This is a genomic window from Tardiphaga robiniae (genome assembly GCF_013359755.1).
In the GTDB taxonomy this organism is placed as follows: domain Bacteria; phylum Pseudomonadota; class Alphaproteobacteria; order Rhizobiales; family Xanthobacteraceae; genus Tardiphaga; species Tardiphaga robiniae.
The window spans coordinates 56,852-114,522 of sequence record NZ_JABMCJ010000072.1 but is presented as its reverse complement, the minus strand read 5'-3'; the positions used below and the strand labels follow the sequence as shown (position 1 = coordinate 114,522).

The following is a 57,671-nucleotide window of genomic DNA, read 5'->3' as shown; positions in this document are numbered from 1 at the left end:
GCTCAACCAGAAGATCGACGCCCTTCAGGACTTCGGTGGTGCCGAAGCTCTTCCGGACGCCGCGTGCTTCGAGCAGATAGCGGGGTACAGGCGCTGCTGCTGCCGAACTCATGAACAGGTCGGCTTCTGCTCGGTCGCGTCATAGCCGGCAACGCCTGGTGCGCCATAACCGGGATAGATGGTGGTGGTCGCCGATCCGGCCTCGGGCTCGACACCGAACCACTTCACGTAAAGCTTCTTCAGCGTGCCGTCCTGCTTCATGCAGACCAGTGCGTCTTCGAGCTTGTTGCGCAATTCGGTATTGCCGTTGCGCAGCGGCATGCTCCAGACGAGGCCCGTCTTGTAGAGAAAGGCATTCTTCAGCCGCGGATTGTTCTTCACGATCCAGGCGACGACGGTTGCGGCCGAGATGTTGGCGTCGGCACGGCCGGCAAGCACGGCCTGCGCCGCGTCGGTGCTGGTGGCGAAGGATTCCGACTTCCAGCCATATTTGGCGGCGTTGTCGTTGACCCATTTCTCGTAGATCGCGCCTTTCTGCACGGCGATGGTCTTGCCGGAGAGATCTTCGAGTTTGGTGATGGGAGGTGCCGAAGCCAGCGTCATGAAGCGATAGTCGGCGTCGACGAAGCCTTCCATGAACAGCAACTGCTGCGCGCGCTCGGGCGTGACAGTGACCACAGCAGCGAGGAAGTCGTAGGTGCCGGCCTGAAGTGCCGGAATGAGACCGGCGAATTGCGCGCCTTCCACCGTGATCGGGCGTTTGATGCGCTTCGACATTTCATCAACGACGTCGATATTGAAGCCCTCAAGCCCGCCTGACAGTTTGGGCATGGCATGCGGCGCGAAGGTCGAGTCGATCGCGGACTTCAGCGGTTCCTGCGTCTGAGCGAATGCGGGGCTGGCCAAAGCTAGAAGCCCGGCGGCAAGGATCATTGCTTTCATCGAACACCTCCATTGGTGCGGCCAGGCCAAGCCGGCAGCTGGCTCCGCGGTCCTTGTCATGAAGGCTAACGCAATTGCGCATCGGGGGGATATCCCATTTGATGGACATCCTATACGCTCTCGCTGCAGCGCGGAAAAATCGACTACAGACCCGGATGACAATGGAATGGACATTGCGACCTTGGTGATGACAGCCGTGGTGCTTCGTTGCGGCAATGTGCGCGAAGCCGCGCGCCAACTTGGACGCGCACCCAGTACGCTCTCGGCAGCGGTGAAACGGTTCGAGCGCTCTATCGCAGCGCCGTTGTTGAATCGCGTAGGTGCCGCGAGCTTTCTCACGCTTGAGGCACGGCGAATGCTGGACGAGATTGAAGCCGCAGCGGATATCGCGATGGGGATGATCGCGCCCGATAGGGCAGGCGATGCAGCACGGGCTTTCTGCGCCGAGTGTGATGTCAGTCTCACGGCCTTGCAGCGTGTCGCATTGGTTGCGGAAACCGGCAGCGTTCGTCGTGCCGCACGCATCATCCGTCTCGGTCAGCCGCAACTCGCGCGACAGATTGCACGCGTTGAAGATGAACTCGGCAGCGTGTTGTTTCATCGCTCCCGTATCGGTGTCACGCCGACGCCGGCATGCCAGTTGCTGGTCACGTCGCTGGCTGAACTTGAAAAAACCATGCAACGACTGTCACGGCGTGCGCGTGAGCGTTTTCGTTCGACCAATGCCACCATCAGGCTCGGGGCGGTGATGCCGCTCGGCCATGAAAGCAATGTCGCGCGGCTGCTGGCCTTTCTCGTCGCAGCCTGGCAGCGGGATCGGCCGACGCAGCCGCTGTTTGTCACCAATGGTACGGCAGAGGATCTGCTCACTGGACTGAAGGACAAGCGCTGCGATGTGGCGCTGATCGACAGCGATACGATCCCCGCAGATGTCTCGTCGCGCGCGCTGGTGCGATCGAAGCTTGTGGTCGTCGGCGCGCGCGAGGTGCTGGGCGACCAACCCAATGTCATGCGGGTGCTTCGCCAGCAACCGCTTGCGCTACCCAGCCGACGCACCGGGCTCGGCCAAGCCGCGCACAAACTGCTGGCGCAATTGCTGCCTCAGGCAGAGATCGATGCGCTGACAATCACGGAAATCGACTCGATCCCGATCATTGCCAACCTGATGCTGGATTTCGGCTTCGTCTCAGTACTCCCCGAAAGCGCGCTCGTCTCGTTCGATGCACGCCTCGTGGCGCTGCCGGTTGATCCCGGGCTTGAACTTATCCTGTCGCTGGTCTGGGTACAGACCGAAGGCGCGCGGCGCGGCGCCCGCTCCATTCTTGCTGCCCTGCGCAACTATGCGCCGGCAACGCCAGCAGCCGCCATGATGGTGAACAGCGATTGATTGGAATGAGCGCGGCTACCCACTGCCGCTGACTATGAATTATAATTCTTGATCTTTTCCAATTTCGTGCATTATGCTGCAGAGATGCGAGCGCGGGTGGAGGGCAATGCTTCCACTTGGCGTCAATCTGCATTGGTAGGCCGGATCAACCGGTCATCAATTATTCCGAGGGGAGACGAGCCGATGACTACCAAGGGGTTTCTGCGTCCGTTGACGCGGCGCGCCATGCTGTCCGGGACCGCCGGGGCAGCAACATTCATTGCGACGTCGCCGCTTCATAGCCCGGCTATGGCGCAGAACGCGCCATTGAAGGTGGGGATGATGCTTCCCTACACCGGGACCTATGCGAAGCTCGGCCAATTCATCGATGACGGCTTCCGTCTTTATGTCGAACAGAAGGGCGGTAAGCTCGGTGGGCGCGACATTGCGTTCGTGCAGGTGGACGATGAATCGAAGCCGGAATCAGCCACCGACAACATGAACCGGCTGGTCGGCCGCGAGAAGGCTGACGTCGTTGTCGGCACCGTTCATTCCGGCGTGGCCATGGCGATGGTCAAGGTCGCGCGCGACACCAAGACACTTCTGATCATTCCGAATGCTGGCGCCAATGATGCGACTGGTCCGGCCTGCGCGCCGAACATCTTCCGTACGTCGTTCTCGAACTGGCAGAGCACCTACCCGATGGGCAAGGTGATGGCCGATGCCGGTATCAAGAACGTGGTTACGATCACATGGCGTTATACCGCCGGTGCGGAGATGATCGGCGCCTTCGCTGAAAACTTCACCAAGAACGGCGGCAAGATCGTAGCTGACCTGACGGTGCCATTTCCGGAGGTGGAATTTCAGGCACTGATCACGCAGATAGCACAGTTGAAGCCCGATGCCGTGTTCAGCTTTTTTGCAGGCGGTGGCGCGGTGAAATTCGTCAAGGACTATGCGGCGGCCGGCCTGAACAAGACCATTCCGCTTTATGGCGCGGGCTTTCTGACCGACGGTACCATCGAAGCGCAGGGTGAAGCCGCCAAGGGCATCAGGACGACGCTGCATTACGCGGACAATCTCGATAATCCCGCCAATCTCGCCTTCCTCAAAGCCTTCAAGGCCAAGACAGGCAAGGACGGCGATATCTACGCCGTACAGGGCTACGATGGCGCGGCGCTGCTGGATATCGGGCTGACCGCCGTCGGCGGCGACTTCAATGCGCGCGACAAGATGATCGCGGCGATGGGGGCTGCGAAGATCGACAGCCCGCGCGGGCCGCTGTCCTTCAACAAGGCGCATAACCCGATCCAGAACATCTATCTGCGCGAGGTCCGCAACGGGCGTAACGAGATGATCTCGGTCGCCCAGGCCGATGTCGACGATCCCGCGCGGGGCTGCAAGATGACCTGACGCATGGTTACGCGGTCTTTTGATGGAGATCGAATCGTCGAAGCCTGTTGCGTGCAAGACCGTCCGTGAAGGAGGTGGCGCAGCGCAGCCAGGTCCGGCCTCATGCTTGATTGCGCCGGCGACTGAAGGTGGCCCGCCGTGGTTGGATTGATCTGATGGACCTCATCACACTAGGCGTTCAGTTGCTGAATGCGGTTCAGTATGGCGCAGTCCTGTTCCTTGTCGCGAGCGGCCTGACATTGGTGTTCGGCATCCTGGGGGTCATCAATCTCGCCCATGGCGCGTTTTATATGCTCGGCGCCTATCTGGCTTACTGGATCACGTTGATGACCGGCAGTTTTGTGGTCGCCTTGCTTGGCGGCGTGCTGGTTGCCTTCATCGCTGGCATTCTGCTTGAGGCCGTCTTCGTTCGTCTTCTCTATGGCCGGGATCATCTGGCACAGGTGCTGCTCAGCTTCGGCCTCATCCTGGTCATCGATGAAATCAGGCAGTTGCTGTTCGGCAAGGACGTGCACGCGGTTGCTCCGCCCGCGTGGTTGTCGGGGTCGATCCAGCTGACCGACAATCTGTCCTATCCGGTCTACCGGCTGGCGATCTGTGTGTTCTGCCTGATGGTGGCACTCGTCATCTTCTTCGTGATCACGCGCACCAAAATCGGCATGATCGTGCGGGCGGGCTCGGAAAATCGTGAGATGGCGCGCGTGCTCGGCATCAAGTTCGACCGGGTCAATCGCTACGTCTTCGCCGCCGGCATCGCGCTGGCGGCGCTCGGCGGCATCCTGATCGCGCCGATCTCGACAGTGTTTCCCGGCATGGGCGATGGCATGCTGATCCTGTCCTTTGTCGTGGTCGTGCTCGGCGGCATCGGTTCGGTCGCTGGCGCAGCCGTCGGCGCACTGCTGATCGGCCTCACGGATACGTTCGGAAAGGTGTTCTTTCCCAGCGTGTCCAGCATTCTTATCTATGTGGTGATGGCAGCCGTGTTGCTGTGGCGGCCCAGTGGAATTCTCGGACGCCAGGATGCTTGATATGAGCATGCCCAATCTGCGGGTCCGATTGTTCGGCATCGCCTGTCTGGCTATGGCGATTGCGCTGCCATTCTGTGTATCGACCTATTACACGCAATTCTTTGCCAAGGCGCTCATCATGGGCATGCTGGCCATGTCACTGAATCTCGTGGTCGGCCATGGCGGCTTGGTGAGCCTCTGCCATGCCGCCTTTTTCGGCCTCGCCGGATACGTGCTTGCGCTGTTGTCGCCTCGTTATGATGCGGCGTCGCTGTTAACGACGCTTCCGATTGCGATCCTGTGCTCCGGCACTGCAGCCCTGCTGATTGGCGCGCTGGTGCTGCGCACCCGCGGCGTCTATTTCATCATGGTAACGCTCGCTTTTGGCGAGATGCTGTTCTTCTTCTTCCACGACACCAAATTCGCGGGCGGATCGGATGGCATCTCCATCAACATCCGGCCCGAGATCGCCATTGCCGGCAGCCAATTGCTCGATCTCGACAAGCCCATGACTTTCTACTTTGTCGTGCTGGGTTTCCTGGTGGGCGTGATCGCTTTGCTCACGATGGTGGTCCGCTCACCTTTCGGGCGGGCGCTGGCGGCAGCCCGGGACAATGAGCGCCGGGCGCGGTCGCTCGGCTTCCCGATCTTCCGCCTCCGCCTGACGGCGTTCACCCTGTCCGGCGCGCTGGCGGGCGTTGCCGGTTATCTGGCCGCGGCGCAGTTCGGCTTCGTCGCGCCGCAGATGTTGGGATGGCACCAGTCGGCGACAATTCTGGTCATGGTGCTGATCGGTGGCCTGCGCTCGGTCACCGGGCCGCTGGTCGGTGCGCTGGTTCTGATCGGCATGGAAGAAGTGCTTAAGGCGCATCTCGACAACTGGAAGCTTGCCGAGGGCTTGATCATCATTGGCATCGTCATCCTGCTGCCCAATGGTGTCCGGCAGATCTGGTCGATGGTGTTCGGCGCGTCACCGCAACGCGCGGCCGAAATCAAGCCTGCAGCTGCGGAAGCTCGTCATGCATGACATTGCGCTGCGTGCCGCTGGATTGCAGAAGCGCTTTGGAGGCCTGCTGGCCGTTTCCGATGTGTCGATCGACATTCGCGCCGGCGAGATCCATGCGGTGATCGGCCCGAACGGTGCCGGAAAGTCCACGCTGATTAATCTGCTGGCCGGCGAACTTCTGCCAACCTCGGGTGAGGTCTTGCTGAATGGCGTGGATATCACCTCCTTGTCGCCGGACCGCCGCGCGCGTGCTGGCCTCGGCCGCGCCTATCAGAAGACGACGTTGTTTGCGCAGTTTAGCGTGCATGAGAATGTGCGTCTTGCGGCGCAGGCCCGTTCAACCGCGCCGCTCCGGATGTTTGGCGGCACGCGGTGCGACCGGCCATATCTCCAGTTGGTCACCGACGCGATCGACCGGGTCGGGTTGTCCGCACGGTCGCAGATCATTGCCGATAAACTAAGTCACGGCGAACAGCGCCAGCTCGAAATCGCGATGGTGCTGGCGACCAATCCGCAGGTCATTCTGCTCGACGAGCCACTGGCGGGCATGGGGCCATCGGAAGCGCGAGGCATCATCGGATTGATTGCGTCGCTGAAGGCCGACCGTGCGCTGCTGGTGGTGGAGCACGACATGGATGCGGTGTTCGAACTCGCGGACCGGTTGACGGTGATGCAGGACGGTCGTGTCATCGCCACAGGTTTGCCGCAGGACGTGCGCGTGGATCCCGGCGTGCGCGCCGCCTATCTCGGTGCTGATGGAGGCATCGCATGACGGCCTTACTGCAGGTGGAAAAGCTCGATGCGTTTTATGGCGCCAGCCAGATTCTGCACGGCATCGATCTGACCTTCGCGCCGGGCGAGCAGGTCGCGCTGATCGGCCGCAACGGCATGGGCAAGACCACGCTGCTGCGTTCGCTGATGGGATTGATGCCGCTTTGCCGCGGCAGTTTGCGCTTCCACGGCCACGATATCCGCAATGCAGCGCCTGAAACGATCGCGCGATGCGGCATGGCGCTGGTGCCGGAGGGGAGGGGCATTTTCGGTTCGCTGTCGGTCACCGAAAATCTGGTGATGGCCGCGCGACAAGGAAATCATGGTCGTCAATCCTGGACCCTGCCGAAGATATTTGAGCTGTTTCCGCGTCTGCACGAACGCCGCAACAATGGAGGGCATCAACTGTCGGGAGGCGAGCAGCAGATGCTGACCATCGGTCGCGCGTTGATGACCAATCCCGATATGATCATGATCGATGAAGCCACCGAAGGTCTGGCGCCGCTGGTGGCGCAGTCGATCTGGCAGACGCTAGCGATCGTCCGGGGTGAGGGCATCGCGACCATCGTCGTCGACAAGGATTTCCGGAGTCTGGCAAAAGTCGCCGACCGAATGGTGATCCTGTCGAAGGGCTGCGTGGTGTTCGACGGAACGCCGGCGGCATTGGCTGCGCAACCGGACGTGCTGGAGCGCCATCTCGGCGTTTGATTGATCAGGCCACGACGACAGTCAACGCTTCGTCATTGGCCGCAAGAATATTGTCGGAAAGCGGCTGCGGCCATTGCACCACCAGACGGCCGAACAGATCGTTGAGCTCCTCCCGTTCAATGGCGTCGTAAAAACAGGGCGTCGTTGCGCGCGCGATGAAGCTGTGCAGCAGGTGCGCGGCGTCGTAGTCGTAGACGATATCGCCGGGAACGCTTCCCGGTTTGCGCAGCAGGAAGGTTCGCAGGCTGGTCAGGCGTGCCTGCCCGCCATTTGTTGCGGCAAAGGAGAGCACGGTTGCTTGATGTGCGATGCGCGGACCGTCCTGCATCCGGTCATACATCGGCAGCGCATTGGCGCTGATGACATCGGCGAGATCGCGAAAGTCGTTTGAGACGTCTTCGGAATGTAGGGTATTGCGGATCGCGATCGCACCGACGGGATCGAAGCCACGTGCTTGCAGAAGCTCGCCCAGTGTCACGACGCCGCGCTTCTCAGTCCGAAAGCCTGGGCATTGGTGTTCAACACATGCGATACCGTGCCGACCAGTTGCGCAGCAGCCTTGTCCTTGCTGAGGCCGGCTGTATCGACAATGGCGGATGCGCGGGCATAGAGCGGTTCGCGGCTCAGCAGGATCGTGCGCAATTCCTGCATGGCGGAGCGGTCATCCGCCATCGGGCGCAAGTCACCCTGGCGACGGACGCGCGCCATATGTTCTTCGGGCTTGGCCTTGAGCCAGATTGTGTAGAACGATGACAATACGCGATCGAAGGTCACGGGTTCAGAGACGATGCCGCCGCCAGTCGCAAGGACGATGGGCTCCTTGCGTGCCAGCAAGCCGTTCAGCGCGGCCTGTTCCATGCGGCGAAAGCCTTCCTGTCCATAGAGCGCGATAATCTCGGCGATCGATAGTCCGTTGTGCTGCTCGATCTCCTTATTGAGCTCGACGAAGCTCCAGCCGATCTTGTCCGCCAGCAATTTCCCGAGCGTCGATTTTCCGGCGCCGCGCAGCCCGATCAGGGCGATGCCGCTGAATGACATATAATTCTGGAACTGACCGTTCCCGCGTCCGGCGAGAACGTCCTTGGCCTGGGCGATCTGGTTCGGTGTCGCGTTGCGAACGAGGTCGCGAATGACCGGCCACTCCGTTGTCGGTTCGTCCGCCGGAATCAGATCTTCGAGATGGGCACCCATGGCGCCGGACACCCGGCGCAGCAGCACGATAGACACGTTGCCCTTGCCGCTTTCTAGTTGCGCGATGTAGCGCTCCGAAATTCCGGACACTTTCGCCAGCACCTTTCGCGACATGCCGCGCAGGCCGCGCATGGTGCGGACACGCTGGCCGAGCTGTTCAAGAAAGGCGGTTTCGGGATCGGCCTGGTCGGTCATGGGGCGTGTGTGCTCGTCGAGGATTTCAGGAAAGATAATTCCGGATGCGATTGACAGCAACCGGAGTTGGTGACTTTATATGAATTATAATTCAAAAAAAACGATAGGGAGAGCACCGTGAACAACGGTTGTGGAATCGCCCAAGGTGCAGACGCATCATGAGTGGGCCGTCCAGTTCTTACAATGCGGTGACCTGGCTTCTCGACCGCAACATCGATGAGGGCCGTGGCAGCAAGCTCGCCTTCACCGATACCGTGACCGAACTGACCTATGGCGACCTGCAGACAAAAAGCTGCCAGCTGGCCAATCTGCTGAAGCGGCTTGGCGTCCGGCGCGAAGAACGCGTCGCGATGATCATGCTCGACACCGTCGACTTTCCGGTGGTGTTCCTCGGCGCGATCCGGGCCGGCATCGTCCCGGTGCCGCTCAACACTCTGCTGACCTCGGACCAATATGCCTATGTGCTGGCCGATTGCCGGGCGCGCGTGTTGTTCATTTCCGCGGCGTTGTTGCCGGCGGTCGACGACATGCTCGGTCGTTTGCCGGATCTTGAGCATGTGATTGTGGTCGGTGGCGCTGGCAATGGCCGCAAGAGTCTGGCTGACGAAGTCAGGAATGAGAGCACAAGCTTCACCACGGTCGCGACCCATGCGGACGAACCTGCCTTCTGGTTGTACTCCTCCGGATCTACGGGCATGCCGAAAGGCGTTCGCCATCTGCACGCCAGCCTGGAAGCAACGGCGTCGACCTACGGCAAGCAGGTTCTCGGCATCCGCGAGGACGATGTCGGACTGTCTGCGGCCAAATTGTTCTTCGCCTACGGCCTCGGCAACGCCATGACATTTCCCATGTCGGTTGGCGCCACGACGGTGCTCAATCCGGAGCGACCCACGCCGGCCACCATGTTCGGCCTGATGCGGCGATATCAGCCGAGCATCTTTTTCGGGGTGCCGACATTGTTCGCGGCGATGTTGAACGATGAGGGTTTCAAAACGGAAGCTCGCCTCCCGCGCCTGCGCATTTGCACTTCGGCTGGTGAAGCGCTTCCGGAACCGGTGGGGAACGGCTGGAAGAGCCGCTTCGGCGTCGATATTCTCGATGGCGTCGGCTCAACCGAACTGCTGCATATCTTTCTGTCGAATGCTCCCGGCGATATCAAATACGGCACGTCCGGTCGGCCGGTACCGGGCTATCGTGTGCGGCTCGTCGATGATGCGGGCCTCGATATTGCCGATGGGGAAATTGGCGAGTTACTTGTCGATGCGCCGTCTGCCGGCGAGGGATACTGGAATCAGCGCAGCAAGAGTCGTCGCACCTTCGAGGGTCATTGGACGCGCACCGGTGACAAATATGTCCGCGATGCCGACGGGCGCTATACGTTCTGCGGACGTGTCGATGACATGTTCAAAGTGTCCGGCATCTGGGTGTCACCGTTCGAGGTCGAAAGCGCGCTGATCGCCCATCCCGCCGTATCCGAAGCGGCGGTTGTGCCGGAGGCCGACGCCGAGGGGCTGTTGAAGCCGAAGGCCTTCGTGGTGCTGAAGCCGAATGCCGTGGTCGAGGGCCTGCGCGAATCCTTGAAGGATCACGTCAAGCAACGGATAGGTCCGTGGAAATATCCACGCTGGATCGAGGTTGTCGATTCCCTTCCCAAAACAGCCACCGGCAAAATCCAGCGCTACAAATTGCGCGATGGAGCGACGGTCTGAAACCGAGAGATGGATGATGAGATGAGCGCATTGCAATCTGCGGGACGGCTGACCATCGGTGCGTCCGGACTCGAATACCGCATGATCGGTCCGCAACCGGATGCGGCGCCGACCATCGTGCTGCTGCATGAAGGGCTGGGCTCGGTCGCGCTGTGGGGCGACTTCCCGGACAAGCTTCAGGCAGCGACCGGGGCCGGCGTCTTCGTCTATTCGCGCGCTGGCTACGGTGCATCGACGCCGGTCGCGCTGCCGCGGCCGCTGGACTACATGCATGTCGAAGCACTCGAGGTGCTGCCGCATCTGCTCGATGCCATCGGCTTTCGCCGCGGCTTGCTGGTCGGTCATTCCGATGGCGGGTCCATCGCGACAATCTATGCCGGCGGCATTCAAGACCATCGCATCCGCGGCGTCTCGATGATCGCGCCGCATTTCGTCGTCGAGGATATTTCCGTCACGTCCATCGCCGATATCAAGAGGGCGTACGAACAGGACGACCTGAAAGCCAAGCTCGCGCGCTGGCATGATGACGTCGACAACGCGTTCTATGGCTGGAACGGCGCTTGGCTCGATCCGCAGTTCCGCGACTGGGATATTTCCGACTATCTCGCTTATGTGCGCGTGCCCGTGCAGATTTTGCAGGGAGCCGACGATCACTACGGCACCATGAAGCAGATCGAGATCGCCGAGGTCGAATGCTATTGCCCGGTGGACGTGGCCATCATTCCGGGGGCTGCACATTCACCACATCGCGAGGCCCCCGAGGTCACGCTGAATGCCGTGGCGGAATTCGCCAATCGCCTTCTGCGCTTTCACGGCGAGGGTGAATTGCGCGCCGCCTGAGCGGGCATGGTCATGGCCACGCTTCCTGATCGCGCGATGCCGCGCTGGCCCTATCGGCTCGACAAAGACACAGAGGCTGATCACGACACGCTTGTACAAGCCAAGGGATTGGTGCCGGAACGCTATGTCGGCTTCGTTCCGGCAGACGATCCGGCCCTGTGTTACGGGCTCGCGCTCAACGATGCCGGCTTCTTCTGGGAGGCTCACGAAATCCTCGAGGCTGTTTGGAAGGTTGCGCCGCAAAGAGGGCGCGACCGGATTCTGCTTCGCGCCTGTATTCAGGTTGCCAATGCCAATCTGAAACTCAGTCTGCAGCGGCCGCGCGCGGCACATCGATTGCTACAGGACGCACTGTCCGAACTCGATGAACTCGCCATGCGCCCGCCGGCGGGTATTGCCGGAAGCTTTTCCGAGCACTTTCCGGTCGCGATGCTGGCGTCTGCGCTCGCGCATCAACTGGCGGTCGACGAGGCCGAGCGGGGTCCGGTCAAGATCACCGGAACATGAAAGAAAATGCATAATTGTATCGGATTTGCCTAGACGTCCTCAGTATCATGAATTATTGTGCATATAACCAAGGCGCACGGCGCATAAATCAAGACTGTCAAAGGGTGGAGCATGGCCGCAGAGCAACGCGTTCTCTCGAACGGCGCCAAATTTATCGACTTCCAAACCGATCCGTCGCGCTACCGCCACTGGAAGCTCAGTGTTGATAACGACGTGGCGACGCTCACCATGGATGTCGATGAGAATGGGGGTCTGTTCGAGGGCTATCAGCTCAAACTGAACTCCTACGATCTTGGCGTCGATATCGAATTGGCGGATGCCGTGCAGCGGCTTCGCTTCGAATATCCCGAGGTCAAGGTCGTGCTGCTGCGCTCTGGGAAGAACCGTGTGTTCTGCGCTGGCGCCAATATCCGCATGCTGGCCGGCGCTACCCATGCTCACAAGGTCAACTTTTGCAAATTCACCAACGAGACTCGCAACGGCTTTGAAGACTCGAGCGAAAATTCCGGCCAGCGCTTCATTTCGGTAATCAACGGCACCGCTGCGGGTGGTGGCTATGAACTGGCGCTGGCCACCGATCACATTATCATGGCGGACGATGGTTCGGCGGCGGTGGCGCTGCCGGAAGTGCCGTTGCTGGCGGTGCTGCCGGGCACTGGCGGTCTGACGCGCGTCGTCGACAAGCGCAAGGTGCGCCGCGATCACGCAGATTACTTCTGCACGATCGAGGAAGGCATCAAAGGCAAGCGCGCAGTGGCGTGGCGGCTGGTCGATGACATCATTCCGAACAGCAAGCTTGAAGCCAAGGTCGCGGAGCGGGCCAAAGAGTTTCTGGCGACGTCGAAACGTAGTGGCGCCGGCGATGGTCTCAAGCTGGCACCGCTGAATCGCCGCTTCGATGACAGCGGTATTCGTTACGGTCTGGTCAATGTCGATATCAATCGCGCAGAGCGAATTGCTACCATCTCGATTAAAGCGCCTGACGCTGCGGCGCCGTCGGATGTCGAGGGCATGATGGCGCAGGGCGCTTCCTTCTGGCCGCTGCAGGTGGCGCGCGAGCTGGACGACGCCATTCTGCATCTGCGGATCAATGAACTCGAGACAGCCATGCTGGTGTTCAAGTCGCATGGCGAAGGCGCCAATGTGCTGGCTCATGACGCCTTCCTCGAAACGCACAAGGCGCATTGGCTGGTCAACGAGATCCGGCAATACTGGAAGCGGGTGTTGAAGCGCATCGATGTGACCTCGCGCACGCTGGTGACGCTGGTCGAGCCGGGCTCGTGCTTTGTCGGCACCTTGGCCGAACTCGTCTTCGCTGCGGACCGCTCCTACATGCTGGTCGGCCAAAAGCAGGGCGACAACCGCGCGCCGCCGGCCATCGTATTGAGCGCGATGAATTTCGGACCTTACCCGATGAGCCACGGGCTGACGCGGCTACAGTCGCGCTTCCAGGCCGATCCGGAAGATGTCACCCGCGCGAAAGCGAGGATCGGCGAGCCGCTCGATGCGGAAACCGCCGAGCAGCTCGGGCTCGTCACCTTCGCGCTCGATGACATCGACTGGGATGACGAGGTGCGTGTGTTCTTCGAAGAACGCTGCAGCTTCTCACCCGACAGCCTCACGGGCATGGAAGCCAATCTGCGATTTGTCGGGCCGGAGACGATGGAATCGAAAATCTTCTCGCGGCTGACGGTCTGGCAGAACTGGATCTTCCAGCGGCCCAATGCGGTCGGTGAGAACGGCGCGCTTGGACGTTACGGCACCGGCCAGAAGGCGCAGTTCGACATGACGCGCGTGTAAGCCTCCGCAACTAGAACAGCGCGGCCATGTGTCACTCTTTGGATAAATGCAAGTCGGTGGCTTGCCCAATTCGAACGATCAGAAATACAGCGGGAGATCCCAGTCATGAACATCATGAATGTCGACTACAGCACCAAGATTCCGAACAACGTGAATCTGGCCGAGGATCGTCAGGTGCTCAAGGCGCTGGAGGGATGGCATCCCGGCTATCTCGATTGGTGGAACGACATGGGGCCTGAAGGTTTTCAGGAATCCCTCGTCTATTTGCGCACCGCGATATCCGTCGATCCCAAAGGCTGGGCCAAGTTCGACTATGTGAAGATGCCTGAATATCGCTGGGGCGTGTTGCTGGCGCCGCAGGACACCGAGCGCAAGGTGAACTTCGGACGACATATGGGCGAACCCGCCTGGCAGGAAGTGCCCGGCGAATATCGCGCGATGCTCCGACGCCTCGTTGTCATTCAGGGTGACACTGAACCGGCCTCGGTGGAGCAGCAGCGTCATCTCGGTCAGACCGCGCCGTCGCTCTACGACTTGCGCAACCTGTTCCAGGTGAATGTGGAGGAGGGCCGCCATCTCTGGGCAATGGTCTATCTGCTGCAGAAATATTTCGGCCGTGACGGCCGCGAGGAGGCCGACGATCTTCTCCGCCGCCGCTCGGGCGATGCCGATGCGCCGCGCATGCTCGGTGCATTCAACGAGGCCACGCCGGATTGGCTGTCTTTCTTCATGTTCACCTTCTTCACCGACCGCGACGGCAAGATGCAGTTGGAGAGTCTCGCCCAATCCGGCTTCGATCCGCTGTCGCGCACCTGCCGCTTCATGCTGACGGAGGAAGCGCATCATATGTTCGTCGGCGAGACGGGCGTCGGCCGCGTGCTGCAGCGAACCTGCGAAGCGATGAAGGCGGCGGGGATCGAGGACCCCAACGCCATCGAGAAGATCCGCGCGCTCGGTGTGATCGACCTGCCGACCATGCAAAAGAAGATTAACCTGCACTATTCGCTGTCGCTCGATCTGTTCGGCTCTGAAGTCTCGACCAATGCCGCGAATTTCTACAATTCCGGACTGAAGGGCCGCTTCCAGGAGACCAAGATCGAGGACGATCACCAGCTCACCAACGACATCTATCAGGTCCTGAAATTCGTCGATGGCGAAATCAAGCTGGTCGACGAGCCGGCGCTGACCGCGCTCAACATGCGTCTACGCGACGATTACACCGCGGATTGTGCCAAGGGTGTTGAGCGCTGGAACAAGATCATCGAGAAAGCCGGCGTCAATTTCCGCTTCGATTTGCCTCACACCGCATTCCATCGCCAGATCGGTGAATTCCGCGATGTGAACGCTTCGCCGAAGGGCATCATCATGAGCGATGCCGCCTGGGCGAAAGCCAGGAACGACTATCTGCCGTCCGTTGACGACGGTGATTTCATCGCATCGCTGATGACGGCGGTCAGCGAGCCCGGCAAGTTCGCCAGCTGGATATCGGCGCCGAAGGTCGGCATCGATAACAAGCCGGGCGACTTCGAATACGTAAAGATTGCGGCCTGAAACGAGCGGATGCGGCGGAGGGATTTCCAGCTTCCCCCCGTCGCTGTCAGTCCTCGATGGCACGTGCGGGATTTGCCATGAACGCCCCTTTCAAACAGCATCTGATCGATCCGGAAATCTGCATCAGGTGCAACACCTGCGAAGAGAGCTGCCCGGTGGATGCGGTGACGCATGACGACAACAACTATGTCGTCAACGCAGAGATCTGCAATTATTGCATGGATTGCATCTCGCCATGTCCGACCGGCGCGATCGACAACTGGCATGTCGTCGCGGCGCCGTATTCGCTCGACGAGCAGTTCTCCTGGAGTGACTTGCCGGCGCAGGAGGAGATCGCGGACAATAGCGCTGGTGCGGGCGCCATCGAAGCACTCGAGGATGAAATCGGCGCGTTGCTCGAAGAAGCGCGTAAGGGACTGGGCGGCAAGCCCGTCGCGCCGCTGTCGTCGAGCAAGGCGTCGGTCAATCTTTATAACCGCGGCAAGCCCGCGCTGGCCACGGTGACCGGCAATTTCCGGCTCACCCACGCGACGGCCGACTCCGACGTGCGCCATATCATCCTGGATTTCGGCGAGCAGCCGTTTCCCATCCTCGAAGGCCAGAGCATCGGCATCGTCGTGCCGGGCCTGGGTGCGGATGGCAAGCCGCATCAGGTGCGGCTCTATTCGATTGCGAGTTCGCGCGATGGCGAGAAACCGAACACCAACAATCTCGCGCTGACCGTGAAACGTGAGGTCGGTGGGCTGTGCTCGAACTACCTGTGCGATCTGCCGCGTGGCGCAAAGGTCGAAGTCACTGGACCGTTCGGTGCCACCTTCCTGCTACCGAACGATCCTTCGGCGAATGTTCTCATGGTCTGCACTGGCACAGGCTCTGCGCCATTCCGCGGCTTCACGGAGCGCCGCCGGCGCGCGATGCCTGGCGCGCCCGGGCGGCTACTCCTGTTCTTCGGTGCGCGCCGGCCCGAGGAGTTGCCCTATTTCGGCCCGTTGCAAAAGGTCCCGGAGGAGTTGCTGGGCAAGCACTTCTGCTATTCGCGCGTGCCGGGCGAGCCACGAGTCTATGTGCAGGATCGTATCCGCAGCGAGGCTGCTGCGATCACGTCGCTGCTGCGCGACGCACAGACCCACGTCTATATCTGCGGGTTGAAAGGCATGGAAAGCGGCGTTGAAGAGGCGTTCGCGGATATTTGCCGCACCGCCTCGATGGATTGGTCGGATATGAAAGCGGCGATGCGCGGCGGTGGAAGATATCACGTCGAGACTTACTGATCGATGTTGAATCCGATCCGAGCCGGCAACGACCGTTTCGATTGAATAGCCCGAATAAGAACAAAGACGGGTACGTTATGGGGGAGAGAAGCGATGGTTCTGGACCGCGACAATGCGGCTGGCTCAGGCAGTCCATTTTTTCTGACGCCGTCGGTTGACGCAGAACAGCGATCCGACGGTACGATCCTTCTTCGATCTGACACAGGGCTGCGTCCCTATGCGCGTTGTGTCGGGGACTGGCTTGAACATTGGGCACAACAGGTGCCGGAGCGGATCTTTCTGGCGGAGCGGTCCAGTCCGGATTTGCCTTGGGTGACGCTGAGCTATGCCGAGACGCTTCGGCGCGTGCGCAGCGCCGCTAGCTGGATTCTTGCACAAGAGATGAGTGCGCAGCGGCCCCTCGCAGTGCTATCGGACAACGGCATCGAGCATGCCGTTCTGGCCCTGGCAGCGATGCATGTCGGTGTGCCCGTTGCTGCGATTTCCCCGGCCTATTCGCTGATGTCGAAGGATTTCGAAAAGCTGCGTGGCGCGATTCAGCTTCTTGATCCCGGTGCCATCTACGTCTCGAACCTGCATCAGTTCGGTCCGGCCCTCGCTGCGATAGGCCCGTTTCACACTGCCGCCGTCATCGGCGGCGGCGCGGCTGCCGGAGCGGGATACTCATACGCCGATGTGATCACGACGCCGGTGAGCGCAGCGATCTATCATGCCTTCGCAGCGGTCGATGCCGATACGATCGCCAAGTTCCTGTTCACGTCGGGATCGACCGGCGCGCCGAAGGCGGTCATCAATACCCAGCGCATGCTGACCTCGAGCCAGCAGGCCAAGGCGCAGACTTGGCCGTTTCTCGAAACTCAGCAGAGCGAACTCGTTCTTCTGGACTGGCTGCCATGGAGTCATACCTTCGGCGGAAATCACAATTTTAATATGGTGCTTCGCAACGGCGGAACGCTTTACATTGATAGCGGCAAGCCCGCACCCGGATTGTTCGCGACGTCGATCGCCAATCTGCGCAACGTCATGCCAACTGTCTATTTCAACGTGCCGCGTGGCTTCGACATGCTTATTGCAGCCCTGCGGAAGGAGGATGGGTTGCGAGAGCGATTCTTCGGCGAGGTGAAGTTCGTCTTCTATGCCGGTGCGGCTCTGCCGCAAAGCACATGGTCGGCGCTGGAGACACTTTCCATCGAAACAATCGGGCGTCCGTTGCCGATGGTCTCCGCCTGGGGATCGACGGAAACATCGCCGCTTGCGACCGATTGTCATTTTCAGGCGCCAAGATCAGGCAATATAGGCGTGCCTATTCCTGGTACGGAGCTAAAGCTCGTGCCATCTGACGGCAAGTTCGAGGTGCGGGTGCGCGGGCCCAATGTGACGCCGGGCTACTGGAAGGCGCCAGACCTCACCGCGAAAGCTTTTGATGCGGACGGCTTCTATCTGATCGGCGATGCCGTTGCATTTGCAGATCCGGCTCATCCCGAGCAGGGCTTGCTGTTCGACGGGCGCATCGCCGAGGATTTCAAGCTGACATCAGGCACATGGGTCAACGTCGGAACGCTGCGCGTGGCGGGAATCTCTGCATTGGCGCCGCTGGTTCAGGATATTGTCGTGGCCGGCCATGGCGGCGAGGATGTGCGCTTCCTTCTTGTTCCCAATCTGGCTGCCTGCCGCGCCGTGTCGGGCCTGCCGGATTCAGCGAGCATCGATGCCGTGCTTGGCTGCGAAAATGTGCGTTCGTCCATAGGGGAAGGGCTCGCAAGACTGAAGGCGGCAGGCGGAGGGTCTTCCACCTATGCAACTTGCGCGCTGTTGCTGGCAGAGCCGCTATCTGTCGACGGCGGCGAGATTACTGACAAGGGCTACGTCAATCAGCGCGCCGTTCTTGCGCGCCGCGTAGCCGACGTGGAAGATCTGAACAGAGGGTTCTCAGGCCGCTTGATAATCTGCGCGAGCATCGAGCAATACGCCCGTCATGCCTAGCCGGGATATCCAGAACTCGAACGATGCATCGGGACAATAAAATATCGCGTTGATGGTGAAGGCATAAGGTCGAGCGACCACACGCAAGACTCTGCCGATGCGATCAACTGTCACATGCCGTGTCATGTCGTCGTCACACACCAGCGCGGGCGCCGTGGTCAAATATGGCGCTCTTCCCCAGAGCACATGGACCGGCGCGAGGGCATTCGCGCGCTCCACGAGGTCGCCTTTCCCTCCAGGAGGCGACCTCGTTTGTTTCTGATGAACGGCTCATGCGAAGTGTTCGCGGAACATGTCCGATTCGCATGCGTGTTAAGTTGCACTGAGTTCTACTCCTGGTGCAGACCGAACTCCGGCATTCTTCTCACACAGTGAGATTTCACGCGACACACACGGCAACTCCCGGCGCTGCACGTCGTTGCATCATTCTGGTCTGTCAGGGCCGAGCGAAGAAACGTTGATGCGGCGGAATGAAAAATTTGAAATCCTATTCCGCCGATCGCTCGAACTATGAAGTTTCATCTCAAGCAAACAGAGTATGATCGCTGCGATCCGCAATCGGATTGCGCGGCACCGATGCTATCGTTCCCGTCAAATACATCGACTGGAGAAGCGAGCAATGGTGATGCGGACGATAGGTTTGATTGGTGGAATGAGCTGGGAAAGTACTGCTGTTTACTACCGCCGGCTGAATGAGCAAGTCCGCACGGAGCTCGGTGGGCTCCACTCCGCGGATATTCTGATGCGCTCTATCAACTTCGATGCGATTGTGAGCCTGCAGAAGCAAGGGCGTTGGGACGATGCCTGCCAGGTTCTTGCTGACATCGCCCGGGATCTGGAAGGAGGCGGTGCCGGTTGCATTCTGATCTGCACCAACACGATGCATAAGCTTGCCGACGAAGTGCAGCAGGCAGTGTCGATCCCGCTTCTTCATATTGCCGATGCGACTGGTGCTGCCGTGAAGGCTGCAGGGTTGCAGCGGCCGCTACTTCTGGCAACGCGCTACACGATGGAGCAGGACTTCTATGTGACGCGATTGCGCGAGGGGTTCGGGCTAGATCCCGTTATTCCCGCTGAGGCCGATCGTGTGTTCATTCACGACATCATCTTCGATGAACTATGCCAAGGTGTTGTTCGCGAGGATTCGCGCCGTCTCTATCTCGATGCGATTGCACGAGGAAAAGAGCACGGCGCTGACGGTGTAATTCTTGGTTGCACCGAGATATGTCTGCTGGTCGGCCCCGAGCACATCGATCTTCCCGTCTTTAATTCAACAATTCTGCACGCGGATGCGGCGCTGGCTTTTTCAATGTCGAAAGAAGAGCCGCGACCACGTGCTGCATGACATCGGCGTGATTGATCTTTGGATTGGCATCGATCTTGCTCGTCTCTCTAACCTGGAAGGCAATGAGGCTTTCGTATGAGTGATATGCGTACTGCGCAACGTAAGATCTCGCCGGTCCTCGACCACGTCGTCATCAACGTGATGGGCCAGCTTGATGAGGCTGCTGCGCAATATACTCGCCTCGGCTTTCAGTTGACGGAGCGCGGTCACCATACGCTCGGCTCCAGTAATAACCTGGCGATCTTCGGCACGAACTATCTCGAACTTCTCGGCTATCTGCCGGGGCGTGAAACGATGCGTGCAGATCTCTGGACACATCCGCCAGGATTGAGCGGTCTGGTTTTCAAGTCCGTCGATGCCGATCTAGTTTATGCGACACTGAAGGACAACGCTGTTCCCGTCATGGAGCCAATGAGCTTCGCGCGGCCGGTCGAATTGCCGGGCGGCGCCCAAGACGCGCGTTTCAAGGTCATCCGCGTGGCGGGCGACGAAGTGCAGAACGGCCGCACGTTCTTCTGCCACCATGATACGCCGGAACTGGTGTGGCGCCCCGAATGGCAGACGCATGCCAATGGCGCTACTGAAATCGTCGAATTTGTCATCGCCTCGCAGCAACCGGCGCGAACTGCAGCGCTCTATGAACGCATGTTCGGCGCACCGCTCCTGACGCCGACGGATGGCGGCTTTTCGTTCAGCGCCGGTGCCGCGACGATCTTCATACTCGATCCTGCAGCCGTGGCCGATCGCTACGTCGGGGCTGCGCTGGTCAGCCCGGATGGTACGGACCGCATGGTCGCGCTGGTATTCAAGGTTGCGTCGCTCGACACGCCGCGCGCCGTATTCGATGCGGCCGACGTTTCCTTCAAGCCCTATGCTGACGGCATCATCGTGTCGCATGCCGACGGAGCCAATGTCGCTCTGGGGTTCACGGTGTGATGGTAGCGCTCCCCAATGATTTCACCCGGAGTTTTGCGCTCGATTATGACGGTGCGCGCGTGAAATTCCGCAACGCTGCGGATGATATCGGAGCTGCGCTGAGCACCTACATCCATCCGGCGCTGAAGGGGCCAAACGGTCAGGATCTGTGCATCGACGTGGCGCGGCTCGGCGATCCGCGCGCGGCGTCGCAACTGGTAATCCTCAGCGGCACCCACGGCCTCGAAGGCCTCAGCGGTTCGGCGGCGCAGATCGGTTGGATGCAGAGCAATTTTGCGCGCGCCCTTTCGCGCGGCGTGTCGGTTCTCTTTGTTCACGCGATCAACCCCTATGGCTTTGCCTGGGGTACGCGGACCACCGAGAACAATGTTGATCTCAATCGCAACTTCATCGATTTCGCCGCTCCCCGTCCGGCCAATCCGGGTTATGCGAAGCTTTATCCGCACCTGCTTCCGGAGGACTGGACGCCGGCAGCCCTGCAGATCTACGCCGACGCCGTGGAAGCCTTCAAGGACGCGCATGGGGATGACGGTCTGTTCGACACGCTGGCGCGCGGGCAGTACGATTTTCCGGATGGTTCCAACTATGGCGGCTCCGGGCGCGAGTGGTCCAATCTGACTCTGGAGACCATCGTCGCCGATCATCTCGGCGCGGCCGAGCGTGTCGGATTCATCGATTGGCATACTGGCATCGGTGATTTCGCCGAGTCCTTCTTCCTGTGCTTCAACCCTGAAGGTGGCGCGCTTCATGCGGAAGCCGTGCGCTGGTGGGGGCGTGACCGCATCGTCGGTCAAAAGCCCAACAATTTTGCGCGGCCCAATTATCAGGGACTCGTGTTTCACGGCATGACTAGGTTCCTTGGCGCGCGACCGATGGTCGGCGCTGTGATCGAATTTGGCACGCGTGGTACCAAGGTCCGCCGCGCCCTGCAGCTCGATCTCTGGCTGAAGTTCAAGGCCGAGAAAGACAGCGAGCGCGTTCGCATGCTGCGCGCAGACCTGCACGATTGCTTCGTGCCGGTGTCGTCGCACTGGCGCGAAGAAACCACCGAACAAGCCATTTCCATCACTCAACAGGCGGTGGAGGGACTGGCAAGCTGGTCCCTCTCCGTCGCAGCCTGAACCAACGGAGCGAGATAGATCATGCGAGCAGTTGTCCTTTACGAACACGGCGATAACGATAAGCTGCAATTCACAGCGGATTATCCGACGCCGAAGGCCGGCGAGGGCGACGTTGTCATCCGCGTGCGGGCATCGTCGATCAACTATCACGACGTTTTCACCCGCCGCGGTATGCCCGGCATCAAGGTGCCGCTGCCTGTCATCATTGGCCTCGACGTGGTCGGCGAGATTTCGGAAGTCGGCGCCGGCGTCACCGGCTGGAACATCGGTGATCGCGTGCTGATCGATCCGGTCAACCGCGTCGAAGGCGGCCTGATGGGCGAGACCCAGGACGGCGGCCTCGCCGAATTCTGCCGCGCCAAGGCGCATCAGCTCGTCAAGATTCCGGAAGGCGTCAGCTTTGAGCAGGCCGCCGCGCTGCCGGTCGCCTATGGCACCGCAATTCGCATGATGAACACGATCGGACAGATCAAGGCCGGCGAGAAGGTTCTGATTCTCGGCGCCAGCGGCGGCGTTGGCGTGTGTTGCGTGCAGCTCGCCAAGCTGGCCGGCGCTTATGTGATCGCCTGTGCTGGCAGCGAGGAGAAGGGCAAGCGGCTCACGGAGCTCGGTGCGGACGAGATCATCCTCTACACGCAGTCCGACTTCATGAAGACGATCTATGAGCACCACGGAAAGCCGCATCGCCGGCGCTTCGTCGAAGGCGGCGGTGTCGATGTGGTCGTCAACTTCACCGGCGGCGACACCTGGGTCAAATCGCTGCGCTGCCTCAAGCTTGGCGGCCGCATCCTGACCTGCGGCGCGACCGCTGGCTATTCACCCACGGAAGATCTTCGTTTCATCTGGACCTTCGAGCTGGAGATCAAAGGCTCCAACGGCTGGGAACGTGACGATATCACAAAGCTGTTCGATCTCGTAGCAGCCAAGAAGCTGCAGGTACTGATCGACAAGACCTATCCGCTGGAAGAAGCGAAGGAAGCGGTGCGCGTCATTGAGGACCGTGCGGTATTCGGCAAAGTCGTGGTGACGCCGTGAGCAAGCCTGACGTCAAGACTCTGACGGCTGCCGAGATTCAGCAAATGCTGGACGTGTCGCCGTTCAATCTGTTCCTCGGCCTTGAGGTGATTAAGGCCGATCCGGCAACGCAGGAAGTGACGATGCGCTCGCCGATGCGGCCGGAATTCGAACGCCGACCGGGCTCCAAGCAATGGCATGGCGGCGTCATTGCCTCGGTCATCGACACCGTCGGCGATTTCGCCGTCGGCATGATGGTCGGGCGCGGCCTTCCGACCGTGAACTTCCGGGTCGACTACCTGAAGCCGGCTGTCGATACCGCGTTGGTCGCCGTGTCGCGGGTGCGCCGTGCCGGCAAGAGCGTCGGTGTCGCTGATGTCGATGTGTTTGACGAAAAGGGGGCGCTGCTCGCCATCGGCCGCGGCACCTATTCGACGCTTGAAGCAAAATAATAGCAGGACCGGGCGGCGCACGATGGCGGACCGGTTCCTGTCTGCAACAAAGGAAGAACCATGAGCGGTTTTAGCAGACGTGATTTTTTGATGACGACAGCCGGTGCTGCTTTGGCCTCCGGCTTTGCCGGTTCTTCCAAGGCGGCAACCGGGGCCCCGAAGCGCGGCGGCACGCTGGTCGGCACATGGGGCGGATTTGAGCCGCAATCGCTGTTCGTTCCAGCGGGGGGCGGCTCCAGTCCGTATTTCACGTCGACCAAGGTGTTCGAGCGGCTGATCCGCCTGACCGCCGACCTCAAATTCGAGCCGGTGCTGGCTCTCGGGATCGAACCGGCAGAGGATTTCCGCAGCTACACGATCAAGCTACGTCCGAACGTCACCTGGCATGACGGCAAGCCACTGACCTCGGACGATCTGGTCTTTAATGCGATCCAATACTGGAAGCCGATCTCCGCTGGCGTCACCCTCGATGCGCTGCAGACTGCAGAGGCCGTGGATCCGCTGACCGTGGTGCTGAAATTCAAAGTGCCGGTGCCAGAGTTCTTCCTCAAGTCCGTGCTGGCCGGCAAAGCCGGTCTCGTCATTCCCAAGCATATCTATGACGGGTCGAACATCATTACCAATCCGATCAACAACACGCCGATCGGCACCGGTCCTTTCAAGGTCAAGGAGTGGGTGCGCGGCAGCCATGTCGAATATGCCCGCAATGACACCTATTGGAATGCTGGCAAGCCCTATCTCGACAAGCTGGTGATCCGCTGGTGGCGAGATCCGGCGTCGCGGTCGGCTGCGTTCGAGGCTGGCCAGCTTGATATAGGCACATTCAATCCGATTCCTGCGCCGGACATCGCGCGCCTGACGGCCACCAAGAAGTTCGTTGCCGAGACCAAGGGTTATTCGAATTCGGCGTGGATCACGAGTGTCGAGTTCAACCAGCGTCGCGAGATCTTCAAGAAGCGCGAGGTGCGTCAGGCCCTGCTTCATGCGATCGACCGCAGCTTCATCGCGGATACGGTTTTCTTCGGTCGCGCGCGTCCCTCGCTTGGTGCTCTCCACTTCTCGAATTCGATCTTCTTCACCAAGGACGTTCAGGATTATCCGTTCGACGTTAAAAAGGCGGCCGCGTTGCTCGATGCTGCCGGCTATCCGGTGAAGGCCGGTTCGCGCTTCAAGATGAGCCTGGTATCGGCCGGGTGGTTCGAGGAAAACGTCAAGATCGGTCAGTACCTGAAGCAGGCTTTCGAGGACGTCGACATCACCGTCGATCTGGCGATCCCCGATCGCGCGACCTCGCTGAAACGCATCTACACCGACTATGACTATGACGTCGCGGTGTCGAACAATTCAGCCAGCATCGAGCCGATCCCGCAGACAACGCAATACTACACCACCGACGGTATCGTGAAGGGGGCGGCCTTCCGCAACGCCACGGGCTATTCCAATCCGAAGATGGACGAAACCGTCAGCAAGATGGCGATCGAGACCGATGAGAAGAAGCGCGTATCGCTGGTGCACGAGTTCGACAAGCTCGCAGCGAGCGACGCGCCGGTCCTTCCGATGGTCGACCTTGAACCCGTGACGATCGCTCGTTCTGATGTCCGCGATCATTCGCTGACGGCGGACTTTATGGGCGAAAGCTGGGCCGAGGTCTGGCTGGACCGCTGAGAGCGGAGGCAAACGTGCGTCGCATCATCATCCGCAGGCTCGTGCAAATCATTCCGCTGATCTTCGCGGTCATTGTGATGAATTTTGTTCTGATCCATCTGGCGCCGGGGAGTCTGTTCGACGTCATGACGTCCGAACAGCAGATCACCGACCCGAAGATGCTGGATCAGCTGCGTCACACCTACGGCGTCGATCAGCCGGTGTCGGTGCAGCTTGCCAAATATATCTGGTCGGTGATGCGGCTCGATCTCGGCTATTCGTACCGGCAGAACGCGCCGGTGTTTGATGTGATCATGCAGCAGCTTCCGGCGACCTTGATCCTGATGCTGGCGGCAATCGGAATTGCTTTGCTCGTTGGCGTCACGGCCGGCGTGCTGGCGTCGATCAAGGTCAACACAATCTGGGATAATCTGATCTCGCTCGGTGCGGTATTCTTCTTCGCTGCACCGAGTTTCTGGCTTGGCATCATGATGACGGTGATGTTCGCGGTGAAGCTCGGCTGGTTTCCGGTCGGCGGCATGCGCACCATCGGCGTCGACGAAAGTGCCTTCGGTGCGGTGCTGGATGTGATGCATCATCTCGTCCTTCCCGCAACGGCACTAGGACTGTTCTACGCTGCGACCTTCGCGCGCGTGATGCGGGCCTCAATGTTGGAGGTGGCCCGGCTGGATTTCGTGCGGACGGCGCGTGCCAAAGGCTTGTCGGGCGGTCGTGTGGTGCTGGCACATGTGATGCGCAACGCGATGTTGCCGATTGTCACGCTGCTCGGATTGCAGCTCGGCACCATGCTTGGCGGCAGCGTCGTCATTGAGGCCGTCTTTAGTTGGCCCGGCATCGGCAGCCTGCTGTTCGACAGTGTAATGAGCCGCAATTTCCCAATGGTCCTTGGCGTGCTCGTCCTCGGTTCGCTGCTGGTCGCTGTCTGCAACGCGACCGTCGATCTGCTGTATCTGCGGCTCGATCCCCGGATCAAGGCGAGGTAGGTCATGCTGACTTTGTTCTTCGACTTCGCCCGTCGCTTCGCCCGCAACCGCGCGGCGCTCGTCGGTCTGTTTCTCGTTCTGGTCGTCGTCGGTGTTGCTATTGCCGCGCCATGGTGGTTCCCACGTAACCCGCTTCGTATTGTCGGGCGGCCGGAGATCTGGCCCTTCATGTCGCCGCGTTATCCGCTCGGCACGGATTCTCTGGGCCGTGACATTGCAGCGATGATTGCCCACGGCGCCCGCACCACGCTTCTGATCGGCCTCTGCGCCAGTCTCACCGCAACCATCATCGGCATCACCGTCGGCGCCACTGCGGCTTATGTCGGCGGCTGGGTCGACGAGCTATTGATGCGCCTGACCGAATTGTTCCAGACCATTCCGAACTTGATCTTCGTGCTGACGATCGTATCGATCCTCGGACAGAAGATCGAATATGTCACCATCGCCGTGGGTGTGGTGACCTGGACGCCGATCGCGCGGCTGACGCGTGCAGAGTTCATGTCGCTGCGCGACCGCGAATTCGTGCAGGCCTGCCGGGCCATGGGGATGGGCAGTCTGTGGATCATGTTCGGCGAGATCCTGCCGAATGCGTTGCCGCCGGTGATCGTGCTGTCGTCGCTGGTCGTTGCGGGCGCCGTTCTGTTCGAGTCCGCTGTAGCATTCCTCGGGCTCGGCGATCCCAATGTCACCAGTTGGGGACAGCTGATCGGGGACGGCCGGACGCTCATTCGCTCGTCCTGGTACATCTGCGCAGTGCCGGGTCTTGCGATCATGCTCACTGTGCTGGCGCTCAACCTTGTAGGCGACGGCCTCAACGATGCGCTTAACCCCAAGCTGCGGGATCGCTGAGATGATCATGGGCAGCAAAGCCGGTCCAGCGCCAATCCTCTCGATCGAAGACCTGCAGGTGTCGTTGTTCACGCGCCGTGGCGTGTTGCCTGCGGTCGATGGCTTGTCGCTGACGGTCTCGGCCGGCGAGACTCTGGCGATCGTCGGTGAATCCGGCTGTGGCAAGTCGCTGACGGCGCTGGCGATCATGCGGTTGTTGCCGAACCCGCCTGCAAAGATCGTCGGTGGCGCCGTCCGCTTCATGGGGCGTGATCTCGCTGCCTTGTCCGAGCGCGAGATGCAGCGGGTCCGCGGCAAGGACATCTCGATGATCTTCCAGGATCCGATGACATCGCTGAACCCTGTGGTCGCGGTTGGGGATCAGCTGATCGAGGCAATCAGGCGCCACAATGACGTGTCGCGCCACGAGGCGAGAGACCGCGCAATCGAATTGCTGCGCCAGGTGCGTATCCCGGATGCGGAACGCCGCTTCAATGATTATCCGCACCAGATGTCTGGTGGCATGAGCCAGCGTGTCATGATCGCCATGGCGATTGCTTGTGGGCCAAAGCTCCTGATCGCCGACGAACCGACCACGGCGCTCGACGTCACCATCCAGGCGCAGATCATCGAGCTGATGAAGGAGCTGCAGTCCTCATCCGATATGGGCCTTATCATTATCACCCATGATCTCGGCGTGGTTGCCGAAGTCGCCGACCGGGTGGCCGTGATGTATGCCGGCCGCAAAGTCGAGGAAGCGCCGGTGGAGGCTTTGTTCGAGCGGCCGCTGCATCGCTACACGCGGGGGCTGTTGGGGGCGACGCCGTCGGCACAGCGCCGACGTGGCAGTCGTCTCGTCGAAATTACGGGCAACGTGCCGGCGCTGTCCGATTTGCCGCAGGGCTGCGCCTTCCAGAACCGTTGTCCCGATGTACTCGATCGCTGCCGTGCCGAGCGACCACAGCTGGCGCCGTTGCTGCCGCACCGTTCCGCCGCATGTTTTGCTGCCGAGAAGGAGTTATCGCGCGATGCCGCTGCTATCGGTGCTTAGTCTCTGTGTCCAATACCAGAGCGCGCAGGGTGTCGTGCGGGCGGTCGACGATGTGAGTTTCGACCTCGAACCCGGAGAGACCGTAGGTCTGGTCGGGGAATCCGGCTGCGGCAAGTCCACGCTCGGCAAGGCGATCATGCGTCTGGTGCCGACGTCCGACGGACGCGTCTTCCTCGATGGTGACGATGTCACGCGGATGCAGGCCGGCGCGTTGAAGGCCTCGCGGAAGTCGATGCAGATGATCTTCCAGGATCCTTATGGATCGCTCAATCCACGCCACGACGTCGGCACCATCGTCGGGCAACCGCTCAGCGTCGCCGGCTGGTCGCGCCGTGATATCAAGGATCGTGTCATCGAGCTGATGGGACAGGTGGGCCTGCCGGCCGATGCGATGCGGCGCTATCCGCATGAGTTCTCTGGCGGCCAGCGCCAGCGTCTCGGCATTGCGCGTGCACTTGCGCTCAAGCCCAAGGTCATCATCTGCGACGAGCCGGTATCTGCGCTGGACGTTTCGGTGCGCGCGCAGGTCATCAATCTGCTCGAGGACCTGCAGCAGGCAACGGGCGTGTCGTATCTGTTCATCTCGCACGATCTTTCGGTCGTCGAGCATATTTCGGACCGGCTGATCGTGATGTATCTCGGTCGTATCGTCGAAACAGGCCGCAGCGAGGATGTCTGGGATAGACCGGCGCATCCTTATACGGAGGCATTGCTTGCCGCCGCGCCGATCGCCGATCCGCGCACTGCACGGAGCCGCGCCCGGAGCGTGCTGCAGGGTGAGTTGCCAAGCCCGCTCAATCCGCCGCCAGGCTGCAGCTTCAGCACGCGCTGCCCCTACGCTCAGACGCTTTGCCGCGAGGAGCGACCGATGCTGCGCGATGTCTCCGATGGCCGCAAGGTGGCCTGTCACTACGATCTGCTTGAACAACCCGCGGCGCTGCCGCGTGTCGCGCGAGTGGCCAATTGAGTTCTCAGAAGTGGAGTATTGCCAATGCGATGGAATAATCTCGGTGACCTGATCGATCGCAGCGGTGACCTTGATCGGGAGGCGGTCATCGATCTGATCGATCCCGCGCATCCCAGGCGCTACACGCACCGCCAGATCGACGAGATGGCAAACGGGGTCGCCCGGTATCTTGTCGATAGTGGTTACAAGCGCGGCACGCATGTTGCGATTCTGTCGTTTAACCGCGCCGAATACATCATTTGCTATTTCGGCATTATGCGCGCCGGATGCATCGCTGTTCCGGTCAATATCAAGGCTGCGCGCGACACGGTCGATTTTGTAATGGACGATGCGAAGATCGCGTTGGCCTTCGTCGACAATGCCAATCGGCCGATGGTGCGCGGCGGCATTCCCGTCATCAATTTCGATGACAATGGCCCGGAGGGCTTTTCCGCGACGATCAAGCCCGCCTCGTTTACAGCGGTCGAAACCACGCGGGAGGAGGTCGGGCAAATGCTCTACACCTCCGGCTCCACCGGCCGGCCCAAAGGCGTGCCGCTATCGCATTACGGACAACTCTGGGCGATCTCGACACGGACCAGCGGTGCGCTCAATCAGGATGATCGCTACATCATCGCGCAGCCGCTGTTTCACATGAATGGCCTGTTCGCCATCAAGACGATCTTCGCTCAGAATGCGTCTGTGGTGGTGCTGCCGTCGTTCGAGACCCGCAGTTATATTGAGGCCATCGCCAAGTACAAGGTGACCGCCGCCACGGCCGTTCCCACCATGTGGGCCCGTGTCGTCAAGGAAACGGAACTGCTGGCGAAGAATGATATCGCCTCGGTTCGTCGCCTGATGCTTGGGTCGGCGCCGATGACCATGGGTCTGTGGGACAGGATCAAGCAGGCGCTGCCCAACGTCGTAATGACGATGGGCTACGGCACCACGGAAGCGGGGCCGGCTGTGTTCGGCCCGCATCCCGACAAGATCCCGACGCCGCCGTTAGGGTTGGGCTATCCGATCCGCGTGGAGGACGTCCGTCTCGTTAATGGAACCGAGAATGAAGGTGTGCTGTTGATGCGCAATCCGGCGGTGCTGGATCACTATCACAATCTGCCGCAGCAGACCGCCAAGGTGCTGACCGATGGTTGGTATTACAGTGGCGATGTGATGCGCCGCGATGCTAACGGCTTCTATTTCTTCGTGGGCCGTGCGGATGACATGTTCGTCTGCTCCGGCGAAAACATCTATCCGGGCGAAGTCGAAAAGCTGTTGGAGCGTCACCCGCAGGTCCAGCAGGCGGCGGTGGTGCCGTTGCCCGACGAGGAACGGAGCCAGGTGCCGGTTGCGTTTATTGTCACGCGGGAGCAGCCTACGCCGAGCTTCGACGATATCCGTCAGTTCGCCATCGCCAATGGTCCGGCATATCAGCACCCGCGCCGCGTTGAATTCGTCCACGAATTGCCGTGGGCGGGCACCAACAAGATCGATCGCAAGGCGCTGATCGATCGGGCGCGCAGCCTGGAAGCCAGTCACGGCTGGTCCGCATGAGCGGGCTCGCAGGGAAGGTCGCGCTGGTCACTGGTGCCAGTCGGGGGATCGGTCAGGCGATCGCGCTTCGCTTGGCGAAGGACGGCGCAACCGTTGCGGTTCATTACAACGCCTCGGTCGATGCCGCGAATGCGACCGTGGCGGCCATCGCCGCCGTTGGCGGCGACGCCTTTCCGATCAAGGCTGATCTCTCGGAACGCAATGGCGCGGCCGCCTTGGCCGCGGATTTTGGTGCCGAACTGACCGAGCGCCATGGCAGCCCTGCATTCGACATTTTGGTCAACAACGCCGGCGTCGGAAAGCGTGCGACCATCGAGGATATTTCCGAGGACGACTTCGACCTTCTGCTGCAGACCAATCTGAAATCGCCGTTCTTTCTGATCAAGGCGTTGATGTCGCATCTGCGCGATGGTGGCCGTATCATCAATATCTCGTCGATGGGGACGCGTTCGGCCTATCCGACCATGGCCGCCTATGCGCCGGCCAAAGCGGGTCTGGAAGCGCTGAGCCGATTGCTGGCCGTTCAACTCGGTGGTCGACAGATCACCGTGAATTCCGTGATGCCCGGTGCGACCGCGACGGACATGAACATCGTCGCGCGCGATCCGGTGGCGAGCCGCGCAGTGGCTGAGACCATCGCGCTCGGCCGGGTCGGGCAACCCGACGATATCGCAAGGGTCGTCGCCTTTCTCGCGTCGGACGAAGCGGGCTGGGTCACTGGCCAGCAGATCGATGCCAGCGGTGGCCAGCGACTGTAAGAGGCCACGCGTTCAATCAACGAGCCGATATCACGACACGCGGTAGCGAATTCATCTTAGCACTGCGTTAGCAGAGGCGTCGCTTTTGACGCCAGCCTGCTGCTCGAATGCGCAGCGATGATAATTGTTTATGCTCGCGAACTTTCAAATCTCGCAATAGCATTGCGTCACGATGGCAATGAACGGCAGAAATATTCTGCGTACACCCTTCATCGGAGGTCACAATGCTCGACGAGCTCGACCGCAAAATTCTCGCGGCACTCCAGGTAGACAGCAGCCTTTCCATGCAGGACCTGGCTGATCGTGTTGGCCTGAGTTCCACGCCGTGTTGGCGTCGCATCCAGAAGCTCGAAAGCTCTGGCTACATCAAGCGACGCGTTGCACTTCTCGATGCAGACAAGCTGAATTTGGGTGTCAGCGTTTTCATCGCCGTGCGAACGAACCAGCATAACGCGGAGTGGGTTCAGCGTTTCCGGAAAATCGTCGTCAGCTTCCCCGAGGTGGTCGATTTCTATCGCCTGAGCGGCGACGTGGATTATCTGATCCGGGCTGTGGTCTCGGACATCCGGGCCTACGACGATCTTTATCAGCGGCTGATCGCCAAGATTGATCTGCATGATGTGTCGTCAATGTTCACGATGGAGCAGATCAAGTCGACGACCGAATTGCCGCTCGTGAATGCTTTGGTGAAGCAGGGCAGGGGCGATATATCTTCGGCGGCGCATTTCCTGTCACATTGAGATGCCGCGGCTCCGAAGCTGCCGCATGGAGTGTAATCGTTCGTGTGCCGCGGGCAGCACCGTTCCACGATTTTCGGCTAGAGCGGTACGTGCCGGCCGATCGCATCTGCGTCTTCTACGGTTCGACGAGGGTCGGCAGAGGCATTATGTGGGCCAAACAAAAAACCCGCCGGTTAGGGCGGGCTTCGGCGGTCGTCTCGATTTTGGTCCATCATTCAAAGCCACAAGTGTACTGCCCCCGCGAAGGGGGTCTGTTTCAAGCTCGTTTGAGTCCGGTGATACGGCTGCTTATGCCGGATGATTGGAACAGGCAGGGAACAGAGCCCCGGATAGTCCCGTATTGAACCGCGATTGGCGTTCTGTTCTGCCGCGAGATGCCTGATTGTCAGGTGCCTCGGTCGGGAGAACTTATTGATTTAACAGGGAAAAATGGTGCTGCCAGACAGGATTGAACTGTCGACCTCTCCATTACCAATGGAGTGCTCTACCACTGAGCTACGGCAGCATGCTGGGTGCAGGAATCGGCCTCGAGGGCGCCTACCAAGCGGGGCGATCCTTGCCACAAGGTCACGGGCGGCGCAAGCGCGGGTGGCACTTAGAATGCATCATTATAACAGGGGTGTGGTCGGCCTGTTGCGGTTGCAGCCGCCTTGCGCTTCGCCATTGGCGAGTCGATCCGGTTCCCCATGGCCTCGATAACCGTCGGCAGAGCCTTCATTGGCCGGATCATCACCTCGAAGTCGATCATCTCGCCTGACGCGTTGAAGGCGGTTATGTATGGGGTCACAGGATCCAATCGGGCGCATCTGTGCACGCCATTCGATCGACCATAGCTGCCCATGACCGATAAGCCGAGCAAACCCGCCAAGGAAAGTGCAACTGCCCGTCAGGACAGGCTGCGCCAGGCGCTGCGTGAAAATCTCAAGCGCCGGAAGGTGCAAATGCGCGGGCGCGCCAGTCAGGCCGGCGATGTCGTCGCAGTCGAGGCGTCATCGGATGCCGATAAGATACAGGACTTCTGTTCAAGACCCGTCGATCCCGATCGGGATTGATGGCACCTGTCCGCCGCGTGAGCATGCGAGTTTAAATGTCATCAGAATCCCAGGCATCATCCAGCGCCGAGCTGCCGGCCTACGCGCCGCGGGCGGCGCTGCCGCGTCACGATCAGACTTTTCCCGTGCTGACGGCGGCGGAGATCGAGCGGATGCGCCGCTTCGGTGAGATCCGGCACTACAAGGATGGCGATTGCCTGTTCGAGACCGGCAAGCCCGGTCCCGGCATGTTCGTGGTGTTGTCCGGACATGTGACGATCACCCAGCGCGACGGTTTCGGCCGTATCACGCCGGTGGCCGATCAGTGCACCGGACAGTTCGTCGCCGAGATCGCGCAACTGTCGGGCCGCGTCGCGCTGGTTGACGGTCATGCTGAAGGCGATATCGAGACACTGCTGATTCCGCCGGAACGGCTGCGCGCGCTGTTGATCGCGGAAGCGGATCTGGGCGAGCGCATCATGCGTGCGCTGATCCTGCGTCGAGTGAACCTCCTGCAGGGCAGCGCTGGCGGTCCGGCTTTCATCGGCACGGCCAATTCCAGCGATGTCATTCGCCTGCAGGGCTTCCTCTCCCGCAACGGCTATCCGCATCATCTGCTCGACCCCGCAACGGACAAGGACGCCGCCGATCTGATCGCGCGCTATACGCCGTCGCCGGAGGATCTGCCGCTGGTGGTGGTGGCCGACGGCACGGTGCTGCGCAATCCGTCATTCTCCGAACTCGCTCGCGCGATGGGCATGATCAGCCATATCGCCAAGGGCAAGACCTATGACGTCGCCATCGTCGGCAGCGGACCCGCGGGCTTGTCCACCGCGGTGTATGGCGCGTCGGAAGGCCTGTCGATCGCGGTGTGCGATGCCAAATCATTCGGCGGGCAGGCGGGTGCCAGCGCGCGGATCGAGAACTATCTCGGTTTCCCCACCGGCATCTCCGGGATGGCACTCACGGCGCGTGCCTTCAACCAGGCGCAGAAGTTCGGCGCCGATATCATGATCCCGGCGGCCGTGAAGTCGCTGGACTGTTCACGCAAGGACGGACTGTTCGCTCTTGAACTTGACGACGGCGATGTCATGCGTGCCAAGGCCATCGTGGTGGCATCGGGCGCACGCTATCGCAGGCCGGATATCGAGCGGCTCGCCGATTTCGAAGGTCGCGGCGTCTGGTACTGGGCATCTCCGATCGAGGCCCGGCTCTGCAGGGAGCAGGAAATCTACCTGGTCGGCGGTGGCAATTCGGCAGGTCAGGCGGCGGTGTTTCTCGCGAGCCAGGCCAACAAGGTGCATATGGTGATCCGTGGCGGCGGCCTCGGCGCCAGCATGTCGCGCTATCTGATCGAGCGCATCGAGGCGACACCGAATATCGAGCTGGTCTTCAACACCGAAGTCGTGGCGCTGGAGGGGACGCAGGAGGCGGGGCTCGAACGGATCTGTACCCGTAGTCGGCTGTCCGGCGAGGAGTCCTGCGCTGACATCCGTAATCTGTTCCTGTTCGTCGGCGCCGATCCCGCCACCGAGTGGCTGGCGGACTGCGGCGTCACGCTCGATCGTCATGGCTTCATCATCACCGGCATTCCCGCCAATGGCCGCAGCGTGCAGGCGCTGGAGACGTCGGTGTCCGGTGTCTTTGCGGTCGGTGATGTGCGCTCGGGTTCGGTGAAGCGTGTCGGCGGCGCGATCGGCGAGGGCGCCCAGGTGGTGGCGGCGCTGCATGGTTTTCTCGGCGATACGGCCACGCCAACCCTTTGAGCTCATAACGGGAGATCATCATGCCGAAAGGCTGCACGCATATTTCCGGCATTCGCGATGTGACACCCAGCGCACTCGGTTGCGAGGAATGCCTGAAAACGGGCAGTATGTGGGTGCACTTGCGGATCTGCCGGACCTGCGGTCACGTCGGCTGCTGCGACGACTCCCCGAACAAGCACGCGACCAAGCATTTCCACGCCACGAAGCATCCGATCATCGAAGGCTACGATCCGCCCGAAGGCTGGGGCTGGTGCTATGTCGATGAAGTCATGTTCGATTTGTCGGATCGAAAGACTCCGCACAACGGGCCGATTCCGCGCTACTACTGAGACAATCGTCCCGACGCGGGCGACGTTTCAGTGGGGACTTCATGCACATTTTTACGATCGGACGCCGGGCTTTGTTGGGTGTGCTGCTGGCCGTCCTGGCAGCGCCGTTTCTCCCCGTATCCGCTTCAGCGCAAGCTCCGCAAAGCCGCTTCGCCACCATCAACGGCGTCAAGCTGCATTATCTCATTGCGGGCAAGGGCGATCCGATCGTGCTGCTGCATGGCTATGCCGAGACCAGCCATATGTGGCGCCCGCTGATCGCGAAACTTGCGGCCAGTCATACGGTGATCGCGCCAGATCTGCGTGGCTTCGGCGATTCCGACGCGCCGGCCGATGGCTACACCAAGGTGGCGATGGCCCGCGATATCCATGCGTTGGTGGTCGGCCTGAAATATCCCAAGGTGAAAATTGTCGGCCACGACATCGGCCTGATGGTCGCCTATGCCTATGCTGCGCAATATCCGAGCGAAGTCGATCGTATCGCGTTGATGGATGCCTTTTTGCCTGGTGTTGGCGACTGGACGCATGTCTGGCTGTTGCGCGACCTCTGGCACTTCCATTTCTACGGCAAGACCCCGCTCGCGCTGGTCGCGGGGCGCGAGCGCATTTACCTCGAGCACTTCTGGAATGATTTCGCCGCGGACCCGAAGAAGTCGGTACCCGAAAAGGACCGTGTGTTTTACGCCAAGGTCTATGCGAAGCCCGGCCACATGGCAGCCGGTTTCGAGGTCTTCCGCGCTTTTGAGAAAGATGCCGCCGAGTTTGCCGAACTTGCCAAGATCAAACTGCCAATGCCGATGCTGGTTCTCTCCGGTGAGAAGGCCGGTGGGTCTTTCCTGATCGAGCAGGGGCGCCTCGTCGCCAGCAATCTGGACGGCGTTATCGTCAAAGGCTCAGGCCATTGGCTGATGGAAGAAGCCCCCGATCAGGTGATCCCGAAACTGGTTGAGTTTCTCAACAAGTAGGATTTCGCGGCTCTATCGATCGAACGCAAATGTCTTGAACGAAACGGCACCTTGCACGCAAATGTATATGATGAGTGTCAGCCAAAAATCATTGGCAAGTTCCCCTGTCGCACCCTAAGATTTGAGGGGTTCTAAAGCAGGGGTGCATCATGGTTTTGGGAATGAGCTTGGCAACGTTCACGTTGCTTCATGTGGTGGTCAGCCTGATCGGAATTGTTGCTGGCTTGGTCGCAATGGTCGGGCTGCTGAAGTCAAAGCCGCTGCCCGGCTGGACCGGTCTGTTTCTGCTGACGACGATCCTGACCAGCGTGACTGGCTTCTTTTTCCCGGTCGAAAAATTGCTGCCGTCGCATGTCATCGGCATCATTTCGCTGGTGCTGCTGGCGGTCGCCTGTCTGGCGCTGTATGGCCAGAAGCTGGCGGGGCCATGGCGCTGGATTTATGTGCTGACTGCGATGATCTCGCTTTATCTCAATGTGTTCGTGCTGGTGATCCAGAGCTTCCTGAAGGTGCCGCCCCTGCACGCACTGGCGCCGAGCGTGCCGCCGAGTGAGCCGCCTTTTGCGATCGTTCAGGGCATCGTGCTGGTGTTCTTCGTCGTCACGACCTTCCTTGCGATCAGGAAGTTTCGCCCGCTGCCGGGCGGCTTCGCCTGATCGCCGGGCGGCTAATATCACCCGTCAGGTTTTCGCCTTGCGTGCGGGCGGCTCGTCGAGGGCCGCCCGGATATCCGCAAACATGCGCCTGACCAGCACGTCCGGCTTTTCGCGCGCGCCTTGGGTCAGCCAGTTCTCGCTCGCGATCCGGATGGCGCCGGTGGTGATCATTGCCACCAGTCGCGCCCGCGTCTGACCGGTCTTGTCGCTGGCGCGCGCTGCAAGCGCCCCCGCCATCGCGCGTTCCATCTTCTCGTATTTGAGCTGCTCGCGCGCCTGCAGTGCTGGCGTTTCGCGCTTCAACCGGGCAATGGCGATGGCATCCTCGGGGTTAAGGTGCCGGGTCATGGTCAGGATCGCATTTTCTGCTGCGGTGATCATCGATTCGTCGGCAGGGCGTTCGGCGATGGCAGCGGTCAGGGCATCGGCGCTGCGATCCTGCCACGCCACCACGACATCTTCCTTGGACGCGAAATAATGGAAGAAGCTGCGGCGCGAGATCTCGGCGGCGGCCGCGATATCGTCCAGCGTGGTGGCCTCGTAGCCTTTGGCCAGAAACAGCTTCATCGCCGCTTCCGTCAGCCGCTGCAGGGTCTGCTCACGCTTGCGCTCGCGCAGCCCGGAGGCCGGCGCAATGTCGGCCGCTGACGTTTTCAATTTTGATTTCAGAGGCTTGGTGGTGCTCATCGGCCCTAAGATAAGGCTAGCCTGCACCTATTGCAAATTTGCACTGAGTGCACATTTAGCCTTGCGCAGGCGTTCGTGCCGCTGATCGGATGTGGGGAGACAGAGATGAGCGATTGGACCACTAGGGACATTCCGCCCATGACCGGCAAACTGGCCGTGGTGACCGGGGCGACAGGCGGACTCGGCTTCGAGACGGCAATGGCGCTTGCGGGAGCCGGCGCCGAAGTGGTGCTGACCGGCCGTAGCGACACCAAGGGGAGCGCTGCGATCGAGCGCATCTGCGAGCGACATCCCGACGCGATCATCAGCTATGAGCACCTCGATCTCGCCAGCCTGGACTCGGTCGCTACTTTCGCACGCCGTTTCGATGCGATGTACGCGTCGCTTGATCTGCTGATTAATAATGCCGGCGTGATGGCGCTGCCGACGCGCCAGACCACCGCCGACGGCTTCGAGATGCAGCTCGGTACCAATTATCTCGGTCACTATGCGCTCACGGCGCGTCTGCTCCCGGTGCTTCGCCGCAACAAGGCGCCGCGTGTGGTCAATCTCAGCAGTCTTGCGCATCGTTCAGGCCTCATCGATTTCGACGATCTTCAGGGCGCGACATTCTACAAGCCGTGGAAAGCCTATCAGCAGTCGAAGCTCGCGATGCTGATCTTCGCGATCGAGTTGCAGCGGCGCAGCGATGCCGCGGGCTGGGGTCTGATGAGCAATGCCGCGCATCCCGGTTTCGCGCTCACCGATCTCATTCCGAACGGTCCCGGCAGCGGTGGCTTGATGGGGCTCGGAAGCTGGTTGCTGCGTCCGCTGAGCCATTCAGCCGCCGCCGGTGCCTTGCCGACATTGTTTGCAGCCACCTCACCCGATGCGAAGCCAGCTGGCTATTACGGCCCGAACGGCGTCTACGAAATGAAGGGGCCGCCGGCTCCCGCGAAGATCATGCTGCGAGCTCAGGATGCCGCCGTCGGCGCGCGGCTGTGGGAGGTCTCAGCTGCGCTCACCGGCATGTCGTTTGATCAGGTCGCAATTGCCGCCTGATTGCGTCGCGCGATCGACTGTCAGTCATCCAAAGGAAGTCTCATGAAAGTCATTCTGTTCGGTGCGACCGGCATGGTCGGGCAAGGCGCGCTGCGCGAATGCCTGCTCGATCCAGATGTCGAAGCCGTGCTCGTGGTCGGCCGCAGTCCTACCGGGCAATGCGATACCAAGTTGCGTGAGATCACGCATACGGATTTTTTCGATCTGTCGGCCATCGCGCCCGACTTGACGGGCTATGGCGCCTGCCTGTTCTGCCTTGGCGTCTCGTCGCTGGGCATGAGCGAGCCGGACTATCGTCGGATCACCTACGACATCACCCTCGCGGTGGCGAACACGCTGGCGCGGCTCAATCCCGCGATGACCTTTGTTTACGTCACCGGCCAGAGCACCGACAGCACCGAGCAGGGCAGCGTGATGTGGGCGCGGGTCAAGGGCAAGACCGAGAACGATTTGCTCAAGCTGCCGTTCAAGGCCGCCTATATGTTCCGCCCCGGGGGCATCCAACCGCTGCATGGTGTTCGTTCGAAGACTGCGTGGGTTCAGGCGATCTACACCGCGACCGCGCCCCTCTGGGCGCTGCTGGTCCGGATCGCGCCAAAATACGTCACCACGACAGAGAAAGTCGGCCGCGCCATGATCCGGGTGGTTCGTAACGGTTACTCCAAGCCAATCCTGGAAACCCCGGATATCAATCAGGTCGGAGCGTAAACGGGCCGATTCGGCCCTTTCTTAGATTTGCCGCCGGCCTCATCGAAAAACCGCAAATTTCGACGCTTTTGCTTTAAAGAGGCCATCCGCCCTATAGTCGGGGCACAGCAATCAGCGGGAATCGGTATGGATCGCATTCGCATCGTCGGCGGCAGCAAACTCAATGGCACGATCCCGATTTCGGGCGCCAAAAACGCGGCGCTGCCATTGATGATCGCCGGTCTGCTGACCGACGAGACGCTGATTCTCGACAACGTGCCACGTTTGGCCGACGTCGCGCAGTTGCAGCGCATTCTCGGCAATCACGGCGTGGACATCATGTCGGCCGGCAAGCGCCCGGGCGACCATGAATATCAGGGCCAGACCCTGCATATCTCCGCCGCCAATATCATCGATACGACAGCGCCCTACGAGCTGGTGTCGAAGATGCGCGCCTCCTTCTGGGTGATCGCGCCGCTGCTGGCGCGCATGCACGAAGCCAAGGTGTCTCTGCCCGGCGGCTGCGCCATCGGCACCCGTCCAGTGGATCTGCTGATCATGGCGCTGGAGAAGCTCGGCGCCGAGCTGACTATCGACGGCGGCTACGTGATCGCCAAAGCCCCCGGCGGCCTGAAAGGCGCCGAGATCGACTTCGCCAAGGTCACCGTGTCCGGCACCCATGTGGCGCTGATGGCTGCGACGCTGGCCAAGGGCACGACCATTATCAACAACGCGGCGTGTGAGCCGGAAATCGTCGACGTCGCCGACTGCCTGAACAAGATGGGCGCGCGCATCTCCGGCGCCGGCACCACGACGATCACGATCGAGGGCGTGGCCAAGCTGAATGGCACGCGCCACACCGTGCTGCCGGATCGCATCGAGACTGGTACCTATGCCATGGCCGTGGCCATGACCGGCGGCGATGTGCAACTTTCAGGCGCACGGCCTGAATTGCTACAGTCGGCGCTCGACGTACTGGTCGAGGCCGGCGCGACGGTGACGCCGAACAACGACGGCATCCGCATCTCGCGCAACGGCGCGGGCATCAAGCCGGTGAACGTGTCGACGGCGCCATTCCCCGGCTTTCCGACCGATCTGCAGGCGCAACTCATGGCGCTGATGACGACAGCCACGGGCTCCTCGCATATCACCGAGACAATTTTCGAGAACCGCTTCATGCATGTGCAGGAGCTGGCACGTTTCGGCGCGCGAATTCACCTCGACGGTGAAACCGCGACCATCGACGGTACGGCCAAGCTGCGCGGCGCGCCCGTGATGGCGACCGATCTGCGCGCCTCGGTCTCTCTGGTGATCGCCGGCCTCGTTGCGGAAGGCGAGACCATGGTCAACCGCATCTATCATCTCGATCGCGGCTTCGAGCGGCTCGAGGAAAAGCTGTCCGCCTGCGGCGCTACCATCGAGCGCATCAGCGGATAGGATTCTCTCAAAGGGGTCGTCGTGACGGGTCAACGCAAGCTGATTGCACTGGATGCCGACGACCTCGCGGTGATTTCCGCGCATGTTCAGGATGCGGCTGTCAATGTCGGCGACATTATCTGGCGGCAGAGCGAGAAGCGGCTCGTGGTCGGCATGAGCCGGCTCGACTGGGATCAGACGATTTCAGGGGAAGTCACGCCGCGCCGGCTGGTCTCGGCGCTGCGCTTCGACCGCGTGCTGGCCTGCAAGTCCCGCGATATCGATCTCGGCGCGCCCGACATCGCGCTGGAACTGTTCGGCATCGAATTCCATGCCGCCGAGCCTCCTGGCGGTAGCGTCGTCCTGATCTTCGCCGCTGGGGGCGCACTCCGGCTGGATGTCGAGTGTCTCGAGGTCGAACTGGCCGATCTCGGCCCGGACGATCTGACCAGCGATGCCGGCACCGAGGCCTCCGGTCTGGACGCCTGATCCGCTATTCATCCTTTCCATGGCAGCACAGGGTTGACGGCCCTGTGCCGCCGCGCCATTGAGCAGGGGGCCTTGGCCGGCAAGGCCCCGCCGGAACACCAGAATGCCAATTCGTATCGATACCGCCAGCGCCGATTTCACCCAGCGCTTCAATGCCTTCCTGACCATGAAGCGTGAAGTTGCGGCCGATATCGAAGCCGCCACCCGCGCCATTGTCGACGATGTCGCCGCTCGCGGCGACGCAGCGCTGCTGGAGGCCACCCGCAAGTTCGACCGGCTGGACCTCAAGGCCTCCGGCCTGCGCGTGACCGCGGCCGAAGTCGATGCCGCCGTGGCTGCCTGCGACGCAGAGACCGTCGAGGCCCTGACATTCGCCCGCGATCGCATCGAGCTGTTCCACAAGCGCCAGCTGCCCAAGGACGACCGCTTCACCGATGCGCTGGGCGTCGAGCTTGGCTGGCGCTGGAGCGCCATTGAAGCTGTCGGTCTCTATGTGCCCGGCGGCACCGCCGCCTATCCATCGTCGGTGCTGATGAATGCCGTGCCGGCCAGGGTCGCCGGCGTCGAGCGCGTGGTAATGGTGGTGCCGTCGCCGGACGGCAAGCTCAATCCGCTGGTGCTCGCGGCGGCGAAGCTCGGCGGCGTGTCCGAGATCTATCGGGTCGGTGGCGCGCAGGCCGTGGCCGCGCTCGCTTACGGTACCGACACCATTGCGCCAGTGGCCAAGATCGTCGGTCCCGGCAATGCCTATGTGGCCGCTGCCAAGCGCCAAGTGTTCGGCAAGGTCGGCATCGACATGATTGCCGGCCCCTCAGAAGTGCTGGTCATTGCCGACGATACCGCCAATGCCGACTGGATCGCCGCCGATCTGCTGGCGCAGGCTGAGCACGACGTCAATGCGCAGTCGATCCTGATCACAGACAGCGAGCGCCTTGCGGACGATGTTATCCTTGCCGTCGAGGCCCAGCTCACCACACTGCCGCGCGCCGAGATCGCGCGTGCGTCGTGGGAGAGTTTCGGCGCGGTCATTCTGGTCGATAAGCTCGATGACGCCGCGCCGCTCGCCAATGCCATTGCCGCCGAGCATCTCGAAATCATGACGGCCGATCCTGAGGCGTTCTCGCTCAAGATACGCAATGCCGGCGCCATCTTCCTCGGTGGTCATACGCCGGAAGCGATCGGCGACTATGTCGGCGGCTCGAACCACGTGCTGCCGACGGCGCGCTCGGCGCGGTTCTCCTCGGGCCTCGGCGTACTTGACTTCATGAAGCGAACATCGATCCTGAAGTGCGGGCCGGATCAGCTGCGGGCGCTGGGACCGGCTGCGATGACGCTGGGCAAGGCCGAAGGCCTCGATGCCCACGCACGTTCGGTCGGATTGCGCCTCAATTTGCGATGAGTAATGCCCCTCCACCAGAGGATGACAGCAACAACCGCATCGTCGCGGTGACGCTCGATGAGGAATCGATCGGCCGTTCCGGGCCGGATATCGAGCATGAGCGCGCGATCGCGATCTACGACCTGATCGAGCAGAATCTGTTCGCGCCGGAAGGCGCACACGTCGGCCCGTTTACGCTGCATATCGGCATCACCGGCAGCCGGCTGATGTTCGACATCCGCCGCGAGGACGGCACGCCTGTCGTCGCGCACCTTCTGTCGCTGGGGCCGTTCCGCCGCATTGTGAAGGACTACTTCATGATCTGCGACAGCTACTATCAGGCGATTCGCACCGCTACGCCCGACAAGATCGAGGCCATCGACATGGGCCGCCGCGGCATCCATGACGAAGGCTCGCGGACGCTGCAGGAACGATTGGCCGGCAAGGTGCGCGTCGATTTCGAAACGTCGCGGCGGCTTTTTACGTTGATCTCTGTCCTTCACTGGAAAGGCTAGTCGCTGATGGCCGCGCCGCCACGCGCGCGTACGCCGCAGGCGGTGTTGTTTGCCTGTGGCCAGAATAGCGTGCGCTCGCCGATGGCCGCCAGCCTGTTGCAGCAGATGTTTCCGCAGGCGCTCTATGTGAAATCCGCCGGGGTGAAGAAGGGCGAGCTCGATCCTTTCGCGGTGGCCGTGATGGCCGAACTCGGCCAGGACATCTCCAGACACAAGCCCATGACCTTCGAGGAACTCGAGGACTGGGAAGGGCTCAATTTCGATCTCATCATTACGTTGTCGCCGGAGGCGCATCACAAGGCGCTGGATCTGACACGCACCGATGCCGCCGAGGTCGAATACTGGCCGACGGTGGATCCCACAGGAACCGAAGGTAACCGCGACCAGAAACTGGCGGCCTATCGCGAGGTCTGCGATGGGCTGCTGCTGCGGATTCGCAAACGTTTCGCCAAAGGCGGCGCTGCCAGCGGTTAAATAACCGCACCGCGGTTGTCGAAGCAGAGCCCTTCCGATAGGTTCCGGCCGCATTTCCAGGATCATCGCCCCGCATGCTCGGCCGCCCCAAATTCGTTCTCGCCTCCGGTTCGCCCCGCCGCCTCAGCCTGCTCAATCAGGCCGGGATCGAGCCCGATGCGCTGCGTCCTGCCGATGTCGACGAGACCCCGAAGCGGGGCGAGTTGCCGCGCGCCTGCGCCAATCGTCTGGCCCGAGCCAAGGCGGAAGCCGCGCTCAAGTCAGTTCAGCTCGACGACGAACTCCGCGGCGCGTTCATTCTTGCAGCCGATACCGTGGTGGCCGTCGGTCGTCGCATCCTGCCCAAGGCGGAACTGGTCGATGAGGCTTCGCAGTGCCTGCGGTTGCTGTCGGGCCGCAACCACCGTGTCTATACGGCGGTCTGCATCGTCACCCCCAAGGAAAGCTTTCGGCAGCGGCTGATCGAGACCAAGGTGCGCTTCAAGCGCCTTAACGAAGAAGACATCTCGACCTATATCGGCTCTGGCGAATGGCGCGGCAAAGCCGGTGGCTATGCCGTGCAGGGCATTGCCGGTTCCTTCGTGGTCAAGATGGTCGGCTCCTACACCAATATTGTCGGCCTGCCGCTCTACGAGACCGTCACACTCCTCGGCGGCGAGGGCTTCCCGATCCGTTTCGGATGGTTGAATGCAAGCTAAGGCGTCCAAATCTGGCGAAAAGCCGTGCCCGATCTGCGGCAAGCCCGCGGTGGAGGCCTCCAAGCCGTTCTGCTCCGAGCGTTGCCGCGACGTCGATCTCAATCGCTGGCTGTCGGGTTCCTATGCGATTCCCGGCAAACCGACGGATGACGAGGACGCCGAATAGGCTTGACGGGCATTCGCGCTGTCCAAGCCGGTCCGAAGCGGTCATTTCCCATTGTTTTGACGGGAAAATCTTCGTTCACAGAAATGCCATCGGGCGGGTGGACAGGGCCGATTTGCCTGACTATAAACCGGCGCTCCCTGGACCTGATCCGGGGCGGCGCCCAGGTAGCTCAGTTGGTAGAGCATGCGACTGAAAATCGCAGTGTCGGTGGTTCGATCCCGCCCCTGGGCACCAAAGGTCCCGGGCCAGCCGATGGTGCTGGCAAAGCCAGCGAGCACTGTAATTCCCGTAATCGCACGGCACGCTTGCCGAGTTTGACCGTCTAGGCCCTCTCCCGTCGGGCGGCGAGCGCTTGACCGTTCTCGCTCAGGTCGTCCATTTCGGATATTTGAGAAAAGCGAGTAGTGGGACGTCCGCTCCCCGCGGTAGAACGTCTCGCTGTTGTGCTGGGAAATTCCTCATGCGGAAGACTATCGCGCTCCATCGACGAAGTGTTCTTGCGTTTGCTGCGATCTTGGCCCTGCCGCGTCTGGCGGTCGCGCAGGTGGCGCCCGAGCGGCGGCGCGTCTCATTCCTACTGAGCACCGCCTATGACGAGCCTATGACCGTTGCACGCCTGGCAGCGATGAAGGCCCGACTTGGCGAGCTTGGATGGGTCGATGGGCGTGTGATCGAGTATGAAGCGCTGTCGTGTCTGAACGATCCGGTCCAACGCAAGGCGATGGCCAAGCAGATCGTGGCACGGACGCCGGATCTCATCATCACGGGTGGCGTGCTCGACGCCCAAGCCATTCTGAGTGAGACCCAGACCATTCCGCTCGTCTTCTCGACGGCCGCGGATCCGGTTAGCAGCGGATTTGTGCAGAGTCTGGTGCGCCCGGGGGGAAATGCCACGGGCTTCACGACCAGCCATCCGTCGATGGGGAGCAAATGGCTGGAGATCCTTTTGGAGCTTGCGCCTCGCGTCAAGCGCGTCGGTGTGATCTTCAATCCGCTCTCCGCGCCGCGCAATGGCGACTACTATCTCGATCCATTGAGGGAGATGGCATCATCTTTCGGCGTTGACATCATCCCGCTTCCGATTTCGGATCCGGACAACATATCGGCGCAGATTGCCCGGCTCGGCGGTGTACCGGCCGGCGGGCTTGTCGTGACGCCGGATGCGTTCACCGTCCTCAACCGCAAGGCGATCGTATCCGCTGTCGCGGCAAATGCGGTCCCGGCGGTCTATTCCTATCACTTCTTTATGACCGAAGGTGGCCTGGTCTCCTACGGGTTCAAGTATGAATCGGCGGCGTCGGAGCGCTCGGAGCTGGTGGAGGCGATGGTCGAATATATCGACCTGATCTTGCGCGGCGCCAAGCCCGCGGAGCTGCCGGTGCGATCGCCGCGCACCTATCAGCTGATCATCAATCTCAAGACTGCGAAGTCACTGAACCTGACGGTGCCGCCGGTGCTGCTGGCCCGCGCCGACAAGATCATAGAATGAGTGTGATCGGCGCCGATCGCGATGCACGACCGCCGGTGCGCGGCGGTCTGTTCCGCAAGTACCTCGTGTCCTTTCTGGTGGTCGTTTCGGCGGCGCTGATCGCCAATAATGTGATCGACGCGATATTCTCCTATCGCGAGCAGCAGCGCCTGCTGATCGCTGTGCAGCGCGAGCAGGCCAGCGCCGCGGCGGACAAGATCGATCAGTTCCTCAAGGAGATCGAGCGGCAGCTCGTCTGGTTATCCCAGCTCTCGCTGCAGATGCTTCCGCCGGAGGAAATGCGCATAACCGGCATTCGCCTGCTGCGCCTGACGCCGGCGATCTCCGAAATCGCCCAACTCGATCCGCAAGGTCGCGAGCAATTGCGCGTGTCGCGCTATGTGCGTGACATGGTCCGCAGCAATACGGACCTTTCGCAGTCTCCCGCATTCGTCGATGCGAAGGCACGCGGCATCTATTACGGGCCGATCTTCTTCTTCCGCGAGACCGAGCCGTATATCACGGTTGCCGTGAGCGGCGCGGATGGCGGCGTGATCATCGCCGATGTCAATCTGCGCTTCATGTGGGATCTCGTCTCGCAGATCAAGGTCGGCAATGAGGGCAATGCCTTCGTCGTCGATACGAGGGGGCGTCTGATTGCCCATCCCGATCTCCGCCTCGTGCTCAAGAACACCGACCTGTCGGGGCTTTCGCAGGTTGCGTCCGCGCTCGCGGGAAGCGCAGGCAGCGATGCGGATTCCGTCGTCACCGATCTGGCGGGAAAACGCGTTCTTTCGGTTCACACATCCATCGCGCCGGTCGGCTGGAAGGTGTTCGTTGAACTGCCAACTCACGAAGCCTATGCGTCGCTCTACGCGTCGATGCTCAATTCGGCGCTGCTGCTGCTTGTCTCGCTGTTCTGTGCGTTTATCGCGGCGCTGTTGCTCAGCCGTCGTATGGCCGATCCGATCCGTGCGTTGACGGAAGGTGCAGAACGCATCGGAAGCGGCGATCTCGATCAGAAACTCGTCATTCGGACGGGCGACGAACTGCAGACTTTGGGTGAGCAGTTCAACCGGATGGCAGAGCGCCTGCGGGAGTCATATCTGACCCTTGAAGGACGGGTTGTGGCGCGGACGACCGAGCTCGCGCAGGCGCGCGATCAAGCGATCGAGGAACGGGCAGAAGCGCATCACGCGCGACAGGCGGCCGAACTGGCCAATGAAACCAAGTCGCGCTTCCTCGCGGTCGTCAGTCATGAACTGCGGACTCCACTCAACGGCGTGATAGGCGTGCTGCAATTGCTCGATAATAGCCGCCTGGACGAGCGTCAGATCCGCTTGCTCACGGCCGCCAAGGTCTCGGGCGATACCCTGCTCGCACTGATCGAATCGATTCTCGACTATGCCCGCCTCGAAGCAGGCGCCGACAAGCTCGAATTCCGCAGTTTTCGCCTGGATCAACTGATCGAAGCAGATCTGGATCTGTTGAGGGAGGAGGCGGAGGCGAAGGGATTGACGTTGAGCCTGTCGATGCGAGGCGATGTGGCCGCGGATGTCGCCGGCGACCCGATCAAGCTGAATCGATTGGTGCTCAATTTACTCGGCAACGCTGTCAAATTCACCGCGCGAGGTAGCGTCCAGGTCGATCTCGCATTCGATACACTGGATGCTCCCGGCATGCTCCATCTGTCGGTTACGGATACGGGTATCGGAATCGCGCCGGATATTCAGGAGCGCATCTTCGAAGACTTCGTGCAGGCTGACAGCGATATCGAGCGTCGGTTCGGCGGGACGGGGCTTGGCCTCGCCATTTCCCGCCGGTTGGCGCGGCTGATGGCCGGCAATCTCTCGGTCCGCAGCGAACTCGGCAAGGGAAGCACGTTTACTCTGTCCATTCCCCTCGATCGGGCGCAACTGGTGCCGGCCGTTGTCGAGACGAGACCTCCGGCGACGAAGCTGTCCGTGCTGCTCGTCGATGACGATCCGGTCAATCGCGACGTGGGGCATGCCCTCCTTGTTCGTCTCGGTCACGAGCCAGTCGTAGCATCGAGTGGGGCCATGGCTCTGGAGCTCGTTCGCTCAGGTGCCTTCGACGTCGTACTCATGGATGTGCATATGCCGGAGATGGACGGCATTGCCACGGCCAGGCTCATTCGGAAACTGCAGCTTGATCGATCGCCACGGATTATCGCACTGACAGCCGACTTGTCGGATCGCACACAGGGACGGCTCACTGCCAATGGCATCCGCGCGCGCGTCGGCAAGCCGATCACGCTACAGGCGCTGCAATCAGCCTTGCAGGCGGGTGTCGACGATCTGCCAGGCGCCCCGGTTGGTGCGTCCGAGCTAACCGCTGGTTCTCTCATCGATGACGATTTCTTTAACGATCAGGAAGAACTGCTAGGGGTGCCCCGGTTGCGTGGTCTGCGCACCATCTTCCTTGACACCTGCCTTCCGCTGACGCGGAGCATGGTGGAAGCGGCCAGCATGGGGGATCGGCATCACATGCAACGCCTGGCGCATCGGATCGGCAGTGCGGCCAGTGCGCTCGGTCTCGAACGTCTGTTCTTCCAATGCAACGGGATCGAGGCTGATGCGGCGCGATTGCCGGCAGATGCGCTTGAAGCTGTTGCCGTCCAGCTGGAGGCAACCTGCCGTGAATCTATCGCTGCGCTCAATGAACGGTTGCGAGAGTCCGAACAGGCCTAGCGCTTTGATTCGAGCATGAGTTTGTAACCTATGCCCGTCACGGTCGTGATCAGGGGCTGGTTGCTGCCGCTGGCGAGTTTGCGTCGGAGTCTGGCAACGAGGGCGTCGACGGTACGTATATCGACATCGGTCTGCCGATTGCTGACGACTTCGATCAGATACTCCCGGCTGAGCGGCCTGCCATCGGCACCGACCAGCGCTGCGAGCAGATCGAATTCGGCGCGCGTGAGATGCACCAGCTCGCCGCCGAGCGTGGCCAGTTCGCGTCGCACGAGATCGATGATCCAGCGCCCGAATACGATCGTGGTGCCGGCGATTGCGGCGTCACGCTCGATCGCGCGTCGCCTGAGGACCGAGCGCGCGCGCGCGAGCAGGTCGCGCAGGTTGATCGGTTTTGTCACGTAGTGATCGCCGGCCACCTCGAGGCCAAGGATCCGATCAACTTCGGTATCGCGGCGCGTGACGAATATGATGCCGGCCTGGCTTACGCTCTGAATTTCTCTCGCGAGTTCGAACCCATCGCCGTCCGGAAGCTGAACGTCGATGAAGACGAGCTCAGCGCCGTTCTTCCTGATCTTCTGACGGCACTCAGCGCAATTTGCCGCTTCGGCGACGTCAAAGTTGTGATCGGTGAAGTAACCGGCCAGCATGGCCCGCGTCACGGGGTCGTCCTCGACGATCAGGAGCCGGTCGCGGCGCTGCGAATCTCGGTTAAATGAAGGGGCCGGCGCCGACATCTTGTACTCCTGCCGTATCAATGGAATGGCATCTGACCGAAAGCAAGTGATCTGTCCGTTGTTGCCATTTCTGGAGTCTAGTAGCGGATCGAGCCGCCGGCGAACACCATCCAGCCGTCGAGGCTGGAAGCGCCGGCGCGTCGTTCGCTCAGCTCCACGAAGCCGGACAGCGACGGGGCGTCGGGTGCCTGCGGCGCGAGCTGGAAGCGCATACCGCCGCCATAGTTGTTCGCGCGGATGACCGGGATTTCCAATACGGTCGGCATTTCATAGCGGCGCTCGCCGGTGGCTGCGAAGACGTAAGGCACGATTGCATGCGGTTCGGCGATGAACGGGAGCTGGGTGCTCCAGCCGAACTCTCCGCGTCCCACCCAGCCGGTATCGCCGGCGAGCGTGCCGGCGGCGAAGCCGGACAGCATATTGGCGCCAATGATCGGAAGCTGCTCGGACGTGAGCATCGGGCGACCGAACGATGTCTGACCTGCAAGTCCTGCCGAAAGAAACAGATTCTCGGGAAGCGTTTGCATGACGTCGACGCGACCGTCGAGCTTGCTGAATTCCGCGTCCGCGCCTTGCCGCGAGAGCGTGAGCAACGGCGTCGCATCGGCTACGGAGCGGGCTCCCAGCGCATTGATGCCGTGAGAATAGGTCGCCGTGTAGCTGAGGGTGGTTCCGCTTTCGCGGAATCGCAGGATGCCGTCGAGGCCGACACGTGGCACGCGTGTACGGTCAAGCGATAGCGGCGTGGCCGGCGTCGTGATCAGCGTGCTGACCTGTTCTTCCGTGAGATCGAATCGCGCATTGAAGCTCAGCTCGGTATCGCGGCGTTTGACAACATCGTAGGCGAGCTTCGCGCGCCCTTGCCGGAAAACACCCTGTGAAGCGAATATCGCATCGACCCGCGGGGTCGTGCGACCATCGGTGACGCCGAGTTCGAACCGCCAGCCGTCGATGCCGAGTGGAACGGCGAGGTTTGCACCGAGATAGCGACGCGTCGGATAGGGCGTCACGAAATCATTGTCGGGCAGGCCAGCGATGGAGACCGAGAGCTGTTCGCCAAATCCCGCCAGGTTGTTGAGCGAGAAGTATGTTGCCGCCTGCCATTCGCCAAAGGATTTGGGCATGCCGTTGTCGAGATAGAGGCTCGCCGAAACGGGCCTGTACCGGCCGCTGAGCACCAGGACAGAGCCGCCGACGGCCGAGCCGGCAGCAAAAGTGGCATTGAGAACGAGACCCGGTGTATCGCCCGCAATCAGCAATTGCCGTTCGAGTTCGTTCTGCGTGAGGCGTCGCTTGTTGAGTAATGGCGCCAGCACGGCTGCAACACGAGCAGCTGATGTTCCGGACAGGGTGCTAGTATCGAATTTCTCGACATAGCCGTCAATGACGCGCAGCTTTACACGTGCGCGCCGATCAAGTTCCTGGGGCAGGATGACGATACGCACGAGCGGGTAGCCTGCGCGCACATAGGCTTGCTGCAACTTGTCGGCAAGGCCGAACAGATCTGCGACCGTAACGGACTTTCCCAGCAGCGCGGCCGCGGCTTCTTTCTTCGCGATGGCGATCTCGTCAAATTCGCCTTCGATGTCGATTCCGGTCAAGATAAACGTCAGTTTTTTAGCGGCATCCGGCACAGTTGAGCCAGCAGCGATTTGCGGCAAGGTGATACGCGTCGATGCGGGCGGCGTGGCAATCGTGGGCGGTTGTACGAGGCTCGGTGCGGGCGCGGGGGATTGAGCGAGCACGGCACTGCACGACGATCCCAAGGCGATTGCGATCAATGCCAAGGATTTCTTTATCGAACGAATAGACATCAAGACAGCCCCAGAACTTCCCACGTGCAGTGCGCATGCGTCCGTCGGTCATGCGCAACCCGACGGCCGGCACCGTCAGGCAGCAGCGACGCGGCGCATATATGCATGGATAGTTTGAGCGCGCATCAACCATAACGGTCGTTGATGGTCGATGTGAACCAGCGTTCACACGGTGTTCGAAACTGATTGCATCCAGCCCCTAATAAGACGCTGGTATCATAGGCATCGGCCGCGTGAGCGCAGCCCGGAGCGGTTTTGCGCTCAACCGATGCAATTGATCGCTAGGAGTTGAGCAGGTGAGAGATCGTTTCGGCACTTCCATTCGTCGTGATTCCACATCGCATGCGCTCAAGCGCGTGATGGCACGGCTGATCCTCGTCGCGGCGATTGTCGCGGGCGTGGCCGATGCTTTTCCGGCCCGGGCGCAGCAGGAAGCGCCGAAGTATGAGGTCACAGGATTCCGCGACGCCCGTTTCGGCATGATTGAGGCGGAGGTGCGGGCCATCGTGACGAAGGCATTCAATGTCAAGCCGGCCGATATCACGAGCGGCGTGAACAGCGTCGAAGGCACGAATGTCATTACCGTCAATCTACCGTCGCTCGATCCTGGTCCGGGCGCCGCGCGGGTCGCCTACATCTTCGGCAACAAGTCGAAGAAACTGATTCAGGTGAATGTCATCTGGGGCGAGGTGGCGTCTACACCGGCGATCGATCCCAATGCGATGATCACAGCGGGATCGCGGATCGAGCGATACTTCGCGGGATTCGGCTGGAAGAAGGACACCCTGCGCTCGGGCATCCCTGTCGGCGAAAACACCATCGTGCTGTTTGCCGGCGAGGACGAGAAGAAGGGAGCGGTCCGGCTGATCGCGGATGGCGTCAAGTATCAGATGCAGCGCGAGGGAAACCAGACCACATCGCCGGATCCGAAGGGGCCGCCGAAGCTGATCATCAACTACATCGCTGAACGCGACGACCCCGACATTGCGCGGATCGAGCGCGGCAAATTCTAGAGCGGACCGACAAGATAATTTCGGGAACGCCGGTCAACGGCGCCCGTGCAGGTGACAGGAACTGAGCATGGCACAGACATACGACGTGACGCCGATCCGCGGCAGTGTGAGGGCGGCCTTTGCACCGCTGGTGTTCGGCTGCGTGGTGTTCAGCGGCAGTATCGCACTGGCGCAGACGCTGCCGGGCGGTGGCACCGTGACCCATGGTGCCGCGAGCATCGCCGCACCGTCGAACGGCACGCTGAACGTCAATCAGTCCTCGAACAGCGCCATCATCAACTGGAATTCGTTCTCGATCGGCGCCGGCGGCACCGTCAACTTCAACCAGCCGAGCGCGGCGGCTGCCACCCTCAACCGCGTTACCGGTAGCACGCCCTCCAGCATCGCCGGCACGATCAACGCGCCCGGCACAGTGCTGCTGGTCAATCCGAACGGTATCGCGATCACAAATACGGGTGTCGTCAATGCCGGCTCTTTCGCGGCCTCGACCCTCGACATCAGGAATGAGGACTTCCTGTCGGGCAAATACAAGTTCACCGGCAACGGCTCCTCGGCTGTCGTCACCAATGCCGGCCGCATCAACGTGTCCGACGGCGGCTTCGCTGCGTTGCTCGGTGGCCGCGTCGCCAATGACGGCGTCATTTCGGCGCGGCTCGGCAAGGTCGGCCTTGGCTCCGGTGAGATGATCACGCTCGATCTCTCCGGCGACGGCTTCCTGTCGGTGGCCGTGCCTTCCAATCAGCTTGGCAATCTCGTCGATGGCACCGGCAAGGCGTTGGTGACCAATAGCGGGAAGATCCGTGCCGATGGCGGTCAGGTGTTCCTCAGCGCCGCTACTGCGAACAATATCCTGCGCGACGCGGTCAATGTGCCCGGTACGATCCGTGCCAATTCCGTCGGCACCCGCGCCGGGCGCATTGTGCTCGGCGGCGGTGAGGGTGGGCGCGTCAACGTGTCCGGTCGTGTCACGGCAACCGGCAAGTCGCGCAATCAGGTTGCCGCCAAGAAAGGCGGCGAAATCGACATCAGCGGCGCCGAGATTGCGCTGGCCGGCGCGCGCATTGATGCGTCGGGTGCGGCGGGCGGCGGCAGTGTTCGCATCGGTGGCGATGCCTATGGTCGTGGCGATTTCCAGCATGCCGTCAAGGTCACGGCGGATTCTGCGACGGTGATCCGCGCTGATGCGCTGGACAGCGGCAAGGGCGGCAAGATCGTGCTGTGGTCGGACGGCCTGACCAGCGTGCGCGGCACGCTGTCGGCGCGCGGCGGTGTCAATGGCGGCGACGGCGGCCTCATCGAGACCTCGGGCAAGCAGCTCGATTTCGCGGGCATCCGCGTCGATGCGTCCAGCCCGAAGGGCCGCACTGGTGACTGGCTGCTCGATCCGGTTACTCTGACCATAGATTCCGCAGCGGCGGCGACCATCGGCGCCAATCTCGGCTCGGCCAATGTCACGCTGATCACCACGGCGTCCTCAGCCAGCGGGCCGGGCAACCAGTCGCAGGGCGCCGGCGATATCATCATCAATGCGCCGATCTCCTGGACGTCAGCCAATACGCTGTATCTCAACGCCTATCGCGACATCCAGATCAACGGCACCCTCTCCGGCAGCAATGGCGGGACACTGTGGCTCACGGCGCCGGGCAACATCACGCAGACAGCGCCGATCCTGGTGACCAATCTGATCTTGCCCCTGAACTTCTCGTCAGTGTCGCTGACCAGTACTGGCAACCGGGTCGCCAACATGTGGACCGACTATTCGAGCGTCGATCCGGATCGCGACGACAACGTCATCAATCCCGGCGCGCTGGCCTTCACGAATAACGGCAATCTGGCGGTTGGCCGGGTCGACGGACGCGACGTGTCTCTGATCGTCGGCGGCTCGCTCTCGAACCTGAGCGGGATTTCCGCCAGGGGATCACTATCCATCGTCACCTCGGGCGACATTTCCGGCGCGGGACACCTGAGCGGCGGAAACCTGTCGGTGGTTTCGGGCGGGGCGATCACGGCGGGCGGATTGGGGTCGTATGGCACGGCCAGTCTCCGAGCAGCCGGCAACATCCAGATCAACGGACATATCTATGACCTCGGGAGCCCGCTTTCGTCGGTGACGCTCCGCTCCGACAATGGCCTCGTCAATTTCTCGGCCAATGCCCGGGTGAATACCAACACCGCCGTGGAGATCCTGTACAATCCCTATGCGGCGACTGGCAGCTACGCCAACACGATCGACTATTCCAGCGTGACGCAGAGCGGCTACGGCGCGACCGTCAGGGCCTATATGCTGGTCAACGACGTCAACCAGCTCAAGGCTATCGAAACCAATCTTGGCGGCACTTACGCACTCGGCCGCGACATCGATGCCAGCGCGACCTCGACTTGGACCTGCCTGAGCGGCATCTGCCGTGGCTTCGATCCCATTGGCACCAATGTCAATAATTCGAACCAGGCCTTCACCGGCACCCTGGACGGCCGCGGCTACGCAATCCTGAACATGTATCAGCGCCGCGGCGAAGGGCAGGTCGGCGGCGGCGATGTCGGCGTGTTCTACCTGAATAGCGGCACGATCCGGAATGTCGGCATCATCGGCGGCTCGTTCAGCGGCAATGGCAGCTATGTCGGTTCGATCGCCGCACAAAACAATGGCACGCTCACCAATGTCTATTCGACGGCGAGCGTTACCAATATCGCCAGTTCGCTGGGCGCGGGCGGTCTGGTTGCCCGCAACAACGGCACCATCAATGGCGGCTCCTATTCGACCGGCGCCATCCGCGGCTATGTGGCCGGCGGCATCGCCGGCTACAATTACGGGACCATCCAGGATTCCTGGACGTCGGGCTGGGTGACTGGCGGCACGGTCGGCGGAATCGTCGGTGTGAACGGCGAGCATGCAACGGTCCGCTGGACCTATTCGCTCGCCAGCGTGAGCGGCACGAGCTGGACCGGCGGTCTGGTCGGCGAGAACCAGTGGAGCGTCACGGGCTGGGGGGTGGTCGAAGATTCCTATGCGGCGGGCGCTCTGTCGGGCACCGGCGTCGGCGGCATCGTCGGCAAGAACGACTTCCGCGACTACGATACGATGGAGAGCTTCAATTCGCAGACCGGCATGTCGGCGCGCGTCTGGCACGTCTATTGGGATCAGGCAGTGAGCGGCACCGGCCGCGCCTTCGGCTGGTCATATAATGACATGCCGGGCGGCTGGTCGTCGGAGCAGGTCCAGTTCATCGCGTCACTGAACACGAATTCGGGCAATAATCCGTACGCGATGAGTTCGTATAACTTCTTCAACGATCCCAATCCCGGCAATCAATGGAGCATGGGGAATTTCCACGATCACTGGTACATGGTGGATGGCTATACGCGACCGTTCCTGAAGGCCGAATATTCGACCAACATCCAGAACCTGCACCAGTTGCAACTGGTGAATATGAACGGTGCGGCCAGCTACAAGCTCGCGCGCGACATCAACGCGTCGGCAGAGCTATCCAGCGGGATGTGGAATAACAACGCCTTCTCGCCGATCTCGCCGATCAGCTACGCCGGATACACGACGAAGGTCTTCACGCGCCTGCAATTTGGCGAGAATCGACCTTCCGATTCGTATCAGGTCTGGAACAACGGAGTGCTCGAGATCTACACGACCATCTATACGCTCGGTGAGACAGGTTATTCGCAGTCGGCCCAGTACGCCGACTACGTGAAAACGCCATCCTCGTTCACCGGAACATTCGACGGCCAGGGTCACACGATCAAAAATCTCTTTGTGAACATGACTGACGGCAATCATGCGGGCGTGTTTGCCTATCTGGCATCTGGCAGCTTGGTGAAAAATCTCGGCGTCGTCGACAGCAGGATCATAGCCGACTGGGGATCGGCCGGCTCGATCGCAGGCCTGAGCGATGGCACGATCTTCCGCTCATGGGCGTCCCGCAGCGACGACGCGAGCGGGGTTTACTCGAACTACGCAGCGGGCGGCCTGGTTGGCTACAATCGCGGTACGATCGAAGAGTCCTACAGCACCGTGGCGGTCGAGGCCGTCGGCCAGCAGTCCGATTGGGTCACCTTCGTCGGCCAGGCGGGCGGCCTCGCGGGCGTCAACGTGAATGAGAACGGTGGCTCCGGTCGGATCGTCAATTCCTATGCGACGGGCTTGGTGCGTGGCAACGGCACGATCGGCGGTCTCGTCGGCACCAATGCGACCAATGACGGTGCGGGCACCATCATCAATTCCTATACGACCGGGCGACTCGATCGGGCCTGGAACTATGGGATTCACTTTGTCGGTTCGCTCGTCGGGCGTAATGTCAGTGATAACGGGCGGACAGGAACAGTCACGAATTCGTACTACGATTCCAGCGTTTCGAATCCGTCTTCGCTCGATCCCAATCGCGGCCTGACCGTCGTCGGCACCGGTCTCACCACGGCACAAATGCAGGACCTCAACACGTTCCGCACCGTCTATGCCGGTTGGGACTATCGCAATGTCTGGATTCCGTCGAACAGCGCGGGCCAGTCGGATGGCGTCGCGCGCTATCCGGAATTCTACTGGGCAAATCACGTCGCCGTCGTCGAGACGTCGAACGCCACGCGTATGTATGGCGATGCCAATACGACGCTGGCGGCGATGATCTACGGCCTCAAAAACTATGATACGCCGAACAAGATTCCGCTTGCCCTGAGCACCACCGCCAATCAGTCGTCGGGCGTCGGTACCTATGCCGTGACGGCGGGGATGACCGTCCTGCCGCCGCAGGCTGTCGGCGCTGGTGCCCCGAGCCAGGGCGGGTTTGGACCGCAATATCTCGGCATGCGGATCAACAACGGGAACGACATCCTGTGGGATCGGAATTCGACCGCGCAGCAGATCGCGGATCGCATCAATCAGTTCACCTCGCAGAACGGCGTATCCGCCACGGTCAACGGCAATGGTGCGATCGTTCTCACCGGTACGTCGGACTTCTTCCTGGTTCCGATGGGCGTGACTATTGGCGATGGCGTGGCGTGGCTGCGCATGACGCCGTATGTGACCAACCGTCCTACCCAGCTCCAGCCCGTCAGCAATGACGGATCGACCTATCGCATCGTCAATCTGCCGAGCGGGCAACTGACGGTGACGCAGCGTGCGATCACGGTGGCGGCCGATGCCGGTCAGGGCAAGACCTATGGCGACACAGGTTCCGCCCTCACCTGGCAGGTGACCAGTGGATCGTTGGTGAATGGCGACAGTCTCACCGGCACGATCGGCCGCGCCGCGGGCGAGAATGCCGGCAACTATGCCATCAATCAGGGCTCGCTCGCCGCATCCTCGAACTATCGGGTGAGTTTCGTCGGGAACGATTACAGCATCGCCAAGCGCACCGTGACGCTGTCGCTCACCGGCACGGTGGAGAAGCAGTATGACGGCACCAACACCGCCGCGCTCGGCACCAACAATTTCACGCTGAGCAATGTGGTGGTGGGCGATTCCGGCCTGCTGTCGGTGACGAACCTGCCGACCTCGGGCGCCTATGACAATGCCAATGCTGGAAGCGGCAAGACCGTCTCGTTCAATCTCGGTTCCGGCGGCCTCACCGGCAGCGCGGCCGGCAATTACACGCTGGTCGTCACGAACAGCCGCAATATTGGCAGTGTCACCAAGGCAGCGCTGACCATCACGGCGAACGACCAGTCCAAGACCTATGGCGATACGCTCGCCCTCGGCAGCACCGGTTACAGTGTCGGCGGCACGCTCTATGGCACCGACCGTGTGACGGGTGTGACACTGGCGAGCCTCGGCGCGGACGCACTGGCGAATGTGACCGGCGCGCCTTACGGGATCACGGCCAGCAATGCACTCGGCAATGGCCTCGGCAATTACACCATCAGCTATGTCGGCGGTTCGCTGTCGGTCGCGGCGGCGGACATCATCGTGTCGGCGAATGGTGGCAGCTCCGTCTACGGCCAGTCGCCGTCCAATCCCGGCTTTACAGCGCAAGGC

52 protein-coding genes and 2 tRNA genes (2 of these 54 running past the window's edge) are annotated in these 57,671 nt (G+C 61.2%); 45 read left to right on the top strand and 9 right to left on the bottom strand.

All coding sequences use genetic code 11. The annotated features are described in order from the left end of the window. Positions 1-112, bottom strand: the 5' portion of a protein-coding gene (locus HP556_RS06260) for an amino acid ABC transporter ATP-binding protein (RefSeq protein ID WP_120286992.1). Its footprint begins 650 nt before the window's first position; the window shows 112 of its 762 coding nt (coding positions 1-112); the start codon lies at positions 110-112; the stop codon falls past the left edge of the window. Beyond that, positions 109-942: a transporter substrate-binding domain-containing protein gene (locus HP556_RS06255; RefSeq protein WP_149534228.1), complete on the bottom strand. Its 834-nt coding sequence runs from the start codon at positions 940-942 to the stop codon at positions 109-111. Before HP556_RS06255 ends, HP556_RS06260 begins: the two co-directional genes overlap by 4 nt. A gap of 166 nt (positions 943-1,108) precedes the next feature. Between HP556_RS06255 and HP556_RS06250 the strand changes: the two genes are divergently transcribed. The 6 genes from HP556_RS06250 (at position 1,109) to HP556_RS06225 (ending at position 7,213) form a co-directional block, all read left to right on the top strand. Further along, the gene (locus HP556_RS06250; protein WP_175366311.1) at positions 1,109-2,329 is read left to right on the top strand and encodes a LysR family transcriptional regulator; all 1,221 of its coding nucleotides are present in this window, start codon (positions 1,109-1,111) and stop codon (positions 2,327-2,329) included. A gap of 183 nt (positions 2,330-2,512) precedes the next feature. Then, a complete protein-coding gene (locus tag HP556_RS06245) occupies positions 2,513-3,721 on the top strand; it encodes an ABC transporter substrate-binding protein (protein ID WP_175366310.1) in 1,209 nt (402 codons plus the stop codon). A gap of 155 nt (positions 3,722-3,876) precedes the next feature. After that, positions 3,877-4,749 carry a branched-chain amino acid ABC transporter permease gene (locus HP556_RS06240; RefSeq protein WP_120286988.1) on the top strand — a complete coding sequence of 291 codons (873 nt, stop codon included), beginning with the start codon at positions 3,877-3,879 and terminating at the stop codon, positions 4,747-4,749. Position 4,750: 1 nt separating this feature from the next. Then, entirely contained in the window at positions 4,751-5,755 is a 1,005-nt protein-coding gene (locus tag HP556_RS06235; RefSeq protein WP_175366309.1) for a branched-chain amino acid ABC transporter permease, read from the top strand. After that, the gene (locus HP556_RS06230; RefSeq protein WP_175366308.1) at positions 5,748-6,506 is read left to right on the top strand and encodes an ABC transporter ATP-binding protein; all 759 of its coding nucleotides are present in this window, start codon (positions 5,748-5,750) and stop codon (positions 6,504-6,506) included. Before HP556_RS06235 ends, HP556_RS06230 begins: the two co-directional genes overlap by 8 nt. Then, complete coding sequence (locus HP556_RS06225) at positions 6,503-7,213, top strand: ABC transporter ATP-binding protein (RefSeq protein ID WP_175366307.1); 711 nt, start codon at positions 6,503-6,505, stop codon at positions 7,211-7,213. Before HP556_RS06230 ends, HP556_RS06225 begins: the two co-directional genes overlap by 4 nt. Positions 7,214-7,217: 4 nt before the next feature. Here the strand turns inward: HP556_RS06225 and HP556_RS06220 are convergent, their stop codons facing one another. Beyond that, the gene (locus HP556_RS06220; RefSeq protein WP_338117539.1) at positions 7,218-7,691 is read right to left on the bottom strand and encodes a hypothetical protein; all 474 of its coding nucleotides are present in this window, start codon (positions 7,689-7,691) and stop codon (positions 7,218-7,220) included. Continuing rightward, the gene (locus tag HP556_RS06215; protein WP_175366306.1) at positions 7,688-8,599 is read right to left on the bottom strand and encodes a helix-turn-helix transcriptional regulator; all 912 of its coding nucleotides are present in this window, start codon (positions 8,597-8,599) and stop codon (positions 7,688-7,690) included. The genes HP556_RS06220 and HP556_RS06215 overlap by 4 nt, the downstream gene beginning before the upstream one ends. A 158-nt stretch (positions 8,600-8,757) precedes the next feature. Here HP556_RS06215 and HP556_RS06210 point away from each other — a divergent pair, with 158 nt between their 5' ends. From HP556_RS06210 to HP556_RS06115, 20 genes are all read left to right on the top strand, one after another. Beyond that, a complete protein-coding gene (locus tag HP556_RS06210; RefSeq protein WP_175366305.1) occupies positions 8,758-10,308 on the top strand; it encodes a benzoate-CoA ligase family protein in 1,551 nt (516 codons plus the stop codon). A gap of 21 nt (positions 10,309-10,329) precedes the next feature. Next, the gene (locus HP556_RS06205; RefSeq protein WP_175366304.1) at positions 10,330-11,148 is read left to right on the top strand and encodes an alpha/beta fold hydrolase; all 819 of its coding nucleotides are present in this window, start codon (positions 10,330-10,332) and stop codon (positions 11,146-11,148) included. A gap of 12 nt (positions 11,149-11,160) precedes the next feature. Then, positions 11,161-11,655: a DUF309 domain-containing protein gene (locus HP556_RS06200; RefSeq protein WP_246297439.1), complete on the top strand. Its 495-nt coding sequence runs from the start codon at positions 11,161-11,163 to the stop codon at positions 11,653-11,655. A 111-nt stretch (positions 11,656-11,766) separates the two neighbouring features. Then, entirely contained in the window at positions 11,767-13,455 is a 1,689-nt protein-coding gene (boxC, locus tag HP556_RS06195; RefSeq protein WP_175366302.1) for a 2,3-epoxybenzoyl-CoA dihydrolase, read from the top strand. Positions 13,456-13,560: 105 nt separating this feature from the next. Further along, complete coding sequence (boxB, locus tag HP556_RS06190; protein WP_120286981.1) at positions 13,561-15,006, top strand: benzoyl-CoA 2,3-epoxidase subunit BoxB; 1,446 nt, start codon at positions 13,561-13,563, stop codon at positions 15,004-15,006. A 77-nt stretch (positions 15,007-15,083) separates the two neighbouring features. Further along, positions 15,084-16,277 (top strand): benzoyl-CoA 2,3-epoxidase subunit BoxA, encoded by a 1,194-nt coding sequence (gene boxA, locus HP556_RS06185; protein ID WP_175366301.1) that lies wholly within the window; start codon positions 15,084-15,086, stop codon positions 16,275-16,277. Positions 16,278-16,370: 93 nt separating this feature from the next. Continuing rightward, on the top strand, positions 16,371-18,260 hold the full coding sequence (locus tag HP556_RS06180) for a feruloyl-CoA synthase (RefSeq protein WP_175366300.1): 1,890 nt from the start codon (positions 16,371-16,373) through the stop codon (positions 18,258-18,260). Between the two features lie 625 nt (positions 18,261-18,885). Further along, positions 18,886-19,605 (top strand): aspartate/glutamate racemase family protein, encoded by a 720-nt coding sequence (locus HP556_RS06175; protein ID WP_175366370.1) that lies wholly within the window; start codon positions 18,886-18,888, stop codon positions 19,603-19,605. 75 nt (positions 19,606-19,680) lie between these two features. Further along, complete coding sequence (locus tag HP556_RS06170; protein WP_175366299.1) at positions 19,681-20,541, top strand: VOC family protein; 861 nt, start codon at positions 19,681-19,683, stop codon at positions 20,539-20,541. Beyond that, positions 20,541-21,662, top strand: coding sequence for a M14 family metallopeptidase (locus HP556_RS06165; protein ID WP_175366369.1), 1,122 nt, complete (start codon positions 20,541-20,543; stop codon positions 21,660-21,662). The genes HP556_RS06170 and HP556_RS06165 overlap by 1 nt, the downstream gene beginning before the upstream one ends. 21 nt (positions 21,663-21,683) lie before the next feature. Beyond that, on the top strand, positions 21,684-22,697 hold the full coding sequence (locus HP556_RS06160) for a quinone oxidoreductase family protein (RefSeq protein ID WP_175366298.1): 1,014 nt from the start codon (positions 21,684-21,686) through the stop codon (positions 22,695-22,697). Continuing rightward, a complete protein-coding gene (locus HP556_RS06155; RefSeq protein ID WP_338117538.1) occupies positions 22,694-23,128 on the top strand; it encodes a PaaI family thioesterase in 435 nt (144 codons plus the stop codon). Before HP556_RS06160 ends, HP556_RS06155 begins: the two co-directional genes overlap by 4 nt. A gap of 90 nt (positions 23,129-23,218) precedes the next feature. Further along, the gene (locus HP556_RS06150; RefSeq protein ID WP_246297437.1) at positions 23,219-24,793 is read left to right on the top strand and encodes an ABC transporter substrate-binding protein; all 1,575 of its coding nucleotides are present in this window, start codon (positions 23,219-23,221) and stop codon (positions 24,791-24,793) included. A 14-nt stretch (positions 24,794-24,807) separates the two neighbouring features. After that, complete coding sequence (locus HP556_RS06145) at positions 24,808-25,776, top strand: ABC transporter permease (protein WP_089266084.1); 969 nt, start codon at positions 24,808-24,810, stop codon at positions 25,774-25,776. Positions 25,777-25,779: 3 nt separating this feature from the next. Continuing rightward, positions 25,780-26,625 carry an ABC transporter permease gene (locus HP556_RS06140; RefSeq protein WP_175366296.1) on the top strand — a complete coding sequence of 282 codons (846 nt, stop codon included), beginning with the start codon at positions 25,780-25,782 and terminating at the stop codon, positions 26,623-26,625. Between the two features lie 7 nt (positions 26,626-26,632). Beyond that, complete coding sequence (locus HP556_RS06135; protein ID WP_420878648.1) at positions 26,633-27,655, top strand: ABC transporter ATP-binding protein; 1,023 nt, start codon at positions 26,633-26,635, stop codon at positions 27,653-27,655. After that, positions 27,633-28,622 carry an ABC transporter ATP-binding protein gene (locus HP556_RS06130; protein ID WP_175366294.1) on the top strand — a complete coding sequence of 330 codons (990 nt, stop codon included), beginning with the start codon at positions 27,633-27,635 and terminating at the stop codon, positions 28,620-28,622. Before HP556_RS06135 ends, HP556_RS06130 begins: the two co-directional genes overlap by 23 nt. 24 nt (positions 28,623-28,646) lie before the next feature. After that, complete coding sequence (locus HP556_RS06125) at positions 28,647-30,155, top strand: class I adenylate-forming enzyme family protein (RefSeq protein WP_175366293.1); 1,509 nt, start codon at positions 28,647-28,649, stop codon at positions 30,153-30,155. Next, positions 30,152-30,913: an SDR family NAD(P)-dependent oxidoreductase gene (locus HP556_RS06120; protein ID WP_175366292.1), complete on the top strand. Its 762-nt coding sequence runs from the start codon at positions 30,152-30,154 to the stop codon at positions 30,911-30,913. The genes HP556_RS06125 and HP556_RS06120 overlap by 4 nt, the downstream gene beginning before the upstream one ends. A 224-nt stretch (positions 30,914-31,137) precedes the next feature. Further along, on the top strand, positions 31,138-31,653 hold the full coding sequence (locus HP556_RS06115) for an Lrp/AsnC family transcriptional regulator (protein WP_175366291.1): 516 nt from the start codon (positions 31,138-31,140) through the stop codon (positions 31,651-31,653). A gap of 430 nt (positions 31,654-32,083) precedes the next feature. On the opposite strand, the gene HP556_RS06110 is transcribed toward HP556_RS06115, so the two are convergent. Next, positions 32,084-32,158 (bottom strand) — tRNA-Thr (locus HP556_RS06110). A gap of 334 nt (positions 32,159-32,492) precedes the next feature. Between HP556_RS06110 and HP556_RS06105 the strand changes: the two genes are divergently transcribed. The 5 genes from HP556_RS06105 to HP556_RS06085 all read left to right on the top strand — a co-directional run bounded on the left by HP556_RS06105 (position 32,493) and on the right by HP556_RS06085 (position 36,400). Further along, complete coding sequence (locus tag HP556_RS06105) at positions 32,493-32,705, top strand: hypothetical protein (protein WP_175366290.1); 213 nt, start codon at positions 32,493-32,495, stop codon at positions 32,703-32,705. A gap of 35 nt (positions 32,706-32,740) precedes the next feature. Beyond that, entirely contained in the window at positions 32,741-34,450 is a 1,710-nt protein-coding gene (locus HP556_RS06100) for an FAD-dependent oxidoreductase (protein WP_175366289.1), read from the top strand. Positions 34,451-34,470: 20 nt separating this feature from the next. Further along, on the top strand, positions 34,471-34,779 hold the full coding sequence (locus HP556_RS06095; protein ID WP_092145281.1) for a UBP-type zinc finger domain-containing protein: 309 nt from the start codon (positions 34,471-34,473) through the stop codon (positions 34,777-34,779). A gap of 41 nt (positions 34,780-34,820) precedes the next feature. Next, entirely contained in the window at positions 34,821-35,744 is a 924-nt protein-coding gene (locus tag HP556_RS06090) for an alpha/beta fold hydrolase (RefSeq protein WP_175366288.1), read from the top strand. Between the two features lie 149 nt (positions 35,745-35,893). After that, positions 35,894-36,400 carry a hypothetical protein gene (locus tag HP556_RS06085; protein ID WP_175366287.1) on the top strand — a complete coding sequence of 169 codons (507 nt, stop codon included), beginning with the start codon at positions 35,894-35,896 and terminating at the stop codon, positions 36,398-36,400. 24 nt (positions 36,401-36,424) lie between these two features. Here HP556_RS06085 and HP556_RS06080 read toward each other — a convergent pair whose 3' ends face one another. After that, entirely contained in the window at positions 36,425-37,057 is a 633-nt protein-coding gene (locus HP556_RS06080) for a TetR/AcrR family transcriptional regulator (RefSeq protein ID WP_338117537.1), read from the bottom strand. 135 nt (positions 37,058-37,192) lie between these two features. On the opposite strand from HP556_RS06080, the gene HP556_RS06075 reads away from it, so the two are divergent. The 12 genes from HP556_RS06075 to HP556_RS06020 all read left to right on the top strand — a co-directional run bounded on the left by HP556_RS06075 (position 37,193) and on the right by HP556_RS06020 (position 48,130). Then, positions 37,193-38,128, top strand: a complete 936-nt coding sequence (locus HP556_RS06075; protein ID WP_175366285.1) for an SDR family oxidoreductase — start codon at positions 37,193-37,195, stop codon at positions 38,126-38,128. Positions 38,129-38,170: 42 nt separating this feature from the next. Then, positions 38,171-38,836: a Rossmann-fold NAD(P)-binding domain-containing protein gene (locus tag HP556_RS06070; protein ID WP_175366284.1), complete on the top strand. Its 666-nt coding sequence runs from the start codon at positions 38,171-38,173 to the stop codon at positions 38,834-38,836. 126 nt (positions 38,837-38,962) lie between these two features. Further along, positions 38,963-40,252 carry a UDP-N-acetylglucosamine 1-carboxyvinyltransferase gene (gene murA / locus HP556_RS06065; protein ID WP_093756957.1) on the top strand — a complete coding sequence of 430 codons (1,290 nt, stop codon included), beginning with the start codon at positions 38,963-38,965 and terminating at the stop codon, positions 40,250-40,252. Positions 40,253-40,273: 21 nt separating this feature from the next. Next, on the top strand, positions 40,274-40,720 hold the full coding sequence (locus tag HP556_RS06060) for a DUF2948 family protein (RefSeq protein ID WP_175366283.1): 447 nt from the start codon (positions 40,274-40,276) through the stop codon (positions 40,718-40,720). Between the two features lie 103 nt (positions 40,721-40,823). Beyond that, positions 40,824-42,119 (top strand): histidinol dehydrogenase, encoded by a 1,296-nt coding sequence (hisD, locus tag HP556_RS06055; RefSeq protein WP_175366282.1) that lies wholly within the window; start codon positions 40,824-40,826, stop codon positions 42,117-42,119. Continuing rightward, positions 42,116-42,613, top strand: a complete 498-nt coding sequence (locus HP556_RS06050) for a UPF0262 family protein (protein ID WP_089266102.1) — start codon at positions 42,116-42,118, stop codon at positions 42,611-42,613. The genes hisD and HP556_RS06050 overlap by 4 nt, the downstream gene beginning before the upstream one ends. 6 nt (positions 42,614-42,619) lie before the next feature. Next, positions 42,620-43,087 (top strand): arsenate-mycothiol transferase ArsC, encoded by a 468-nt coding sequence (locus HP556_RS06045; RefSeq protein ID WP_068734774.1) that lies wholly within the window; start codon positions 42,620-42,622, stop codon positions 43,085-43,087. A 74-nt stretch (positions 43,088-43,161) separates the two neighbouring features. After that, on the top strand, positions 43,162-43,785 hold the full coding sequence (locus tag HP556_RS06040; protein ID WP_175366281.1) for a Maf-like protein: 624 nt from the start codon (positions 43,162-43,164) through the stop codon (positions 43,783-43,785). Then, positions 43,775-43,951 (top strand): DNA gyrase inhibitor YacG, encoded by a 177-nt coding sequence (gene yacG / locus HP556_RS06035; RefSeq protein ID WP_175366280.1) that lies wholly within the window; start codon positions 43,775-43,777, stop codon positions 43,949-43,951. The genes HP556_RS06040 and yacG overlap by 11 nt, the downstream gene beginning before the upstream one ends. Positions 43,952-44,109: 158 nt before the next feature. Beyond that, positions 44,110-44,185, top strand: a tRNA-Phe gene (locus tag HP556_RS06030). 226 nt (positions 44,186-44,411) lie between these two features. Next, on the top strand, positions 44,412-45,440 hold the full coding sequence (locus tag HP556_RS06025; RefSeq protein WP_210269097.1) for an ABC transporter substrate-binding protein: 1,029 nt from the start codon (positions 44,412-44,414) through the stop codon (positions 45,438-45,440). Next, positions 45,437-48,130 (top strand): hybrid sensor histidine kinase/response regulator, encoded by a 2,694-nt coding sequence (locus HP556_RS06020; RefSeq protein ID WP_175366278.1) that lies wholly within the window; start codon positions 45,437-45,439, stop codon positions 48,128-48,130. Before HP556_RS06025 ends, HP556_RS06020 begins: the two co-directional genes overlap by 4 nt. Here the strand turns inward: HP556_RS06020 and HP556_RS06015 are convergent. The 3 genes from HP556_RS06015 to HP556_RS06005 form a co-directional block, all read right to left on the bottom strand. Continuing rightward, positions 48,127-48,867 carry a response regulator transcription factor gene (locus HP556_RS06015; protein WP_175366277.1) on the bottom strand — a complete coding sequence of 247 codons (741 nt, stop codon included), beginning with the start codon at positions 48,865-48,867 and terminating at the stop codon, positions 48,127-48,129. The two genes, HP556_RS06020 and HP556_RS06015, sit on opposite strands and share 4 nt — an antisense overlap. A 77-nt stretch (positions 48,868-48,944) precedes the next feature. Next, positions 48,945-50,468 carry a ShlB/FhaC/HecB family hemolysin secretion/activation protein gene (locus HP556_RS06010; RefSeq protein WP_175366276.1) on the bottom strand — a complete coding sequence of 508 codons (1,524 nt, stop codon included), beginning with the start codon at positions 50,466-50,468 and terminating at the stop codon, positions 48,945-48,947. A gap of 16 nt (positions 50,469-50,484) precedes the next feature. Continuing rightward, positions 50,485-50,733, bottom strand: coding sequence for a hypothetical protein (locus HP556_RS06005; protein WP_175366275.1), 249 nt, complete (start codon positions 50,731-50,733; stop codon positions 50,485-50,487). Between the two features lie 244 nt (positions 50,734-50,977). Between HP556_RS06005 and HP556_RS06000 the strand changes: the two genes are divergently transcribed. Both HP556_RS06000 and HP556_RS05995 read left to right on the top strand, forming a co-directional pair. After that, a complete protein-coding gene (locus HP556_RS06000; RefSeq protein WP_175366274.1) occupies positions 50,978-51,694 on the top strand; it encodes a hypothetical protein in 717 nt (238 codons plus the stop codon). Positions 51,695-51,761: 67 nt separating this feature from the next. Continuing rightward, positions 51,762-57,671 carry the 5' portion of an MBG domain-containing protein gene (locus HP556_RS05995; RefSeq protein ID WP_175366273.1) on the top strand. The gene runs 1,179 nt beyond the window's last position, so 5,910 of the gene's 7,089 nt are visible here — the first part of the coding sequence; the start codon lies at positions 51,762-51,764; its stop codon lies beyond the right edge, outside the window.

Bases quoted from the DNA above. Each gene is read 5' to 3' on its own strand.
- HP556_RS06075 (WP_175366285.1), top strand. From the start codon at position 37,193: ATGAGCGATTGGACCACTAGGGACATTCCGCCCATGACCGGCAAACTG.
- HP556_RS06215 (WP_175366306.1), bottom strand. From the start codon at position 8,599: ATGACCGACCAGGCCGATCCCGAAACCGCCTTTCTTGAACAGCTCGGC.
- HP556_RS06150 (WP_246297437.1), top strand. From the start codon at position 23,219: ATGACGACAGCCGGTGCTGCTTTGGCCTCCGGCTTTGCCGGTTCTTCC.
- murA (WP_093756957.1), top strand. From the start codon at position 38,963: ATGGATCGCATTCGCATCGTCGGCGGCAGCAAACTCAATGGCACGATC.
- HP556_RS06070 (WP_175366284.1), top strand. From the start codon at position 38,171: ATGAAAGTCATTCTGTTCGGTGCGACCGGCATGGTCGGGCAAGGCGCG.
- HP556_RS06115 (WP_175366291.1), top strand. From the start codon at position 31,138: ATGCTCGACGAGCTCGACCGCAAAATTCTCGCGGCACTCCAGGTAGAC.
- HP556_RS06250 (WP_175366311.1), top strand. From the start codon at position 1,109: ATGGACATTGCGACCTTGGTGATGACAGCCGTGGTGCTTCGTTGCGGC.
- HP556_RS06020 (WP_175366278.1), top strand. From the start codon at position 45,437: ATGAGTGTGATCGGCGCCGATCGCGATGCACGACCGCCGGTGCGCGGC.
- HP556_RS06045 (WP_068734774.1), top strand. From the start codon at position 42,620: ATGGCCGCGCCGCCACGCGCGCGTACGCCGCAGGCGGTGTTGTTTGCC.
- HP556_RS06095 (WP_092145281.1), top strand. From the start codon at position 34,471: ATGCCGAAAGGCTGCACGCATATTTCCGGCATTCGCGATGTGACACCC.
- HP556_RS06040 (WP_175366281.1), top strand. From the start codon at position 43,162: ATGCTCGGCCGCCCCAAATTCGTTCTCGCCTCCGGTTCGCCCCGCCGC.
- HP556_RS06050 (WP_089266102.1), top strand. From the start codon at position 42,116: ATGAGTAATGCCCCTCCACCAGAGGATGACAGCAACAACCGCATCGTC.
- HP556_RS06100 (WP_175366289.1), top strand. From the start codon at position 32,741: ATGTCATCAGAATCCCAGGCATCATCCAGCGCCGAGCTGCCGGCCTAC.
- HP556_RS06245 (WP_175366310.1), top strand. From the start codon at position 2,513: ATGACTACCAAGGGGTTTCTGCGTCCGTTGACGCGGCGCGCCATGCTG.
- HP556_RS06105 (WP_175366290.1), top strand. From the start codon at position 32,493: ATGACCGATAAGCCGAGCAAACCCGCCAAGGAAAGTGCAACTGCCCGT.
- HP556_RS06200 (WP_246297439.1), top strand. From the start codon at position 11,161: ATGGCCACGCTTCCTGATCGCGCGATGCCGCGCTGGCCCTATCGGCTC.
- HP556_RS06180 (WP_175366300.1), top strand. From the start codon at position 16,371: ATGGTTCTGGACCGCGACAATGCGGCTGGCTCAGGCAGTCCATTTTTT.
- HP556_RS06235 (WP_175366309.1), top strand. From the start codon at position 4,751: ATGAGCATGCCCAATCTGCGGGTCCGATTGTTCGGCATCGCCTGTCTG.
- HP556_RS06210 (WP_175366305.1), top strand. From the start codon at position 8,758: ATGAGTGGGCCGTCCAGTTCTTACAATGCGGTGACCTGGCTTCTCGAC.
- HP556_RS06090 (WP_175366288.1), top strand. From the start codon at position 34,821: ATGCACATTTTTACGATCGGACGCCGGGCTTTGTTGGGTGTGCTGCTG.
- HP556_RS06165 (WP_175366369.1), top strand. From the start codon at position 20,541: ATGGTAGCGCTCCCCAATGATTTCACCCGGAGTTTTGCGCTCGATTAT.
- HP556_RS06125 (WP_175366293.1), top strand. From the start codon at position 28,647: ATGCGATGGAATAATCTCGGTGACCTGATCGATCGCAGCGGTGACCTT.
- HP556_RS06255 (WP_149534228.1), bottom strand. From the start codon at position 942: ATGAAAGCAATGATCCTTGCCGCCGGGCTTCTAGCTTTGGCCAGCCCC.
- HP556_RS06175 (WP_175366370.1), top strand. From the start codon at position 18,886: ATGCGGACGATAGGTTTGATTGGTGGAATGAGCTGGGAAAGTACTGCT.
- HP556_RS06205 (WP_175366304.1), top strand. From the start codon at position 10,330: ATGAGCGCATTGCAATCTGCGGGACGGCTGACCATCGGTGCGTCCGGA.
- HP556_RS06015 (WP_175366277.1), bottom strand. From the start codon at position 48,867: ATGTCGGCGCCGGCCCCTTCATTTAACCGAGATTCGCAGCGCCGCGAC.
- HP556_RS06170 (WP_175366299.1), top strand. From the start codon at position 19,681: ATGAGTGATATGCGTACTGCGCAACGTAAGATCTCGCCGGTCCTCGAC.
- HP556_RS06130 (WP_175366294.1), top strand. From the start codon at position 27,633: ATGCCGCTGCTATCGGTGCTTAGTCTCTGTGTCCAATACCAGAGCGCG.
- HP556_RS06140 (WP_175366296.1), top strand. From the start codon at position 25,780: ATGCTGACTTTGTTCTTCGACTTCGCCCGTCGCTTCGCCCGCAACCGC.
- yacG (WP_175366280.1), top strand. From the start codon at position 43,775: ATGCAAGCTAAGGCGTCCAAATCTGGCGAAAAGCCGTGCCCGATCTGC.
- HP556_RS06120 (WP_175366292.1), top strand. From the start codon at position 30,152: ATGAGCGGGCTCGCAGGGAAGGTCGCGCTGGTCACTGGTGCCAGTCGG.
- HP556_RS06085 (WP_175366287.1), top strand. From the start codon at position 35,894: ATGGTTTTGGGAATGAGCTTGGCAACGTTCACGTTGCTTCATGTGGTG.
- HP556_RS06025 (WP_210269097.1), top strand. From the start codon at position 44,412: ATGCGGAAGACTATCGCGCTCCATCGACGAAGTGTTCTTGCGTTTGCT.
- HP556_RS06240 (WP_120286988.1), top strand. From the start codon at position 3,877: ATGGACCTCATCACACTAGGCGTTCAGTTGCTGAATGCGGTTCAGTAT.
- HP556_RS06225 (WP_175366307.1), top strand. From the start codon at position 6,503: ATGACGGCCTTACTGCAGGTGGAAAAGCTCGATGCGTTTTATGGCGCC.
- boxA (WP_175366301.1), top strand. From the start codon at position 15,084: ATGAACGCCCCTTTCAAACAGCATCTGATCGATCCGGAAATCTGCATC.
- HP556_RS06230 (WP_175366308.1), top strand. From the start codon at position 5,748: ATGCATGACATTGCGCTGCGTGCCGCTGGATTGCAGAAGCGCTTTGGA.
- boxB (WP_120286981.1), top strand. From the start codon at position 13,561: ATGAACATCATGAATGTCGACTACAGCACCAAGATTCCGAACAACGTG.
- hisD (WP_175366282.1), top strand. From the start codon at position 40,824: ATGCCAATTCGTATCGATACCGCCAGCGCCGATTTCACCCAGCGCTTC.
- HP556_RS06005 (WP_175366275.1), bottom strand. From the start codon at position 50,733: ATGACCGACGGACGCATGCGCACTGCACGTGGGAAGTTCTGGGGCTGT.
- HP556_RS06135 (WP_420878648.1), top strand. From the start codon at position 26,633: ATGGGCAGCAAAGCCGGTCCAGCGCCAATCCTCTCGATCGAAGACCTG.
- boxC (WP_175366302.1), top strand. From the start codon at position 11,767: ATGGCCGCAGAGCAACGCGTTCTCTCGAACGGCGCCAAATTTATCGAC.
- HP556_RS06160 (WP_175366298.1), top strand. From the start codon at position 21,684: ATGCGAGCAGTTGTCCTTTACGAACACGGCGATAACGATAAGCTGCAA.